Genomic DNA, 56753 nt, shown 5'->3' with positions numbered 1-56753 from the left:
GGTCCGATGAGCAGGCTGCCGTCGAGGACTTCGATCCGCTGGGTTGTCTCGCCGAGGGCGAGGTAGTCCGACTCGGTCCATGGCAGCGCGTGGCCAAGAATGCTGGCGGGAATCACCTGCCCAGTGCAGCTCATTCCGGATCGCTCAGGTCGCACCTGACGTGCGAGCACAGGATGAAATGCCCGGTCAGAAGGGGTAGCCGTCGAGGTTGAGGTGCCAAAGATCGCGCTCTGTGCAGATATAGGCGTTCCCGGCGCTCCGCGGAAGGCAAGATCGCGCAACATCCTGGTTGTAGTGGTGTCCGCGCGTCGGCGATGCCACTGGATCCTGGTTCGAGCGTGACCTTGGCGGCGGTGCGCGGTGCGCGGTGCGCGAGATGAACGGGTGTGGATGGCGAGGTGACGGGGGTGCGGGGCCGATGCCGACTCGTTACGCTCGGGCCGGCTGACACGTGCCGACTTTGTAGCTTATTTTCACCCTCGGGACTTTGTTGTAAGTTCTCTTCGTCACTGAGGGAGGTGGCCGTGGACAGCTCGGAACCCTCGCCGTCCGGGGACCCGGACGACCGCCCCGCCGTGCCGGCACAGCGCTCCGACCAGGACGCCTACCTGCGGGTACGTGACCTGCGGGTCCGGTTCGACACCGAGGACGGCGTGGTGCACGCGGTCGACGGGGTGTCGTTCGCCGTCGAGCGGGGCCGCACTCTCGGCATCGTGGGTGAGTCCGGCTCCGGCAAGAGCGTCACCTCGCTGGCGATTCTCGGCCTGCACGACCCGAAACGGACCACCGTCACCGGGGAGATCTCCGTGGGTGGCCGGCAGGTGGTCGGTCTCGCCGACGAGGAGGTACGCCGGCTGCGCGGCCGGGACATGGCGATGATCTTCCAGGATCCACTGTCGGCGCTGCACCCGTACTACACGGTGGGCCGGCAGATCGCCGAGGCGTACCGGGTGCACCACCCGAAGGCCAACCGGCGCGAGGCCCGCCAACGTGCTGTCGACATGCTGGACCGGGTCGGCATCCCGCAACCGGCGCGTCGCTTCGACCAGTACCCGCACGAGTTCTCCGGCGGCATGCGCCAGCGGGCGATGATCGCGATGTCCCTGGTCAACGACCCGGCGCTGCTGATCGCCGACGAGCCGACCACCGCGTTGGACGTCACCGTGCAGGCGCAGATCCTGGATCTGCTGGCCGACCTCCAGGCCGAGTTCCACTCCGCGATCATCCTGATCACCCACGACCTCGGCGTGGTCGGCCAGGTCGCCGACGACGTGCTGGTCATGTACGGCGGGCGGGCCGTCGAGCGGGGCAGCGTGGAGCAGGTGCTCCGGGCGCCGCAACATCCGTACACCTGGGGGTTGCTCTCCAGCGTGCCGTCCCTGCACGGCGACGCGGACGCGGACCTGGTGCCCATCCCCGGCAACCCGCCCAGCCTGATCAACCTGCCCTCGGGCTGCGCGTTCCACCCGCGCTGCCGGTACGCGGACCGCGCCGGCAGCCGCTCCCGCACCGAGGTGCCCGAGTTGCGCCCAGCCGGTGCCGATGGCCACCTGGTCGCCTGTCACCTGAGCGCCGAGGAGCGCGCCGCGTTCTACGCCGAGGACATCGCGCGAGTGGGGGTGGCTGTGTGAGGGCGCGGAACGCAGCGCAGCGGAGTACCGCAGTCCCGAACGGAGGACCGTGGAGATGACCGACGAACCACTGCTGCGGGTACGCGGCCTGAGCAAGCACTTCCCGGTACGCCAGGGGCTGCGCGCCTCCGGTCTGGTGCGGGCGGTCGACGGGCTCGACTTCGACGTGCGCCCGGGCGAGACGCTCGGCCTGGTGGGGGAGTCGGGCTGCGGCAAGACCACCACCGGTCGGATGCTGGTGCGGTTGCTGGAACCGACGAGCGGCAGCATCGAGTTCGACGGGCGGGACATCACGCACGCCGGCCGCCGGGAGCTGCGCCCGCTGCGCCAGGAATTCCAGATCATCTTCCAGGACCCGTACGCCTCGCTGAACCCTCGGCACACGGTGGGCCGGATCGTGGCGATGCCGCTACAGGTCAACGGAATCAAGCCGCCGGGTGGCATCAAGGCCCGGGTGCAGGAGTTGCTGGAGCTGGTCGGGCTGAACCCGGAGCACTACAACCGGTACCCGCACGAGTTCTCCGGTGGTCAACGCCAGCGCATCGGCATCGCCCGCGCGCTGGCCCTGCGGCCGAAGCTGATCGTCGCGGACGAGCCGGTGAGCGCGCTGGACGTCTCGATCCAGGCGCAGGTCGTCAACCTGCTGCGTGACCTGCAACGCGAGCTTGGCCTGGCCTTCGTGTTCATCGCGCACGACCTGGCCGTGGTCCGGCACTTCTGCCAGCGGGTCGCGGTCATGTACCTGGGTCGGATCGTGGAGATCGGCGACCGGGCGGACATCTACGAGCGCCCACAGCACCCGTACACCCGGGCGTTGCTCTCGGCGATCCCGGACGTCACCCAGCTCGGCCCGGCGGGGCGGATCCGGCTGACCGGTGACGTACCCACCCCGCTGGACCCGCCGTCGGGCTGCCGGTTCCGCACCCGGTGCTGGAAGGCGCAGGAGATCTGCGCCACCGAGGAGCCCGCGCTGATCCCCCGCGAGGGCGGCAACCAGGCCACCGCGTGTCACTTCCCCGAAGGGGCGGGGTCGATCACCCAGGTCGTCGAGGAGGTGTCGTCGTGAGCCTGTCCCCGGTGGAGGGTGTGGCGCTGGCCGAGATCGAGTCCGGTGGCGACGAGGGCGCAGCCGCGACCAAGGGCGTCGTGGGCCGTTCGCCCGGTCAGCTCGCCTGGCTGCGGCTGCGCCGCGACCGGACGGCGATGATCAGCGGCGTACTCCTGGTGTTCTTCCTGCTGTTGGGGTTGGCCGCCCCCCTGATCGAGATGGTCTACGGGATCGGCCCGCGGGAGCAGTTCCAGAACATGCTGGACGGCTTCGGCATGCCGCTGGGGTACGCCGGCGGGGTCAGTGGAGAGCACTGGTTCGGTCTGGAGCCGGGGTTGGGCCGGGACATCTTCATCCGCCTGATCTACGGGCTGCGGACGTCGCTGTTCATCGCGTTCGCGGCGGCCCTGATCACCGCGACGATCGGTGTCGTGCTCGGCGCGCTCGCCGGCTACCTCGGCGGCTGGCTCGATGCGGTGATCAACTGGATCACCGACCTGACCCTGGCCATGCCCTTCCTGATCATCGCGCTGGCGCTGACGCCCACCATCACGTTGCGCTTCTACGGTGAGCGGGGGCAGGTGTCGTCCGCCTTCGGGGTGGGCGTCCTGATCGCCGTCTTCGCCATCTTCGGCTGGACCAGCACGGCCCGGCTGGTGCGCGGGCAGGTGATCGCGCTGCGCGAGCGGGAGTTCGTGGAGGCCGCCAAGGCCAGCGGCGCCGGGGTGGGACACATCATCTTCCGGCAGCTGCTGCCGAACATCTGGGCGCCGATCCTGGTGTCGTTCTCCCTGGCGGTGCCGCAGTTCATCACCAGCGAGGCGGCGCTGTCGTTCATCGGCGTCGGCCTCAGCGACGAGACGCCGAGCTTCGGCCGGATGATCTACCGCAGTCTGGACTTCCTCCAGACCGACCCGGCGTACGTGTTCTTCCCGGGCATCACGATCTTCGCGCTGGTGTTCGCCTTCAACCTCTTCGGCGACGCGTTGCGCGACGCGCTCGACCCGAAGTCGTCCCGGTAGGGGTCACAATCATGGCGCGATTTCTGCTCAAGCGACTCTTCTCCGCCACGCTGACCCTCTTCGCGGTGAGCGTGTTGACCTTCCTGATGTTCTTCGCCCTGCCGCGCGACCCGGTCAGCAGCATCTGCTCGAAGAACTGCAACCCGGAGCGGCTGGAGCGGGTCCGCGACGACCTGGGCCTGAACGACCCGCTGATCAGCCAGTACGCCGGCTACATGAAGGGCATCGTGACCGGTCGGGACCTGGGCAGCGCCCAGGGTGGCCGGTGCGACGCGCCCTGCCTGGGCTGGTCGTACGTCACCAACGAGGCCGTCTCGGACACCATCGCCCGGGTGTTGCCGGTGACGCTGAGCATCGTGATCCCGGCGGCCATCCTCTGGTTGCTGCTCGGCGTGGGGCTCGGCATGGTGTCCGCGCTGCGGCGGGGCACCTGGCTGGATCGGCTGGCCATCGGCTTCTCGCTGACCGGGGCCTCGTTGCAGCTGTACTTCGTGGGCGCGGTGCTGCTGCTGGTGTTCGTCTACAACCTGCGGCTGTTGCCGGTGCCCAGCTACACCTCGATATTCGACAACCCGGCGAAATGGGCCAGCGGTCTGGTGCTCGCCTGGGTGGCGCTGGCCTTCCTCTTCTCGGCCATCTACGCGCGGTTGTCGCGGGCGCAGATGCTGGAGACGCTCTCGGAGGACTTCGTCCGGACCGCGCGGGCCAAGGGCCTGGCCAAACCCACTGTGTACGGGCGACACGCGCTGCGCGCGGCGATCACCCCGGTGGTGACCATCGCGGGGCTGGACGTGGGCGGGGCCCTGGGCGGGACGGTCATCACCGAGACGACGTTCGGCATCCAGGGGTTGGGGCGTACAGCGGTGGACGCGGTGCGCGCGGGTGACCTGCCCACGATCATGGCGACCGTGTTGATCGCCGCCGTCTTCGTGGTGTTGGCGAACGTGCTCGTGGACCTGCTGTACGCGGCAATCGACCCACGGGTGCGACTGCGCTGAGTCATCGGTGACCAATGCGCGGCCGGTGGCGGAAGTTATCGACAACTGTTACACAACTCGTAGGTTTTCTTCCTTACGATCCTCGGGACGTCGGCGGTTCTCGCCCCGACGAATTCGCACGGCACATGGGTGAAGGGGGTACTTCATGAGACCACGCGTGGCGGTTGCCGCAGGCGGCGCGATAGCTCTGGTGGTGGCACTGGGTGCGTGCTCGAAGAACACGGGCGAGGGCACCACGGTGGACAACAACCGGCAGCAGACCGGGGTCATCGCGACCGACCCCAAGGACTCGCAGGGCCCGGCGGCCGAGGTGAGCGGTGCCGTGAAGGGCGGCACCTTCACCATCATCCGGGAGTCGCCGATCTCGCACCTGGACCCGCAGCGGACGTACTCGTTTGCCGGTCTGATGACCAACCCGCTGTTCGCCCGCTACCTGACCACCTGGAAGGACGACGGCAAGGGCGGCCTGGTCCTGGTGGGCGACCTGGCCGAGACGCCGGGCAAGAACGTCAACAACGACTGCAAGGTCTGGGAGTTCACCGTCAAGGACGGGGTGAAGTTCGAGGACGGTCGACCGATCACCTCCAAGGAGATCGCGTACGGCATTGCCCGGTCCTTCGACCCGGACCTGTCCGGCGGCCCGACCTACATCCAGGAGTGGCTGGCCGACACCGCGCAGTTCGACACCAAGTGGGACTTCAAGAAGAACAAGACCTCGCTGCCGCCCGGCCTGACCACGCCGGACGCGAAGACGCTGCGCTTCGAGTTCGCCAAGCCCCGCTGTGACCTGCCGTTCGCGGTCTCGCTGCCGACCACCGCGCCGCTGCCGGCCGACAAGGACACCGGCGTCGACCTGGACAAGCAGCCGTTCTCGTCCGGCCCGTACAAGGTCGCCAAGAACCAGGTCGGCGTGCAGATCACGCTGGACCGCAACCCCAACTGGGACCCGAAGACCGACCCGGTCCGGCACCAGTACCCGGACCAGTTCGTCTGGAGCTTCGGCCCGACCGCGGACGCCGCCAACAACCGGGTGATCGCCGACAACGGCGCCGACCAGAGCGCGCTCGCCTTCAACACCGTGCCCGCCTCGCTGGTCGCCAAGGTGGCCGGGGACGCCACCCTCAAGTCGCGCAGCATCCTCTCGCCGACCCCGAGCGCGAACCAGCTCGTGATCAACAACCAGCGGGTCACCGACCTCAAGGTCCGTCAGGCGCTCAACTACGCCATCGACCGCGAGGGCTTCATCAAGGCCATGGGCGGGCAGACCGTCGCCGCGCCGCTGACCACGCTGATGCCGCCGGCCACCATCGGCTACCAGGCGTACGACGCGTACCCGGCGGGGGCCAACGGCAACCTCGACAAGGCCAAGGAGCTGCTCGGCGGCAAGACGCCGGAGCTGGTCCTCGGTGTGGCCGACAACTCCACCGAGCAGCAGCAGGGCGCGCAGCTCAAGGCCAACCTGGAGCGGGCCGGCTTCAAGATCACGCTGCGGAACATCTCCGACGACGCGAAGCTCGACGAGATCAAGAAGAAGGACAACCCCTGGGACCTGTACATCGGTAACTGGGCGGCGGACTGGCCGAGCGGGGCCTCGATCCTGCCGGTGCTCTACGACGGCCGCACCATCAAGGCCGAGGGCAACAGCAACCAGGCCTACTTCAACGACCCGGCGATCAACACCGAGATGGACCGCATCTCGGCGCTGCCCGCCGCCGAGCAGGGCCCGGAGTGGGCCAAGCTCGACGAGCGGATCATGAAGGAGCACGCGCCGGTGGTGCCGCTCTTCGTCGACGTGGCCTACAACGTGCACGGGTCCAAGGCGGGCGGGGTCTTCATCTCCAGCGTCTTCGGCTACCCGTCGTTCGTGAACGCGCACGTCAAGCCGTAAGTCAAACCGCAGACCAGCAGGGTCCCCTTCCGACAACGTCGTCGGGAGGGGACCCTGCTGTTTGCGCTGGGCTGGTCTGCCCCGGATCGGAGAGGCGAAGTGATGGTGCGAGCGTTCGACGGGCTCCAAGAGATCCCACCGGTTGCTGGTGATGTCGAGAGACCGCGACACGGCCGCACCGTTCACACCGAACCGCGCTACCATACGTGGCTGTCAACGCTCCACCTCACGATCGGGGTGCCTAATGCCGGATGCGAATTCCCCGACATTGTTGGTGGACACGTCCACGCTCCTCCGAGTCGACCTCGACCGATTCTACGAACCAGGTCAACCGTCGTCGCAAGAAGCGGCGGCTATTGAGTGCTTAGTATTGTTCGACAGGGTCATCCTGGATGGCCCATCGATCCGGGAAAATGGTCGCAGCCTGCTGTGGACGAGAGATGCGGGCTCCGGCATCGAGCTTCTCGATCTTGACCCGGAAATGATGAGCCAGATCTACCTCAGGGGTGCTGAGCTTCTCAAGCACATGCGGCGTGGGCCCGTTGCCCCGCCGCAAGGCAATTTCGGTTTGCCACAATTGGTGGCGGAGTACGGGCACAAGCATAATTTCTCACGCTCGACGCGATGGGAAACCGTCGTCCACCTGTTGGGCTCGAGACCCGAGACCCGAGGCGTCATCGACGCAGTCGCCGAGCACTTCGGTCCACAGCCGAAGGTGGCCTTCAATGGGCTTCTGCCACTCATTCGACTGTCCTACTACCTCGCACTGCAGGAAAGCATTGGCTCGGCACTCCTCCTTGATCGCAGCAAGTCTTACAACCTGAGCTATCCAGAATACGGCTACTCCTCCCGAATTCTCGACACCTTCGACAAGGCAGTGCGCGCCGAATACTTGCGGCGTAAGCAAAAGTGGCTGGGTGTGGAACCTCGCGAAATTGCCGTACCTATGCTCGCGCGGTACGTGAAGAGCGAGGCCGAGCGGCGCGGTTGGAGTATAGGGCGAGTCATAGCGAAGCTCAGAGAGCAGCCGGAGGTCCACTCCTTCCGCCAGGGCATGGCGGCGCTCACCGACGCGATGAACGGCGGTGATGCCAGAACTGTCGATCAAGTGATGGCTGAACTGGAGAACGCCTCGACGGAATGGGGCGCACGCATCGGTGCCAAGTTGAATCGAAAGGCGATTCCAGTCACCATAGCACTTCCTTTCGTTGAGGGTCAGTTCACATTGCCAATTCCGTCGCTGCCCCGTTCCGCGGGAGCGAAGCTTCTGGTGCTCGTCGACCTTCTGTTAAGCAGGGATGCCTGATCGACTCATGCAACTGCACTCTCCTCGACAGAATCGATCGGCCGGGTGCTGTCCTGCCATGGACGTCTTCACGGCTGGTCAAAGGATCGAGTGGACCAGGAACTTCGACACTGGCGGTGGCGGTGGCGGGTCGGACTGATTTGTCGGCCGCCCCGACGTGGTGGGGTCGCGAAGCGGCACGGCGTACGGCCGGCCGAACCTCAGTGTCCCGGACCGGTTCGGTCGGGGCCGGTGCGGCTGGGATGATCGGGGCCATGCGGTCGGAGTCGGGGTGACGGCTACGCAGGTGCTGCCGGTGCGCGGTTCGCTTGCGGTCTATCCCGGCACATTCGATCCGTTCACCCCCGGCCACGCCGACCTGGTGGCGCGTGCCCGGATGATGTTCGACCTGGTCATCGTGTTGCTGGCGGTGAACGCCGACAAGCAACCAACCGCGGAGGCCACGGCCAGGGCGGCCCGCGTACGCGACGAAATGCCGGCGGCCTGGGGCAATGTCGAGGTGGACACCTGGACCGGACTGACCGCTGCCTACTGCGCGCGTCGAGGTGCCACGGTCATCGTTCGCGGCGTGCGCACCGCCGCTGACCTTCGCTACGAGTACCAGCTCGCCGCGATGAACGAGGAACTCGGCATCCAGACCGTCTGGCTGCCGCCCCGTCCGCACCTGGCCGCCGTCTCGTCCACTGCCGTACGGGCGTACGACGCGGCGCGGCCGGCACCGCCGATGCCATAGCGTCCCGGAGAGTCGGGGTGGGTGGCCGGGTCGCGGGAAGGCCGGCGATGACGCGTTCGAACGGAAGGGGGCGTCGATGACGCGACCAACACTGTTCCTGACGGTAGGGCTGCCGTGCACCGGGAAGACCACCGCCGCCAGGCGCATCGAGATCGAGTCGGCGGCACTTCGTCTCACGAAGGACGAATGGGTGAAGGCTCTGTACGGGCCGGAGAATCCGTCGTCAGCCCAGGACGTGATCGAGGGACGACTCATCGAGATCGGGCTGCGGGCGCTCGAACTCGGCACCAATGTGGTGATCGACTTTGGCCTCTGGAGCCGGGACGAGCGCTCCGCCCTCCGCCAGGCGGCAGCAGACCTGGGCGCGCTCGTGGAGCTGTGTTACTTCGAGGTCAGTCCAGCCGAGCAGCGCCGGCGACTGGATCGGCGGCAGGCCGAAGCGCCGCACACCACATGGCCGATGTCCGGCGCGGAACTCGCCGAATGGGCTGCCAGCATCGAGATTCCGACACCCGGCGAGCTGGACGGCAGCGAGCCGGTCGATGACCCACCTGCTGGTTTCGCGACGTGGCACGAGTGGCGCGGACACCGGTGGCCGCCGACGGTCTGCTGACCGCGCACCTTCTCGACGGGAGCGGACGCGGCTCAAGGCCGGCCTGCCAACCAGAGGAGCACCCCAACCGGCCACTCCGCCCGACTCGCCAGGTAGGCCAACCGGGGCGTGACAGCCGAGCTTTCGTCCCGGATCAGGGGACGATCACCACGCCGCCGCGCACCCCGCCCTGGGCCAGCCGCTCGTGGGCGACCGCCGCGTCGGCGAAGGGGTACACGTCAGCGACCCGGAGCGGGATGTCGCCGCTGGTGACGAGTTTGACCAGTTCGCCCAGCCGGGTTCCGTCCGGTAGCACCTCCAGCGCGAGGGTCCGGATTCCGCGTACCGGCTCCGGGCGGAGCGGGGGTGACGCGGCCACGTAGCCGCCGCCGTCCCGAACGAGGTCCAGCAGCGATTCGCCGATCACCGCCAGGTCGATGACCGCGTCGTACGTGCCGGTCGGATCGTCGGTGCGGGACAGGAACGCCGCACCCAGCGACTCGACGAAGTCGCGGTCGTCGGCTCCGGCGAGTCCTGTGGCGTGCAGGCCGGTCGCCCGAGCCAGCGCCAGAACGAACCCACCGACCTGCCCGGCGGCGCCGGTGACGAGCACTGTCGACCCGGCGGGGAGCGCGAGCAGGTCGAGTGCCTGGGCGGCGGCCAAGCCGTTGGTCGGCAGGGTCGCCGCCTCGGTGGCGGGGACACCGGCGGGCGCGGCGGTCAGCCAGGCGGCGTCGAGGACCACGTATTCGGCGTGGGCCCCGGCCGTGGTTTGCAGCCACGGCGAGAAGCCGAGGACCTCGTCGCCGATCCTGAACTCGTCGACCAACGGGCCGACCGTGTCGACGCTGCCGGCAACGTCCCAACCGGGCGTGTACGGCAGACCGGTCGGCAACGGGGCCGGGAACCGACCGGAGCGGACCATCAGGTCGACCGGATGGACGACCGACGCCGCGACCCGCACCCGGACCTGCCCCGGCCCGGGCTCGGGCACCGGCACCTCGGCCACGTGCAGGACCTCCGGCCCTCCGAACTCCGCATAGCTGACTGCGCGCATCGCCGTCTCCTTCGTGGGATTTCGTTCTCACCACGACCGTACGAATCTTAGGCACTGTGAGAAAGTAGGTACCTTGAAGTGCCTAGGGCACCACGGGGAGGAAAGATGGCGACGTCGACCGCAGCGCAACGCCGCGAGCAGGCGAAACGTGACTACGATGCGTTCCTTGACCAGTGCCCGACCCGCGAGCTACTGAGCAGACTCACCGACAAGTGGGTCGCCCTGGTGATCCCGGCGCTCGTCAACGGCCCGAAGCGGCACGGCGAACTCGCTCAGCGCATCGCCGGCGTCAGCCAGAAGATGCTCACCCAGACCCTGCGCACCCTGGAGCGCGACGGCCTGGTCACCCGCACCGTCACCGCCTCGGTGCCGGTGCGTGTCGACTACGAGCTCACCCCGCTCGGCCATGAGCTGTTCCCGGTCATGATCGCGATCAAGGACTGGGCCGAGTCGCACATGGACCGCGTCTTCGAGGCCCGGACCCGATACGACGCACGCCCCTGAGAGCCGGCGATGCCGATGGCGTCAGAAGTCGCCGCAACGCGTCCGCCCGGAGCTGACTGCTGCGGGCCGCCACGATCCCGTCGGCTGCGGCTCTGCGAACAAGAGATCTTGGACAGTTTCCGTTACGCGATGACGGAAACTGTCCAAGATCTGCGGCTGAGGTCCGGCTTCGGTCGAGGTCCGGCACGTGGCAACGGCCCGGCTCCGGGCGACGGCCCGGTGGGGGCGTTGACGCGCCGACGGCCCGCCGGATTTGTCGCTGGCGGGGGGCTAGGGTTCGCGCCGTGGACGACACCTCGACGGCACGGCAGGCCGCTCACGCCTACATTGATCACTTGGAGCGCCGCGACTGGTCCGGGTGGGCCGCCCTGCTCACCGATGACGTGGTCTACGAGATGCCGCAGACGCGGGAGCGCATTCGCGGCAAGGAGGCGTTCCTGCGGTTCAACAGCGACTATCCCGGCGACTGGCACCTGCGGCCGCGACGGGTGATCGCCGATGGTCGTTTCGCTGCCCTGTTGCTCGACGTTCGCGTCGGCGTCGAGCAGCAGGACGCGTGCGTCTGGCTTGAGGTGTCCGGGCAGGGGCTGATCAGCAAGATCACTGACTACTGGCCGGAGCCGTACGATCCGCCACCGGGCCGGGAGCACCTCGCCGAGCGTTGGTGATCGTCAGCCGGCGACACCGAGCAGGTGGGTGCGGAGGAATTCCAGCTCCAGGGGGAGTAGCCGCTCGGCGGTGCCGTTCGCGGCCATGTGCGTCGCCCCGGTCAGCGGCAGCACGGCGTGCGGTCGGCCGGTGCTCAGCAGGGCGGCCGAGAGCCGGAGGGTGTGCGCGGCCACCACGTTGTCGTCGGCCATGCCGTGCACCAGCAGCAACGGGCGGGCGTGGTCCGGGCTGGTGACCGGCTCGGCGGCCAACTCGACCAGCGAATGGTGCGCGTAGATGTCCTGGCCGTCTTCCGGCAACCCCAGATAACGCTCGGTGTACGCGGTGTCGTACAGCGCCCAGTCGGTCACCGGAGCGCCCGCGATCCCGCATCGGAACAGCTCCGGGTGGCGCAACACCGCCAAGCCGGCCAGCCACCCACCGAACGACCAACCGCGCACTCCCACCCGCCCCAGGTCCAGGTCCGGGTGCTTGCCGGCGAGAGCGGTGAGCGCGTCGACCTGGTCGGTCAGGATCACGTCGGCGACCCGCCGGTGGATCGCCTTCTCGAACGACGGGGCCACGCCCGGCGTACCCCGGTTGTCGATGGTGACCACCGCGAACCCGGCGTCGGCCCACCACTGCCGCTCCAACCACGCGGCCCGCGCCGCCACGACCTCCTGGTGCCCCGGGCCGCCGTAGATGTCCAACAGCACCGGCAGCCGCCGGCCCGTCACGTGGTTGTCCGGGTAGAGCACCGCCGCCGGCAGCCGCCGGTCGGTCACCCGTTCGAGCAGCGGCAGCGGGGAATACGGCGGGGTGGCGGCGAATGAGCGCAGCTCGGCGATCTCCTGGTCGCCGCGACGCACCGTCCAGCGCACCCCGGCGTGATCGAGCGACGCGACCCCGACGGCCAGCACGTCCCCGCCCACGGCGGCGGTGTACCAGCCGGAGTCGGTGGTGAGCCGACGCGCGTCCACCCCACCGCCGATGGTGGTGCGGACCCGGAACAGGTGCCGTTCGCTCGGCTCGCCGTCGCTCGCCTCCACCAGCAGGTCGGCCGGGCCGGTGGCGGCCGGCAGCCGACCCACCACCCGTCGTACGTACAGCGACGGTGGGGTGAGCAGGGTGCCGTCCGCGAACAGGCACCGGGCGTCGTACCCGTCGTGGGCCAGTTCCCCACCGACGAGTACGCGGCCGTCCGGCAGGTGCGCCGGGGTGCCGGCGATGGGTTCGACCCAGCGCGGATCGGCCAGCTCGGCGTGCACCTGCGTCTCGCCCGTGCGTGGGTCGACCGCCAGCACCAGCCCGTGCTGCTGCGAACGGCGCAGCACGGTGATCAACGGGCTGCCCTCGCCCCAGCTCACCCCGGTCAGGTACGGGTAGGTTTCCCGGTCCCAGTGCACGTCGACCCAGCCGTCGTCCAGGTCCAGCAGGTGCAGGCTGACCTCCGCGTTCGGCCCACCGGCCCGGGGGTACGCGACGGCGGTCGGCGCGCTCGCCGGCTCGGCCGGGTCGTGCAGGTGCCACCGCTCCAGGCGGGACTCGTCGACCCGGGCGGCGAGCACCGAACGGCCGTCGGGCGCCCACCAGTACCCCCGGAACCGGCCGAACTCCTCCGCCGCGATGTGCTCGGCCAACCCCCAGCTCACCCCGGCGTCCTCGCCGGCCAGCAGGGTGTCGGTGCCATCGGGGTCGATCACCCGCAGTTCACCCCGACGCACCCCTTCGGCGGCGTCCGTCACGTACGCCAGCCGCTGCCCGCTCGGGTCCGGACGTGGGTCCAGCACCGGGCCGACGGTCGCCACCTCCACCACGTCGCCGTGCACCAGATCGGCCCGGAACAACCGCCCGGCCAGCGCGAACACCGCGACCCGGCCGGCCGCGTCCAACGCGTACGAGCCGATGCCGGCGGCGCTGAGCCGCAGCCGCTCGCGCAGCGCGCGTTCACCGGGGGAGAGGGAGCGGACATCCCCGCCCTCGCCGAGCAGGGTCGCCGGATCGGCGACCAGGCGCTCCTCGCTGGTACCCACGTCCAACAGCCAGAGCGCGTCCGCCGGGTCCTCGGGGCCGGCGGAGCGCAGGAAGATCACCCGGGAGCCGTCCTCAGCCACCGAGACAGCGCGTGGCGCGCCGTGGCTGAACCGGCGGGTGCGGGCGGCCAGCTCCGGAAAGTCCACACGCCAAATCGTAGAGCGGGAGCGGGGGTGATGTGGCCGACCTGGGTGGACGCGTCAGCGTTGGCGGGGCCGAACCGCCAGTTAGAGTGACCGTCGTGACGATGCTGCCCGAGCGCCGCCTGCTGCTGGTCCACGCGCACCCCGACGACGAGTCGATCGGCACCGGCTCGACGATGGCCCACTACGCCGCCGACGGCGCGCACGTCACGCTGGTGACCTGCACGCTCGGCGAGGAGGGCGAGATCCACGTGCCGGCGCTGGCGCAGCTCGCCGCCGCCGAGGCCGACCAGCTCGGCGGGTACCGGGTGGCCGAGCTGGCTGCCGCCTGCGCCGCGCTCGGCGTCAGCGACCACCGCTTCCTCGGCGGTGCCGGCCGCTACCGTGACTCCGGGATGATGGGGCTCGCGACGAACGAGCACCCCCGGGCGTTCTGGCAGGCCGACCTCGACGAGGCCGCCGGGCACCTCGTGGAGATCCTGCGGGAGGTACGCCCGCAGGTGCTCGTCACGTACGACCCGAACGGCTTCTACGGCCACCCCGACCACATCCAGGCGCACCGGGTGGCGATGCGTGCCGTCGAGCTGGCCGCCGCGGAGGGCTGCGCCCCGCTCAAGGTCTACTGGACGGCCCTGCCGCTCAGCGTCCTGGAGGCTGGCATGACGCATTTCGCCGAGTCGTCCGACAACCCGTTCGGCGGCATCGAGGACATCGCCGACCTGCCCTTCGGCACCCCGGACGCCCAGATCGCCGCCCGGGTCGACGGCACCGACCAGCACGCGGCCAAGGAGGCAGCGATGCGGGCGCACGCCACCCAGATCCCGGCCAACTCGTGGCTCTACTCGATCGCCGGCAACTTCGGTGGCGAGTTCATGGGCGTGGAGTTCTTCACCCTCGCGGTCGGTGAGAAGGGCCCCGGCGTCGGGCCGTACGGCTGGGAGGACGATCTCTTCGCCGGCCTGCCCGCGGAGACCGCCCCGGACCGGTCCCCGGTCGCGGCGGCGGGTTCCCGGTGACCCTGCCGGCCGCACCGGTGACGGTCGAGGAGGACCAGGAAGCCCCGCTCCCGGCGGGGCCGCCGCCGCGGCTGCTGGACATGGGCGTCCGGGTGATCGGTGGGATCGTCGTGGTGCTCGCTGGGGTGCTGACCGGCGTACTGGAGCTGCTGCTCGCCACACTCCGCGTCGGCGGGCACCTGGTCGGCGTGTCGGTGCTCCTCGCCATCGGCGCCAACATCCTGCTGAGCTGGTTCGCGTACGAGGCGGTCGGCCGTCGCTGGGCGGTGGCGCTGCCGGCGGTGCCGTGGTTCGCGCTGATGGCGGTCGCCGCCATCCGGACCAGCGAGGGCGACCTGTTGCTGGCCGGCGACAACTGGGTCGGGCTGGCCATGATCGTGGCCGGCGCGATGACCTTCGCGGTGATGGGCTTCCGGCAGATCCTCGCCCCACAGCCGACCATGCTCGGCCGCTGACGCCGGGCTGGTTCCGGCCCCTGCCGGGTGATGACGGCTCCCAGCTAGGAGTGGTAGATATTCCTGCCAGGGATGCGAACCCCGCGACGGGGCGTACGGCAGGAGGGACCGGTGATGGACAAGCGGTGGCGTGACCTCGGAGTGCTCGTTGCAGCGCTGTTCGCGGTCAACGTGGTCGCCCGACTGATCATCCGGCTCGGCTTCGACGGTGACGACACCGCCGCCGACCGGGTGTCGCTGGCGATGTTCACGGTGATCGGCCTGATTCTCGCCGTGGTCGCCTTCCGTTGGGGTCGTCGCCGGCCGCTGGCGGGCTGGGCCGCCGACATGGCGCTCGTGGTGCCGGTGGCGATGCTGCTGACAGTGCTGGTCGGGCCCCTGCTGGTCGGCAACGACCCGTTCGCCGGTGGGGCGGCGACGTTCTTCGCCCAGATCTGGCTCTACCTGCTCGCCAGCGGCGCCGGCTTGCTGATCGGCTATCTGGTGCTCACCGCGCTCGGCCGGGACTACCGCTCTCAGCAGCTCAAGCGGTACGCCGAGGTCAAGGCCGCGAAGCCCCGCCGAGTGGTCCGCCGCTGACCGGCTCGACGCGCCGCGCCGGTCAGTTCGGGGCGACCCGGGTCAGGTAGGTGTGGTGGGTGACGAAGCCGAGCCGCTGGTAGAGCGCGACCGCCGCCGCGTTGCGCTGCTCGACCTGGAGGAACGCGTGCGTCGCGCCACCGGACACGCCCCAGCTGGCCAGCTCGTGGATCACGCGGCGGGCCAACCCCTGACGGCGGGCCGCCGGCACCACCTCGATGAGGCTGAGGCCCAACCAGCGCCCCTGACCGGTCACCGTGCCGCGGCCGACGGCCACCAGAGTGCTGTCGGCGTACACGTGGGCGAAGCGGACCTGGCCCACGGCGGTGAGGACGTGTCGGGCGGCGTCCGGGAGGCCGCCCTTGCGGCCGGCGGCGATGGCCAGCCACTCGTCGCTGGGCGTGGTGGCCAGCTCGACGACCGCGCTGCCCCACCCGTCGGCCTGGCCGCTGGTGAGCGTCGACGCCGGCAGGGGCAGTGGCGCGGTCTGCACCAGCGTCGGCGGGCGGGTGCCCCAGCCGCGGGCGTCCAGTTCGGCGCCGACCGGAGCGGCGAGGGGCAGCGGCGTGTTGATCAACGCGGGTTGGCCTCGCTCGGCGTACCAGCGCTGCACCGCGTCGACCGCGGCGGCCAGTGGTCGGTCCGGGTCGCCGATCGGCAGCGCCGAGTTGGCACGCCCGGTCCAGCCTTCGGCCGACCGGAGCAGCCAGTCACCCAGTCGGCCCCGGACCGGTGCCGGCCAGGCCTCGTCGGCGGCCTGTTCCAGCGCAACGACCGCTGCGGCGGTCGGCCGACGGGTCGGCGGAACGCGCTTGGCGCGGTGGACCTGCGCCACCGGGACCCGAAGCGGCCCCTTCGCGGTGGCCAGCGTGAGATGAGTCTCGCTCAGCTCGACCAGCTCACCAAGGGCATCGGAAAATAGTGGGCGGCCTTCGCGAATCCCCACAATCCGGCGGACCACGATTCGGTGTCCCACATCCTGCTGTCGGAGCACGATCGACCCCCTCCCCGGCGAGATACTAGGCTCTTACCGTCGCGGGAGATCGCGGCGAGTCTTGCGGAGGAGAAGACCGGTGACCTACATCATCGCCGAGCCGTGCGTAGATGTGCTCGACAAGGCATGCATCGAGGAGTGCCCGGTCGACTGCATTTACGAGGGCAACCGGATGCTCTACATCCACCCCGACGAGTGCGTCGACTGTGGTGCCTGTGAGCCCGTCTGCCCCGTAGAGGCGATCTTCTACGAGGACGACGTCCCGGAGCAGTGGAAGGACTACACCGGCGCGAACTACGAGTTCTTCGAGGACCTGGGCTCGCCCGGTGGCGCCTCGAAGGTCGGCAAGGTGGAGAAGGACGCCACCTTCGTCGCCGCGCAGCCGCCGCGCGGCGAGGGCCACTGAACCGGCCCGCGCCGGTCTCGTCGCGGCTGCCCGAGTTCACCTGGGACACCCTGGACGCCGCGGCCACGCTGGCCGCGGCGCATCCGGAGGGCCTGATCAACCTCTCCATGGGTACGCCGGTCGACCCGGTGCCCGAGGTGATCCGGCGGGCGTTGGCTGACGCGTCCGACGCTCCCGGTTACCCCCTGACCGCCGGCACCCCGGCGTTGCGGGCCGCCATCGCGGCGTGGGTGTCCCGAGCCTGCGGTGCTGGCGTCGACGGCCTCGGTGTGCTGCCGACCATCGGCTCGAAGGAGCTGGTGGCCTGGCTGCCCACGCTGCTCGGCATCGGCCCGGGTGACGTGGTGGTGGTGCCGTCGGTCGCGTACCCCACCTACGAGGACGGTGCCCGGCTGGCCGGTGCCACGGTCGTCCGTGCCGACTCGCTCACGGCGGTCGGGCCGACCTCGCGGGTCCGCCTGGTCTGGGTGAACTCGCCCGGAAACCCGACCGGCCGGGTGCTGCCCGCGGCGCACCTGCGCAAGGTGGTCGACTGGGCCCGCGAACGTGGCGCGGTGGTCGCGAGCGACGAGTGCTACCTGCCCCTGGGCTGGTCTGCCGACCCGGTCTCGGTGTTGTCTCCGCAGGTCAGCGGGGGCAGCTACGCCGGAGTGCTGGCCGTGCACTCGCTCTCCAAGCGGTCCAACCTCGCCGGCTACCGGGCCGGGTTCGTGGCCGGCGATCCGGCGCTCGTCGCCGAGCTGCTCAAGGTCCGCAAGCACGCCGGCATGATCGTGCCCGCGCCGGTGCAGGCGGCCATGGTCGCCGCGCTGGAGGACGAGCGACACGCCGACGAACAGCGGGAGCGTTACCGCGCCCGGCGGGAGGTGCTCGCCGCGGCGTTCACCGGTGCCGGGTTCACCGTCGAGCACTCCGAGGCGGGCCTCTACCTCTGGCTGACCAGGGGTGAGGACTGCTGGCAGACGGTCGACTGGCTGGCCCGACGCGGCATCCTGGTCGCCGCCGGCGTCTTCTACGGCCCGACGGCCGGGCAACATGTCCGGGTCGCGCTGACCGAGACCGACGAGCACATCGCCGCCGTCGCGGCGCGCCTCTCCTGATCGCGGCGCCGGACGGTCGAGCATGGTGGACAGGCCGGGCGCGCGGGTACGGGCGGCGGTCGTCGGCACCGGCCTGATCGGTGGGTCCGTGCTGCTCCGGATGGTCGCCGCCGGCGTCGACGTCGTCGGGTGGGACCCGGACGAAGCCACCCGGCGAGAGACCCGCCGGGTGGGCGTACCCGCGCCGGACCGCCTGGCCGAGGCGGTGACCGACCGGGACGTGGTCTTCCTGTGCGGACCGTTGCCCACCCTGCCGGCGACGCTGCTCGAGGTGGCGGCGATGACCGGTGAGCATTGTGTGCTCACCGACGTCGGTAGCACCAAGGAGCAGGTGGCGGCGTTCGCCGCCGCGCAGGGGCTGACGCACCGGTTCGTGCCCGGCCACCCGATGGCGGGCACCGACCGGGCCGGCTTGACGGCTGCGCGACCGGACCTGCTCACCGGCGCGGCCTGGGTGCTCTGTCCGACGGCCGGCCCGGCCACCAGCGCGTTCCGGTGGCTGGCCGAGCTGGTGGTGGAGGTCTTCGAGGCCCGGGTGGTGCCGATGTCCGCCGCGGAGCACGACTCGGCAGCCGCGCTCGCGTCACACGTGCCGCACCTGCTCGCCGGCGCGCTGGCCGGCGCGGTGCAACGCGCACCGCTGCGCGACGCGATCCTCGCGCTCGCCGCCGGCAGCTTCTCCGACGGCACCCGGGTGGCCGGGACCCCGGCCGATCGGACCGCCAACATGCTGATCGGCAACCGGGACCGGGTGCTGCGTGAGCTGGCCGAGGTCACCGCGTTCCTGGACGACCTGACCACCGCGCTGCGCGCCGACGACGCCCCGGCGCTGGCCGCGCGCTACGACGAGGCGCGGGCCTCCCGGAGGGCGCTGCGCGACCGGCGGTTCGACGCGGACGACAGGGAGTTCCCGGCCGGTGGTGACCACGCCGCAGAGGTGTCCTGGTTGCGCGAGCTGGGGGTGGCCGGCGGCTACCTGGCCGGCCTGCGTGTCGACGGGGACACCGTCTCCTACACGGCGCGGCGGCCCGTCGCTGACTAGGCTGAGGGGCATGGCGGTGGACGGTCCGGTGGTGCAGGTGCGCGGCGAGGCGTACCGGGAGGTGCCTCCCGAGCTGGCCCGGTTCGCGGTCACCGCGACAGCCCGCGACCGGGACCGGGAGGCGACGCTGACCCGGTTGGCCGAGCGGGCCGCGGCGGTCCGGGTGCTGCTGGACGGCTCCGGGCCGGCGGTGGCGCGGCGGGAGACCGGCGACCTGCGGGTGCGGCCGGAGACCCGGCGCTCGGGTGAGCGGGTGGTCGCCTGGCACGGCAGTGTCACCACCACCGTCACTGTCACCGACTTCACCGCGCTGGGCGAGCTGATGCTCCGGCTCGCCGACCAGGACCAGGTCGAGGTGGCCGGCCCGTGGTGGGAGCTTCGTCCGGACAGCCCCGCCCATCGTGCGGCCCGGCACGCCGCGATCAGCGACGCGCTGCTGCGGGCCCGGGAGTACGCGGAGGCGCTGGGCGCCCGGGTCATCTCGTTGATCGAGCTGGCGGACGCCGGTCCCACCGACCGGCCGATGTTCGCCCGTGCGGCCTTCGCCGGTGGCGGTGGCGCGGGCGGTGGTCCGCCGGAGCTTGAGCTGGACCCGCAGCCGCAGACTGTGCAGGCGGCGGTGCAGGCGCGGTTCACCATCAGCGACCCGGACCTGGGCTGATGCCGGCGGCCCGGGTGCTGTCCGTCGACGAATTGGTGGCGCGGGCGTCGACGCTCGCCGAGGCCGGTCCGCGACAGCTGCTCGGCATCGCCGGCGCACCCGGTGCCGGGAAGTCCACCCTGGCCGAACGGATCGTCGCCGACATCGGGCCGGCCGCCTGCCTGGTGCCGATGGACGGTTTCCACCTGGCGCAGTCGCAACTGGTTCGCCTGGGCCGCGCCGACCGCAAGGGCGCAGTGGACACCTTCGACGCCAACGGGTATGTCTCGCTGCTGCGCCGCCTGCACCGGTTGGAGCCGACGTCGGTCTACGCGCCGGAGTTCCGCCGGGAGCTGGAGGAGCCGGTGGCCGGCGCGATCGAGGTGCTGCCGTCGGTCCGGCTGGTGGTGACCGAGGGCAACTACCTGCTGTTGCCGGATTTCCCCTGGCAGGAGATCCGACCACTGCTGCACGAGGCATGGTTTCTCGACCTGGCCGCCGAGGTGCGGCACCGCCGGCTGACCGCCCGGCACGAGGCGTTCGGCCGGTCTCCGGAGCAGGCGCGGGCGTGGGCGCTGGGCAGCGACGAGTCGAACGCCGTCGTGATCACCCCCACCGCCGACCGTGCTGACCTGGTCGTCCGCCTCTCGGAGCCCCCGACCGTCTAGTCGAGTTCGCGAACCGGCCGGGCCGGGTTGCCGACGGCCACCACGTTGGCGGGCAGGTCCCGGGTGACCACGGCACCCGCTCCGACGACGGTGTCCGCGCCGATCGTCACGCCGGCCAGGACTATCGCGCCACCGCCGAGCCACACGTTGTCGCCGATGGTGATCGGCTTGGCCGCCTCCCACTTGTCCCGTCGCGGGCCGGGCTCGACCGGATGCGTCGGGGTGAGCAGCTGCACGTTGGGGCCGACCTGGACGTCCGCGCCGAGGGTGATCGGAGCGACGTCGAGGAAGACCGCGTTGTAGTTGACGAAGCTGCGGGGGCCGATCCGGATCTGCCAGCCGTAGTCGCAGTAGAACGGTGGGCGGATCCAGGTGTCCTCGCCGAGTTCGCCGAGGAGTTCACGCAGTGCCGCGATCCGGGCCTGCGGATCGGCCGCGGAAGTGGTGTTGAAGCGCTCCATCAGCCGGGCGGCCCGGTCCAGATCGGCGATGATCTCGGGATCGTCGGCGATGTATGGCTCGCCGGCGAGCATCTTGTCCTTCATGGAGGTCACCGCCCGATCATGCCGGCCGGTTCGTCGGCTCGTGTCGGGTCCGTCACTTTCCGGCCTTCTTTTTGCATACCCGGTATGTAATTCTGAGTTGTCAATGTGACTCCATCCATCAAGACGCTTGACCAGGAGGATCCGTTGCATCAGGGCAGAAGATTGGCCGCTCTCGGCCTCGTGTTCGCGCTGGCGCTCTCCGTGCCAACTCCCGCCTCGGCCACGGCCGCCGCGCCCACCCCAGTCGGCGGCCCCGACGGACAGTCCACTCCGGGTGGACCCATCGCCAACCGCTCGACCACCGTCACGCTGATCACCGGTGACCGGGTCACCGTCACCGCGTCCGGCGCCTCGGTCCGGCCCGGCGCCGGCCGCGAGAACGTGCAGTTCCTGGTCCAGCGCGAGCGCGGACGCCTCACCGTGACGCCGACGGACGCGGTGCCGTTGCTGCGCTCCGGCCGGGTGGACCGGCGACTCTTCGACATCACCGGGCTGGTCGAGGCGGGCTACGACGACACCAGGCGCAGCACCCTGCCACTGCTGGTGTCGTACGGCTCGACGAACTCCGCCCGGCGTGCCCCGGCCGCCCTGCCCGGCACGCGGCTGACCCGCGACCTGCCGGTGATCCGAGGTGCCGCCCTGAACGGCGACAAGTCCTCCCTCGGCGCGGTCTGGGCCACTCTCGCCACCGGTCCCGCCGGGGCGCGGCTCGACGCGGCGGGGGGCGTCGAGCGGATCTGGCTGGATGGCCGTCGACGGGTGACCCTCGACCACAGCGTGCCGCAGATCGGCGCGCCCGCCGCCTGGGCGGCCGGGTTCACCGGCGCCGGAGTCTCCGTCGCGGTGCTGGACACCGGCGTCGACGCGACCCACCCGGACCTGGCCGGCAAGGTGGCCGAGGCGCGCAACTTCACGGAGGTCGCCGACGCTCGCGACACTGTCGGCCACGGCACCCACGTGGCCTCGACGATCGCGGGCTCTGGCGCGGCCTCCGACGGCAAGTACCGGGGCGTGGCACCGGACGCGACGCTGCTGGACGGCAAGGTCTGCGAGGACAACGGCTGCACCGAATCGGCGATCCTCGCCGGCATGCAGTGGGCCGCTGTCGACAAGAAGGCCGCAGTGATCAACATGAGCCTCGGCGGCTGGGACACCCCGGAGGTCGACCCGGTGGAGGAGGCCGTGCAGACCCTGACCGCGCAGACCGGCACGCTCTTCGTCATCGCCGCCGGCAACGAGGGCTCGGACGGCTCGGTCGGCTCCCCGGCCAGCGCCGACGCCGCGCTCGCCGTGGGCGCGGTGGACCGCGACGACGAACTGGCCGACTTTTCCAGCCGGGGCCCGCGGGTCGGCGACGACGCGCTGAAGCCGGACATCACCGCGCCGGGCGTCGACATCGTCGCCGCGAAGTCCGCCAACGGCTTCATCGGTGACCCGGTGGGGGACCGGTACGTCACGCTCTCCGGCACCTCGATGGCCACCCCGCACGTGGCCGGCTCGGCCGCGCTGCTGGCCCAGCAGCACCCGGGTTGGCGGGCCGACCGGCTCAAGGCCACCCTGATGGCAGCCGCCAAGCCGCACCCGGACCAGACCGCCTACCAGCAGGGTGCCGGGCGGGTCGACGTCGCACACGCCATCACCCAGCAGCTCACCACCGACCCGGTGAGCGTCTCGTTCGGGCGTACGCTCTGGCCGCACACTGACGACGTACCGATCAGCCGTACGGTGACCTGGCGCAACGAGGGTCCGGCCCCGGTCACCGTGGACCTGAGCATCGAGGGCGCCGGCCCCGGCGGTCGGGCGCTGCCGGTCGGCCTGTTCCAGCTGGGCGCCAGCCAACTCACCGTGCCGGCAGGTGGCACGGCCAGCACGACCGTCACCACCGACACCCGGGTCGGCGACGTGGACGGTTACTGGACCGGGCGGATCGTGGCCCGGTCCGGTGCTGCGGTAGCTGTCACCCCGCTGGCCGTGAACCGGGAGGTGGAGAGCTACACGCTCACCGTGGAGCACCTGAACCGGGCCGGCGCGCGTACCGCGGACCACTGGACGTCAGTGGTCGGATTGGACACCTTCGGCTTCTGGGACGTCGTCAGTTCCGACGGGGTGGCCACCGTGCGGGTGCCCAAGGGGCACTACGGCCTCAGTGGCCTCGTCTTCGAGCCCGGTCCGGAGGACGAGCAACGCGGGATGTCCATGTTGATGCAGCCCGAGGTGACCGTCGAGCGGGACACCCGGATCGTCGTGGACGCCCGTCGGGCCAGGCCGGTGCGGGCGACCGTTCCGGACCGGACCGCCGTGCCGCAACTGATCGACGTCAGTGGCAACTTCACCGCCGACGACGGTAGCTCGTACGGGGTCGGGCTCTGGGCGGGGACGTTCACCGGCCTGACCAGCGGTCAGATCGGCAAGCCGGTCTCCGCGGACAAGTTCGTCGCCACCGTCAGCAGCAACTGGACCACGCCGGAGGCGGACAACAGCCCGTACCTGTACGCGTTGGCCGAGGCGATCCCTGGCCGGATGCCCACCGGGTTCGTCCGCGACTACGCCCGGCGCGACCTGGCCACCGTCGTGCACCGGTTCCGCGGTGGCACCCCGGGCATGGCGGCCGAGCGGATGGTCTTCCCCGAGCTGGAGTACAACGTCGGCTATTCCGCCGCGGTCCTGCCCACCGTGGTGCCCGGCCAGCGGGTCGAGTACTACAACACCAGGAACGTGAAGTGGGAATCCGAGATCTTCTTCGGAACGGTGGACGAGGAAGGCTGGTTGAAGCCGAACGCCGCGCTCTTCTCCGTCCCCACCGCCTACCGGGCCGGGCGGACGGTTCAGGAGATCTGGAACCAGGCGCCGTACTCGCCGTCCTTCCCGAAACCGCGCTGGCCGCACCAGAGCGTCACCCGGATGGGCGACACCATCCTGGCCGACATACCGACCTACAGCGACGCAGCCGGGCACCCCGGCGCCTCGCTGACCGACAGTGAGCACACCAAGCTTTGGCGCAACGGCGAGCTGGTCGGCGAGAGCGAGTACGCCGGCTACGGGGAGTTCACCGTGCCACCGGGTGCTGCGGACTACCGGCTCGTCACGTCGGCGAAGCGAAGCTTCACCGACCTGAGCACCGAGGTCGAATCCAGCTGGACCTTCCGGTCGAGGCACGTCGCCGGCGAGACGCCGGCCCGACTGCCCCTGTCGGCGGTGCGCTTCGCGCCGCCGCTGCGGGTCGACAACAGTGCTCCGGCCGGTCAGGGCTTCGTCGTACCGGTACGGGTGCAGCGGCAGCCGGGTGCTCCGGCCAGCCGGGTAAAGAAGCTCGTCGTCGACGTCTCCTACGACGGCGGGAAGACCTGGGGCAGGGCGAAGCTGGTCCGCACCTCGACCGACGGCTGGTCGGCCCTGTTGCGGCATCCGGCCGGCGCCGGCCACGTGTCGCTGCGGGCCACCGCCCGGGACACCGCCGGCAACACGGTGACCCAACGGATCATCCACGCGTACCGGTTGCGCTGAGGCGTACCCCGTCCGGGTCCGCGGCCGAGCGCCGCGGACCCGGCGGGGCCGTCAGTCGTTGGCGTGCAGGGCGGCGTTCAGCTCGATGCCCCGGCCGGTGCGTGGCCGGGCCTCCAGCCCACCGGTGACCGAGTTGCGCCAGAACAGCAGGCCGTCGACGCCGGACAGCTCCCGGGCCTTGACCACCCGGCCGTCGGGGAGCGTGATCTTCGACGCGGCGGTGATGTAGCAGCCGGCCTCGACCACGCAGTCGTCGCCGAGTGAGATCCCGACGCCGGCGTTCGCGCCGACCAGGCTGCGCTCACCGATGCTGATCTTGTCGGTGCCGCCGCCGGAGAGGGTGCCCATGATGGAGGCCCCGCCACCGATGTCGGAGCCGTCGCCGACCAGGACGCCCTGCACGATCCGCCCCTCGACCATCGAGGTGCCGACGGTGCCGGCGTTGAAGTTCACGAAGCCCTCGTGCATCACCGTGGTGCCGGCGGCCAGGTGCGCGCCGAGCCGGACCCGGTCGGCGTCGGCGATCCGCACACCGGAGGGCACCACGTAGTCGGTCATCCGCGGGAACTTGTCGACCCCGTACACCGCCAGGTGGCGGCCGGCGGCCCGCTCGATCACCCGCAGCTCGTCCACCCGCTCCGGTGGGCACGGCCCGGCGGACGTCCAGGCCACGTTGGCCAGCTTGCCGAAGATGCCGTCCAGGTTGAGCTGGTTGGGTCGCACCAGGCGGTGCGACAGCAGATGCAACCGGAGGTACGCGTCGGAGGCGTCCTTGATCGGGTCGTCCAACGAGCCGATCACGGTCACCACCTGCACGGTACGCAGGCCAGGCAGCGGCCGGTCACCGAGCGCGGCCGGCGGCAGGTCGAGCACGTCCGCCTTGTCCTCACCGGCGACCAGCGGCAGCTCGCCCAGGCCCAGCTTGCCGGTCGGGTACCAGGTGTCGAGCACCTGCTCGTCTGCGGTGACCGTAGCCAGGCCGATGCCCCAGGCGGAATCTGCGGACGTCACTGTTACACCTCTCGGTCACGGCCGGGCTGACCTCGGCTCGCTCCTCGCGCTGACAGACCTGAAGGTACCGTGCGAACCATGGAGAACCCGCTGACCCCCGAGGTCCTCGCCGATCCGGTGCAGCTGACCCGCGCTCTGGTCGACATAGAGTCCGTGTCCCTCAACGAGAAGGCGATCGCCGACTGTGTCGAAGAGGTGCTGCGGGCCGTACCGCACCTGACCACCCACCGGCACGGCAACACGGTGATGGCCCGTACCGACCTCGGTCGGTCGCAGCGTGTGGTGCTGGCCGGGCATCTCGACACGGTGCCGTTGAACAACAACTTCCCGTCGACCATGCGCGGCGACCTGATGTACGGCTGCGGCACCTCCGACATGAAGTCCGGCACCGCGTACGCGCTGCACCTGGCGGTGACGCTGCCCGAGCCGCGCTACGACGTGACGTACTTCTTCTACGAGGCCGAGGAGATCGAGTCCAAGTACAACGGGCTCAACCTCGTCGCCCAGGCCTTCCCGGAGTGGTTGCAGGCGGACTTCGCGGTGCTGCTGGAGCCGACGTACGGCATCGTCGAGGCGGGCTGCCAGGGCACCATGCGCTCGGTGGTCACCACGACCGGCGTACGCGCCCACTCAGCGCGCTCCTGGCACGGGGTCAACGCCATCCACGCCGCCGGCGAGGTGCTGCGCCGCCTCCAGACGTACGAGGCGCGCCGGGTCACCATCGACGGCTGTGACTATCGCGAGGGCATGAACGCGGTGCGGATCAACGGCGGGGTGGCCGGCAACGTCGTGCCCGACCTGTGTGAGGTGGAGGTCAACTACCGGTTCGCCCCGGACCGCACCCCGGCCGAGGCGGAGGCGCACCTGCGTGAGGTGTTCGCCGGCTTCGAGGTGAGGGTCACCGACACGGCTGCCGGTGCCGCGCCCGGGCTCGACGCGGCCCCCGCGAAGGAGTTCCTGGCGGCGGTCGGCGCCGCGCCGATCGGCAAGCTGGGCTGGACCGACGTGGCCCGGTTCGCGGCGATGGGCATTCCCGCGCTGAACTTCGGCCCGGGCGACCCGAACCTCGCGCACCACCCCGACGAGCACGTCGAGATCAGCAAGATCCGCGACGGCGCGGCAACCCTGCACCGCTGGCTGGCCCCAGCCTGACCCGCGCCGGAGCCCCGGTCCCGCCGGAGCGCCCGGTGATCAAGAGGTTTGCGTCAGCCTGGCCCGTTGTCGGCGACGCAAACCTCTTGATCGGCTCCGGACGGGGTGGGGGAGGCGGGGATCGGGTTCTGCTGGCGGGTGCGGCGGCGTTCGGCCACCACGTCTCGGATCCGTCGCTGCATCTGGCGACGAATCCGGATCATCTCGCTGTTACTGATCACGCTGTCTCCTCCCCCGAAGGCGCGCGCCGGGGCATACCCGGTATGTGAATAGTAAGACGTACGGGAGCGCCGAATAGTTGCCCTTGATCGCGAACAATTTCTCGGCGTCCCCGCCCCGCGCACCCGGGCGGTGCTGCTCCACTACGGTTGCCCCATGAGCCAGAGCAACGGGCGGGAGGCCGGTCGCGGTCCCGGACAGGAGCGGCATCGCGGTGCGGTCACCCTGCGCAGAGGGGCGATCCCGAGCAGCACCGCCGACCAGCGACTGCTTGATTCACGGGGGCGGGGCGACTGGAAGACCAAGGACGCCTGGCGCGCGCTGCGCATCCTCGCCGAGTTCGTCGAGGGTTTCGACACCCTCGCCGACGTGCCGTCCGCGGTCAGCGTCTTCGGCTCGGCGCGCAGCGCGCCGGACAGCGCCGAGTGCCAGTTGGCCGAGCAGTTGGGCGGCGCGCTGGCCCGCGCCGGCTACGCGGTGATCACCGGAGGTGGGCCCGGCGTGATGGAGGCCGCCAACCGGGGTGCCAGCGAGGCCAATGGGCTCTCCGTGGGGCTCGGCATCGAGCTTCCGTTCGAGCAGGGCATCAACGACTGGGTCGACCTGGCCATCGACTTCCGCTACTTCTTCGCCCGCAAGACGATGTTCGTCAAGTACGCCCAGGCGTTCGTCGTGCTGCCCGGCGGGTTCGGCACCATGGACGAGTTGTTCGAGGCGCTCACCCTGGTGCAGACCGGCAAGGTCACCCGTTTCCCGGTGGTGCTCATGGGCGTCGCCTACTGGCAGGGCCTGCTGGACTGGCTGCGCGACACGATGGCCGCCACCGGCAAGATCGGGCCGGTGGACCTGGACCTGATCTGCCTCACCGACGACGTCAACGAGGCGGTGCGGTACATCGTCGCGTCGGAGGCCGCGCTCTCCGCCGAGCAGGAGGCGGTCCGCGAGGAGGCCGTCGCCCGCACCGGCGCGGATCAGCAGGCGGCAGCCGAGCAGGCTCGGAGCCACGACTGATGGCGGCGATCTGCGTCTTCTGCGCCTCCTCTCGTACCCTCGATCAGCGCTGGTTGGACCTGGCCGCCGAGACCGGCGCGGAGGTGGCCCGGCGCGGGCACACGCTGGTCAGCGGTGGTGGCTGTGTCGGCATGATGGGCGCGATCGCGGACGGCGCACGATCCGCCGGCGGTCGTACCGTCGGCGTGATCCCGCAGTCACTGGTCGACCTGGAGGTCGCCGACCTGGCCTCGGACGAGCTGCTGGTGACCGACTCGATGGCCAGCCGCAAGACCCTGATGATCGACAAGTCGGACGCCTTCCTCACCCTGCCCGGCGGGCTGGGCACCCTGGACGAGCTGTTCGAGGTCTGGACCACCGCCACCCTGGCCCAGCACACCAAGCCGATGGTGCTGATCGACACCGACGGGTTCTACCGCCCTCTGCTGGACTGGCTCGACGCGCTGGCCGACCAGACCTTCCTCAAGCCCGCCGGCCGCGACCTCCTGACGGTCACCACCACCGTCACCGAGGCCCTCGACGTCCTGGAATCCCACCTAACCTGACCCCCCACCCCACCCCACCCCACCCCACCCGGCCCTGCCCTCCGCCCGGCCCTCCCGGCCCGCCCCTGTCGATCATGAAGTTAGCGGCGCGTCCGTCGGCGTGTCGCGCCGCTAACTTCATGATCGACAGGGATGGATGGGGGTGGGAGCGCGGGGCGGGGTTTGGGTGGGAGCGCCGGGGGGTTGGGTGGTGGGTTGGTTGTCGTACGGGTCTGATGGGATGAGCTGATGCAGGCGTACCGGTTGGTGCGGCGGCCCGGAGGGCCGGCGCGGGGGGACGGGGCTACGCCTGACGGCGTTTCCGTGCTGGCCGGCGGCGGCACGTCCGTGGGCGGTGTCGGCACATCGGGTGTGCCCGATCCCGTGGTCGGGCCCGACCCGGCCGTCGGCGGTGGCTGGCAGGCCGATCCGGTGCAGGCCGAGGTGGTCGGGCACACCGACGGGCCGATGCTCGTGCTCGGCGGCCCGGGCACCGGCAAGACCAGCACGCTGGTCGAGGCGGTCGCCGCCCGGGTGGCCGAGGGGGCCGACCCCGAACAAATCCTGGTGCTGACCTTCGGCCGCCGAGGCGCCACCGCGCTGCGACAACGCATCGAGGCCCGGGTCGCGCAGGACGGCCACCGGGTGCTGCGCGAGCCGTTGGTGCGCACCTTCCCGGCGTACGCCTTCGGGCTGCTCCGCCGCGCCGCCGCCGAGCGGGGCGAACCGTCGCCCCGGCTGCTCACCGGCCCCGAACAGGATCTGATCATCCGTGAGCTGCTGGACGTGGTGGGCGAGGAGCCCGAGGACGACCCGGTCGGCTGGCCCACCGACCTGCGCCCCGCCCTGCGCACCCGGGCGTTCGCCGGCCAACTGCGCGACCTGCTCATGCGCGCCGCCGAACGCGGCGTGGGCCCGATCGACCTGGCCCGGCTGGGTGAGAAGCTCGGCCGCGCCGACTGGCCGGCCGCCGCCCGCTTCCTGCGGGAGTACGTCGCCGTGCTCGCGTTGCGCGACGTCAGCAACCGGGGCTCCATCGCGTACGACCCGGCGGAGCTGGTCCGGGCGGCCACCGGGCTGCTGCGCGACGACGAGGAGTTGCTGGCCGCCGAGCGTCGTCGACTCGCGTACGTCTACCTCGACGAGCTGGCCGACACCGACCCCGCCCAACTGGAGCTGCTCTCGGTCATCGCCGGCGGTGGCAAGTCCCTCGTCGCGTTCGCCGACCCGGATTCCTCCACGTACGCGTTCCGGGGCGCCGATCCGGCCGGGGTGGCGACGTTCCCGCACCGGTTCCGAACGGCATCCGGCGCGCCGGCCGCGCAGGTGCTGCTGACCACGTCGTACCGGGCCGGGCCGGGTCTGCTCGCGGCGATCGCCCGACTGGGTCGCCGGCTGCGGGGCCCGGCCGCGCACCGTCGGCTGCACCCCCTGCCGGACGCGCCCCCCGGCGTGGTCGAGGTGCACACCTTCCGCTCGGCGACCAGCGAGGCCGCCTGGCTGGCCCACGCGCTGCGCTCGGCGCACCTGCTCGACGGCGTGCCGTGGTCCCGGATGGCGGTGCTGGTGCGGTCCACCGCGTTGCAGCTGCCCACCCTGCGACGGGCGCTGCACGCCGCCGGCGTACCCACGGTGGTGCACGGTGAGGATCTGCCCCTGCACCTGCAACCGGCGGTCGCGCCGCTGCTGCTTCTGCTGCGCTGCGCGCTGGAGCCGGAACGACTCGACGAGGAGGCGGCGGTCGCGCTGCTGCACTCGCCGCTCGGCGGGGCCGACCCGCTGGCCGAGCGGCGGCTGCGGCAGGGCCTTCGCGCGCTCGCGTTGGCCGGCGGTGACCGACGTCCCTCCGGGGAGCTGATCGTCGAGGCACTGCAGGATCCGGAGGAGCTGACCGGCATCGAGCGGCACTGGGCGGAGCCGGCGCAGGCGGTGGCCGGGCTGCTGGCCATCGCCCGCGAGGCCGCCGCCCGGCCGGGCGCGACCGCCGAGGACGTGCTCTGGGCCGTCTGGCACGCCAGTGGCCTCGCCGAGCGGTGGGCCGGCGCGATCAACCAGGGGCGTCCGGAGGCCGGTGAGGGCGACCTGGCCCGGCGTCGGCGGGCCGAGGCTGCCGACCGCGACCTGGACGCCGTGCTGGTTCTCTTCGACGCGGCGGCCCGGTTCACCGACCGGCTGCCCGGTGCCCGCACCGAGGTCTTCCTCGACCACGTGCTCGCCCAGGATCTGCCGGCCGACACCATCGCCCCGACCGCCGACCGGGGAGCGGCGGTACGCCTGCTCACCGCGCACGCCGCGAAGGGCCTGGAATGGGACCTGGTCGCGGTGGCCGGTGTGCAGGAGGGCATCTGGCCGGACCTGCGGTTGCGCGGCAGCCTGCTCGGCTCCGAGCGACTGGTCGACGTGCTGGCCGGCCGGTCGGTCGACGGGGCGACCGCGGCGAACGTGGTGGGTCAGACCTCGGCATTGCTGGACGAGGAGCGTCGGCTCTTCCACGTCGCCATCAGTCGCGCTCGCCATCGGCTGCTGGTCAGCGCCGTGGCGTCGGCCGCCGTCGGCGGCGACGACCACGAGGAGCAACCCAGCCGGTTCCTGCACGAGTTGGGCCCGAGCATTCCGCCCCCGAGCGCGCCGCCGACCCCGCCGAGCGCACCGCCGCCGACCCCGCCCGGCCCGCCGCCCGGTCCGCGCACCGAGCCGTCGTCCGGCGGCAACGGAGGCGCTGCCGCGGGCGAGACCGGCGACGAGGAGCCGGACCGCCCCGGGGCGCTGCCGGTGACCCGTCCACCCCGGGCGCTCACCCTGCCGGCGTTGGTCGCGGAACTGCGTACCGCCATCACCGACCCGGCCGCCCCGGCGGTCCGGCGGCGCGCCGCGGCGGCCGAGCTGGCCCGGCTCGCCGCCGCCGGGGTGCCCGGCGCGCACCCCGACGACTGGTGGGGGCTGCGGGTCCTCTCCGACGACCGGCCGCTCGTCGACGACGGCGACCCGGTGCGGGTCACCCCGTCGGCAATGGAGAGTGCGCTGCGGTGCAGCCTGCGCTGGCTGCTGGAACGGCACGGCGGTAGCGGCCCGACCAGCACCGCGCAGGGGGTGGGCAACCTGGTGCACGCCGCCGCGATGCTCGCCGAGGACGCCAGCGCCGACCGGGGCGCGCTGCTCGACTACGTGGCCGCCCGGTTCGACGCGATCGAGCTGGCGGCCCGGTGGATGGCCGGGCCGGAGCGGGAACGCGCCGAGGCGATGGTCGACAAGCTGCTGCGCTGGCTGGCCACCAATCCGCGTCGGTTGCTCGCCATCGAGCACGAGTTCGCCGTCCGCCTGGACGACCCGAACCGGCCCGTCGACCTGACCGGTCGGGTCGACCGGCTGGAGGTCGACGAGGCCGGGCGGCTCGTGGTGATCGACCTGAAGACCGGCAAGTCCACAGCTGTCACCGGCACCGACCTCGCCGAGCACCCGCAGCTCGGTGCCTACCAGGCGGCGGTGGAGGCGGGGGCGTTCGCCGAGTTCGGTGACGAGTCCGGGGGTGCCGCGCTGGTGCAGCTCGGGACCTCGGCCAAGGACGCCAGGGAGCAGAATCAGCCGGCCGCCAGCGAGGGGCCGGCGGCCGGTTGGGCGACCGCGCTGGTCCGGCGGACCGCCGATACGATGGCAGCCGCCACGTTCGCCGCGGTGGCCAACTCGAAGTGCCGGGTCTGCCCGGTGCGCACCAGCTGCCCGGTCTCCGGGCAGGGTCGCCAGGTCGTCGAGCCGCCCACCGTCCGACGCGCAGGCGAGGGCGAGCAGTGAGGGCGAGGAGTGAGCCGGTGTTGGGAACTGAGACGGCACGGTGAGTCAGCCCACCCTGTTCGGCGCGGGTCCCGCGCCGACGCCCCGACTCGCGGACTCCGGCCCCCGGTACACACCGGTTGAGCTGGCCAAGCTGCTGCGGTTGCCGGCGCCCACCCGGGAGCAGGCCGCGATCATCGCCGCCCCGGTGGAGCCGCTGCTGGTGGTCGCGGGCGCGGGGTCGGGCAAGACCGAGACGATGGCCGCCCGGGTGGTCTGGCTGGTGGCCAACTCGTACGTGCGGCCGGAGCAGATCCTCGGGCTGACCTTCACCCGCAAGGCGGCCGGCGAGCTGGCCCATCGGGTACGAACCCGGCTCGACCAGCTGATCCGCCGACTCGGCCGGCAGGGGCGGGACCCGCTGGACGATCCGCTCGCGGGTGAACCCACCGTCTCCACCTACCACTCGTACGCCGGCCGGATCGTCACCGAGCACGGGCTGCGGGCCGGCTACGAGCCGTCCACCCGGCTGCTCACCGAGGCATCCCGCTGGCAGTTGGTCGACCTGTTGGTGCGCAACTACGACGGCGACATGTCCGAGGTGGACCGGATGCCGAGCACCATCACCGACGCGGTGCTGGCGCTGGCCGGGGAGCTGGACGAGCATCTGGTCGCGCCGGACGACCTGGCGGCCTGGACCGGTCGGTTCTTCGCCGAGGTGCAGTCCCGGCCGGGTCGGGTGTACGCCGACGTGCGTAAGGCGCTCACCCTCCAGCAGACCCGGTTGCGCCTGTTGCCGCTGGTGCGGGCGTACGCCCGGCGCAAGGAGGACTTCGAGGCGATGGACTTCGCCGACCAGCTCGCCCGGGCGGCCCGGGTGGCCCGGGACCACCCGGGGGTCGGCGTGATCGAGCGGGACCGCTTCCGGGTGGTGCTGCTCGACGAGTACCAGGACACCAGCCACGCACAGGTGGTGTTGCTCAACGCGCTGTTCGGTGGCGGGCACCCGGTGACCGCGGTGGGCGACCCGTGCCAGTCGATCTACGGCTGGCGGGGGGCCAGCGCGGGCACCCTGGACCGGTTCCCCACCGAGTTCGCCCGCGCCAACGGTGAGCCGGCCCCGGCACTGGGGCTCACCACGAGTTGGCGCAACCGCCCGGAGATCCTCCGGGTGGCGAACGCGCTCTCCACCCCGCTGCGGGCGGCGGGTGCCCGGGTGCCGGAGCTGCGCTCCGCGCTGACCGTCCGGGACCCGATCCCGCACCGCAGCCCGGGCGGCACGGCCGGCGGCACCGTGCACTGCGCGATGCTGCCCACGTACGCCGACGAGGCCGCCTGGATCGCCGACAGCGTGCTCGCCGCCTGGCGTGGCGCGGCCGGGATGCCGGGCGCGGCCCCGGAACACATCCCGGTGGAGCGCCGCCCGACGACGGCCGTGCTGGTCCGGGTGCGCAGCCAGATCCCGGCGATCGAGTCGGCGCTGCGTGAGCGGGGCCTGCCGGTCGAGGTGGTCGGGCTGGGCGGCCTGCTGGACACCCCCGAGGTCCGTGACGTGGTCTGCACGCTGCGGGTCCTGGCCGACCCGACCGATGGCGCCGCGCTGCTGCGGTTGCTCACCGGCGCCCGTTGGCGGATCGGGCCGCGTGACCTGGTGGCCCTGCACCGGCGGGCCCGGGCCATCGCGAAGGCCCGGCGGCAGGTGGCCGCCGACGAAGACTCCGAGATCAGCCCCGACCTGTTGGACGAGGCGACCCTGGTGGAGGCGTTGGCGGACCTCGGGCCGGCGCAGGCGTACTCGGCCGAGGGGTTCGCGCGGCTGCGCGCGTACGGCCGGGAGTTGGCGCTGCTGCGTTACCGGCTGGACCAGGCGCTGCCGGACCTCATCGCGGACATCGAGCGGACCATCGGCCTGGACGTGGAGGTCGCGGTGCGGGCCGGCCGGGACGGCGCCGGCGACGCGGGCCTGGCCCGGGGGCATCTGGACGCGCTCGGCGACGTGGCGGCCCGGTTCAGCGGGGAGACGCCGGGCGCGACCCTGTCCGGGTTCCTGTCCTACCTGGCCGCCGCGGAGGACGAGGAGCGCGGTCTGGCGCCGGGCGAGGTCGAGGTGGTGGAGGGTGCGGTGCAGGTGGTCACCGCGCACGCCGCCAAGGGCCTGGAATGGGACGTCGTGGCGGTGGCCGGGCTCTGTCGGGGGTCGTGGCCGGGGCCGGTGCGCAACTCGGATCACTGGCTGGGTGGGCTGGGCGTACTGCCGTTCCCGCTGCGCGGCGATGCCGACGGGCTGCCGGAGTTGGCGCTCGACGAGGCGGGGGACCAGCGGGCCGTGGCGCGGGCGGTCACCGACTTCACCGACGCGTGGCGGGCCCACGACGAGCGGGAGGAACGCCGGCTGACGTACGTGGCGGTCACCCGGCCCCGCCGGCTGCTGCTCTGCTCCGGTTACTGGTGGGGAGAGGGCACGAAGCGGCCGCGAGGTCCGTCGGTCTTCCTACGTGAGGTGTACGACGCCTGCCTCGACGGCGGGCCGGGGCACCTGATCGACGCGTGGGCGCCGGAGCCGACCCCGGACGCGACGAACCCCACGGCCGAGGTGGTGCTCCGCGCGGAGTGGCCGGCCGACCCGCTGGGCGGTCGCCGGCCGGCGTTGGCCGAGGCGGCCGGGCTGGTACGTCGCCTGATGGCCGACGGTCCGGCGGCGGCGCTCCCCGGGCCGGTCGGGCCGGTGCTCCCTGTGTCGGCCGGGCCGGTGCTCGCTGTGCCGGTCGGGCCGGTGCTCGCCGGTCCGGTGCCGCCGATCGGCTCGACGGTCGAGTCAGGCGAGCCGGTCGAGCCGGAGGTGGCACGCTGGCAGCGCGAGGCGGACCTGCTGTTGGCGGAACGCGCCGAGCTGACCCGGCTCTCCGGTGCGGTCGAGGTGGCGCTGCCCGGGGCGCTGAGCGTCACCCAGCTGGTAGCGCTGCGGCGTGATCCGGCGGCATTGGCCCGTACGCTCCGTCGTCCGGTGCCGGCCGAACCCAACCCGTACGCCCGTCGAGGCACCGCCTTCCACGCCTGGTTGGAGCAGCGTTTCGGCGCCGACCGCCTGTTGGACCTGGACGAGCTGCCCGGCGCGGCCGACGCCGACGCCGCACCCGACGAGGCGTTGGTCGAGCTTCAGGAGCGGTTCCTGGCCAGCGAGTGGGCCGACCGGTCACCGGTGGAGGTAGAGGTGCCCTTCGCCACGGTGATCGCCGCAGTGGTGGTGCGGGGCCGGATGGACGCGGTCTTCGCCCGGCCGGGTGGCCGGTTCGACGTGGTCGACTGGAAGACCGGCGCGCAGCCCACCGGGCCGGCAGCCGACGTGGCCGCCGTGCAGCTGGCGGTATACCGGCTGGCCTGGGCGGAGTTGGCCGGCGTGCCGGTCGACCGGGTGGGCGCGGCGTTCCACTACGTCCGCCACGGGGTCACCGTCCGGCCCGCCGACCTGCTGGATGTGACCGGCCTCACCGCCATGATCGCCCAGTTGCCCGAGGATTCTGCCCAACATTGACCACTGCGGGGAAAACCGTGGTAGGTTGACCGGGTTGCAGTTTTGGTTACCAGAGACTCTGTGTGCGCCTGGCGGGATTGTGGCCCCAGGCGCTCTTTGTTGTGTCCGGAGTTCTCCGGGCGGGGCGACCAGAAGCGACAGGCGATTCGCGCATCCCCGCGCGGAGCGCTCCTCTTCGGGCACGCAACACGTGCGTGTCCGACGTTCCGTCAAGGAGACGAAACACATGGCTATTGGCACCGTGAAGTGGTTCAACGCTGACAAGGGCTTCGGCTTCATCACCCCCGACGGCGGCGGCGCCGACGTTTTCGCCCACTTCTCGGCGATCCAGTCCTCCGGCTACCGGAGCCTGGACGAGAACCAGCGGGTCGAGTTCGAGGTGACCCAGGGCCAGAAGGGCCCGCAGGCGGAGAACATCCGCCCGCTCTGATCTTCGGATCGGTCAGCATTACCTGTCGCGCCCTCCGGGTGTGACGGTGACGGGACCGGCCCGCCCCGCTGCCGCCTGCCCACGCAGGCGGCAGCCCGGAGGCGGGCCGGCCTGTACTCCCTTTCGGTTCGTGCTTGTGAGTCCTGGCGGCCTTTTTCCGCTGGTGACAGCGCCGACTTCGGCGCCCTCCCTCGACACGTGCCGCGTCGAGGAAGGCTTCCGCATGACCACAGTTGTCTCTTCTTTCGCTCATACCGGTCTGGCGCCGGCGCTGCTCACCGCGCTGACCGCGCAGGGCATCACCGAGCCGTTCCCGATCCAGTCGGCGACGCTGCCCGACTCGCTCGCCGGCCGGGACGTGCTGGGCCGGGGTCGTACCGGCTCCGGCAAGACCCTCGCCTTCGGGCTCCCGCTGCTGTCCCGCACCGCCGGCCGTAAGGCGCGGCCGGGCCGCCCGCTGGCCCTGGTGCTGGTGCCGACCCGCGAGCTGGCTCAGCAGGTCACCACCGCCCTCGCCCCGTACGCCCGCGCCGTCGGGCTGCGCTGCGCCACAGTGGTCGGCGGCCTGTCCCTGCAGCGGCAGGCGGACGCCCTGCGCGCCGGCGCCGAGGTTGTCGTCGCCACCCCCGGTCGGCTGCACGATCTGATCAACCGTGGCGACGCCCGGCTCGACCAGGTCGAGATCACCGTGCTCGACGAGGCCGACCAGATGGCCGACATGGGTTTCCTGCCCCAGGTCACCAAGCTGCTGGAGCAGGTCGCGCCGCAGGGGCAGCGGATGCTCTTCTCCGCGACCCTGGACGGCGGTGTGGACCGGCTGGTCCGCCGCTTCCTGAGCAACCCGGTCACCCACTCGGTGGACCCGGGCACCGCGACGGTCACCGCGATGACCCACCACGTGCTGCACGTCGACGCCGCGGACAAGCCCGACGCGTTGACCCGGATCGCCGCTCGTGAGGGCCGCACCATCCTGTTCATGGGCACCAAGCACCGCGCCGACCGGCTGGCCCGCCAGCTGCTCGCCAAGGGCGTACGCGCGGCCGCGCTGCACGGCGGCAAGTCCCAGCCGCAGCGCACCCGGATCCTGGAGCAGTTCCGCAACGGTCAGGTGACCGCCCTGGTCGCCACCGACGTGGCGGCCCGTGGCATCCACGTGGACGGCCTGGACATGGTGGTCAACGTGGACCCGCCGACCGAGGCGAAGGACTACCTGCACCGCGGCGGTCGTACCGCCCGGGCTGGCGAGTCGGGTTCCGTGGTCACCCTGGTCCTGCCGGAGCAGCGCCGGGACGTGTCCCGCCTGATGGCCACCGCCGGTATCCGGCCCGAGTCGGTCCAGGTGCGCGCGGGTGACGGAGCGCTGGCCCGGGTGACCGGTGCCCGCGAGCCCTCCGGTGTGCCGGTGACCATCGTCGCGCCGCCGGCGCCCGCCTCCCGGGCCCGTACCTCCGGCGGCTCGACCGCCGACGGTGGCGCCCGTCCGGCGCACCGCGCGTCGGGCCGGTCCCGTCGACCGCGTCGCCCCCGTACCGTCTGATCTCTGCGCGTCGACCGACCCGTCCCGCTTCGGTGGGGCGGGTCGGTTCTGTCTGCGCGGCGATCCCGGCCGGTCGGCTGTCAGCACGGCCCGACCGGTCAGCCGCCCACGCCGGGTGGCCCCTCTGCTGAGTCGGTAATCAGCCTCTTCCGGGTCGGCTGGCCGACTGCGCCCCGGTCGGTCGTGGTCGAGGCTGACCGACGGGGGGAAGTCGGGCGGGGGGCCCGGCTCGGGAGGGGTGACCATGGCGGGCGAAGCCGGCTCGGGCGCGCTGCGTGAACTGATCCTGGTGGTCGCGGTCGCGCTCGCCGGGTTGTTGCTCGCCATGGTTGCGGCCTTCGCGCCCTGGCATGCCACCCCGGCGGGTAACGCTCCCGCCGGTCTGGTGGAGCTGCGCAGTCCTGGCGACCCGGGCCTCGGCCCGGCGACCGCACACGTGGGCTGAGCAGCGACCGGCCGACCGGCGCCGGCGGAGGGGCAGGCCCGGTCAGGATCGGTACGAGGTGTGGTCGGGTCGGCGGGGCACCGACCCGACCACATCACCCCACATCACCCACTCCGACCGCCGCACCCTCCGCGCCAACCACGACCCCGCGCCGACAGCACCCATTGCGTCGATCTTGCAGTTTCTGTTGCCGGTATGGGCGCTGATAGCCCTTATGCCACGACAGCAAGTGCAAGATCGCGGGGCGGGGTGGGGCGCGACAGGGGCGGGGGCGGGGTGGGGCGGGGGCGGGACAGGGGGCGCGGCGGGGGTGAGTGGGTGGGGGTTAGGCGGGGGGTGTGGGGGTGGGGGTGACGGGGGCGTGGGTTAGCAGGTCGGCCAGGGTGGTGCTGTCGACCACGGTGGCGATCGCCCCGTGCACCGCCAGCCAGACGTCGGTGAGCCCGGCGGCCACTCCGTGATAGCCGGCCCGCTCGGCCGGCAGGCCGCGCACCGTGGTGAGCGACCCGCCGACCGCCCGCAGCACGTCGCCGACGGTGATCTCGTCGGCTGGGCGGGTCAGCGCGTACCCGCCGTCAGCGCCGCGATGGCTGTGCAGCAGACCGGCCCGGCGCAGATCGAGCAGGATGCCCTGCAGGAAACTGAGCGGGATGTCCTGCACCTCGGCCAGGCTGGCCGCCTTCGCCAACTCGCCGGACCGGTCGCCGTCGCCGCCACCACCGGCGGCGGCGGCGACGGCGAGCATCGCCCGGAGCGCGTAATCGCTGCGCGCGGAGACGAACACGTCACTGACCAGCCTGGTCCAGTACGCCCCAGCGGCGTCGGATCGCCTTGTCCGCAGCGCCGAACGCGGCGTCTACGAGGAGTCCGACGACCAGGATGACGATCATCGTGGAGAGCAGCCAGGGTGAGTCGGACAACTCGCGGGAGTAGGTGAGCTGGGCGCCGAGCGAGGTCTGCGAGATGCCGACCACGAGTAGCTCACCCGCCATCAGGCTGCGCCAGGAGAACGCCCAGCCCTGCTTGAGCCCGGCGACGATCGCCGGGAGGGCGGCCGGTGCTATGACGTACCGGTAGAGGTTGAGCCCTCCGGCGCCCAGGTTGCGGCCGGCGCGCTTCAGCAGTGGCGGCACGTAGTCCACCCCGGAGATCACGCCGTTGGCGATGGATGGCGCCGCGCCGAGTACCACCACGAAGAAGATCGCCTTCTCGCTCAGCTCGAAGAGCAGGATGGCCAGCGGGAACCAGGCGATCGACGGCATGGTCTGCAACGCGGTGATCATCGAGCCGATGGCGGCGCGCAGCACCATGGACCGCGCTACCGCGAGGCCCAGCAGCAGGCCGACGGCGACCGAGAAGACGTACCCGACGGCGGCTCGGCGCAACGTGGTGAGCAGGCCGTCCCACAACTGCGGACCCTGGACCTGGGTCATCAGCTCGCGGCCGACCTCCAGCGGACCCGGCAGCGAGTACGTGGGCTTCCAACCCGAAAGGACCACCAGTTGCCAGGCGGCGATGGCGATGGCCAGTGCGGCGAGCTTGGGCCAGGTGGCCGCCCAGATCCGGGCGCCCCGGGAGACCTCCTTGTCCCGACCGGCGATCTCCAGCGCGTCGAGGCCGGTGATCTCCGCGTCGGTACGCGCCGAACTGGTGAGGGTGTCACTGGCCATGGCGGCCCACCTCCGTACGGAGCCGCTCGGTGACCTCGGCGGCGATGGCGGCGACCTCGGGGGAGTCGATCCGGCGAGGGCGCGGGATGTTCACCTCGGTGGAGTAGATGATCCGGCCGGGTCGGCTGGAGAGCAGGATGATCCGGTCGGCCAGCCGGGCCGCCTCGCGGACGTTGTGCGTCACGAAGAGCACCGAGAGCTTGCGCTCGGACCAGATCCGTTCCAGCTCGTCGTGCAGGATGTCGCGGGTCATCGCGTCCAGCGCCCCGAACGGTTCGTCCATCAGCAGCACCGGAGTGTCCAGGGCCAGCGTGCGGGCGAGCGCGACGCGCTGCCGCATTCCGCCGGAGAGTTCGTGCGGGCGCTTGCGGCCGAAGTCGGCCAGGTGGACGGTGCGCAGCAGCTCGGCCACCCGCTCGCGACGCTGGGCGCGGGGCAGTCGGCGAAGCTTGAGGGGCACCTCCACATTGGCGTCGACGGTCAGCCACGGGAAGAGCGCCGGCTCCTGGAACATCAGGCCCGGGTTGACGTCGCCGGCCAGGGTGATCTGCCCACCGCTGACCCGGTCCAGCCCGGCCACCAGGTTGAGCAGGGTGCTCTTGCCGCAGCCGGACGCGCCGACCAGGCAGACGAACTCGCCGGGTGCGACGTCCAGCGACACCCCGTCCAGGGCCAGGACGGCGTTCGCCCCGCGCCCGTACACCTTTGTCACGCCGGAGAGCGCGACCGCTGTGGTCGCGCTCTGCGGCGTCGTCGTGGTCGACGTCATGGCTGGACGACCTCGGGCTTGCCGGCGGCCTTCAGCGCGTTGTTGAGGTACTTCAGGTCGTACAGGCCCTTGAGGTCGACCGGCTCGGTCAGGCCGACGTCGACGGCGTGGTCGAGCCCGGCCTTCAGGGAGGACGAGATCGGGTCGTTGGTGAACTCCAACGTCGGCCACGCCTGCTTGATGAGCTTCAAGTCCAGCGGCTTTCCGGTGATCTTGCCGATCGCGTCGGAGATGGCCTGCTGCGCCTCGTCCGGCTTGGTGTTGACGAACTCGTTGGCGGCCACCTGACCGTCGACCAGCCTCTGCACCACGTCCGGGTGCGCCTTGAGGAACTTGGTGCTCACCAGCAGGTTGGTGATGACGAACTTCTTGTCCGGCCACAGGTCGCGCTCGTCGACGAGCACCTTGCCGCCGGCATTGACCAGGCGGGAGACGAACGGCTCGGGCACCCAGGCGCCGTCGATCGCGCCGCTGTTGAACGTCTCGATGGTCTGGGCGTTCTCCTGCGGCACGATCTTGACGTCGCCGCCGCCCTCCTTGGTGGTGGTCAGGCCCTGCTGCTTGAGCCAGTACCGGATCGCCACGTCCTGGGTGTTGCCCAGCTGCGGGGTGGCGATCTTCTTGCCCTTCAGGTCCTGCGCGCCGGTGATGCCGGGCTTGACCACCAGCGCCACGCCGCCGGAGGCCGCGCCGGAGATGACCCGGACGGCCTCGCCCTTGGACTTGGAGAAGGCGTTCACCGTCGGGTTCGGACCGATGTAGGTGGCGTCCAGCGCACCGGAGAAGACCGCTTCGATGGCGGCCGGGCCGGCGTTGAAGGTCTTCGGGTCCAGCTTGACGTTGGTGCCGAGCTTCTCGGTGAAGATGCCCTTCTCCACGCCGACGACGGCCGGCGCGTGGGTGATGTTGGGGAAGTAGCCGAGGCGCAGCGTCACCGGGCCGGAGCTGCCGCCCGCGCCCTCGCTGTCGTCGCCGCACGCGGCGGTGCTGCCCAGGGTCGCCGCGCCGAGGGCGGCGAGGGTGGCCAGGGTGACCAACCGGCGCAGAGGGAGCCGTCTCATCGTCCATCCAATCCGCAGTATTCCTACTTAGTTGGTAGGAAGAGTGGGCCAGGCTGTGGTCAGCGTCAAGGCCCATCCACATGGCGGGATGGCGCATCTCAATTATGTCGGTATTTCCTACCAGCTTGCTAGGGTAATCGGCGTTCGGTACCGGCTAGAGAGGCGGCTTCGCGATGACCTTCCACTGGTTCCTGCCCACCTCCGGCGACGGCGACCAGGTCGGTGCCGCCACCGTCACCGCGGGCGCCGCGAGGCACGACCGGGCCGCGACGGTGGCCTACCTGGCCGAGGTTGGCCGGGCCGCCGAGACGAACGGGTTCACCGCCGTTCTCACCCCGGTGGGCGCCGGCTGCCCCGACCCGTGGATCGTCTGCGCCGCGGTCGCCCAGCACACCGAACGGCTCGGCATGCTGGTCGCGGTCCGGGCCGGTTTCGCGCTGCCCACCCTGATCGCCCAGCAGGCCGAGGCGTTCCAGGCCGTCTCGGGTGGCCGGCTCTCGCTCAACATCGTGACCGGGGGCGACCCGGCCGAGCAGCGGGCGTACGGCGACTTCCTCGGGCACGACGACCGCTACGCGCGTACCGGCGAGTTCGTCGAGGTGCTGCGCCGTGCCTGGGCCGGCGGGCCGTTCGACTACGCCGGACAGCACTACCGGGTCGACGGCGGCGGCCTGGCCACCCCACTCGCCGCGCCGCCGCCGGTCTACTTCGGTGGCGCGTCCCCGGCTGCCGAGACGGTGGCCGCCCGGCAGGCCGACGTGTACCTGATGTGGGGTGAACCACCGACGTCGATCGCGGCCCGGGTCGCCCGGGTCCGGGCGCTCGCCGCAGAGCAGGGCCGCACCCTGCGCACCGGCCTCCGGCTGCACGTCATCTCCCGTCCGACCGCCGCCGAGGCGTGGGCCGAGGCCGACCGGCTGCTGGCCGGGATGAGCCCGGAGCGGATCGCCGCCGCCCAGGCCCGGTTCCGTCGGATGGACTCGGTGGGGCAGACCCGGATGGCCGCGCTGAACGCCGGCCGCACCGACGGGCTCACCGTCGCGCCGAACCTCTGGGCCGGCGTCGGCCTGGTCCGCGAGGGCGCCGGTACCGCGCTGGTCGGCAGCTACGCCGAGGTCGCGGCCCGAATCGACGAGTACGCCGCGCTCGGCGTCGACGAGTTCATCCTCTCCGGCTGGCCGCACCGCGAGGAGGCCGAGCGGGTCGGTGCCGAGGTGCTCCCTCTGGTGACAGCCCCGGTCGCGGCGGCTCCGGGAAGGTCGCGGGTGGCGGCGGTGTCGACGCGCTAGGGTCGACTCCGTGGCGGCGCGGAGATCCAGAATTCCAGCGACGAAGTATCCGGTCGAGCGGTTCACCCTCGACAACGGCCTGCGGGTGGTGCTCACCCCCGATCGCAGTGCCCCGGTGATCGGGGTGGCCGTCGTCTACGACGTGGGCATCCGCTCGGAGCCGGAGGGGCGTACCGGCTTCGCCCACCTCTTCGAGCACCTGATGTTCCAGGGCTCGGAGAACCTGGAGAAGCTGGCCCACTTCCGGCACGTGCAGGGCGCGGGGGGCACCTTCAACGGCTCCACCCACCTGGACTACACCGACTACTTCGAGACGCTGCCGAGCAACGCGCTGGAACGCGCGCTGTTCCTGGAGGCGGACCGGATGCGCGGCCCCCGGCTGACCGAGGAGAACCTGCGTAACCAGGTCGACGTGGTCAAGGAGGAGATCCGGGTCAACGTGCTCAACCGGCCGTACGGCGGCTTCCCCTGGCTGACCCTGCCTCCGGTCATGTTCGACACCTTCCCGAACGCCCACGACGGCTACGGCTCCTTCGACGACCTGGAGTCGGCGACCGTCGCCGACGCCGCGGACTTCTTCCGTCGCTACTACGCCAGCGGCAACGCCGTGCTGGCCGTCAGCGGGGACATCGACGTGGCCGAGGCGACCGAGCTGGTCACCCGGCACTTCGGCGACGTGCCGGCCCGGCCGGCACCGCAACGGCCCGACTTCACCGAGCCCGACCTGAGCGCCGAGCGGCGTACCTCGTACACCGACGCCCTGGCGCCGCTGCCGGCGGTGGCCGGCGCCTGGCGCGTGCCCGACCCGGTCACCGACTTCGCGGGCTACCTGCCGTACGTGGTGCTGGCCGAGGTGCTCACCGACGGCGACGCGTCGCGGCTGGTCGAACGACTGGTGCAGCGGGACCGCACGGTGACCAGCCTCGGCGGATACCTCGGGTTCATGGGCGACCCGTTCGACGTCCGCGACCCCACCGCGCTGCTGTTGCAGGCGCACCTGCCGCCCGGCGGCGACGTGGACAAGGTGCTGCGCACCATCGACGAGGAGCTGGACCGGCTGGCCACCGACGGGCTGACCGACGGCGAGCTGGCCCGCACCCAGGCCCGGATGGCGACCCACCTGCTGCGGGACACCGACGCGGTGCTCGGTCGGGCGCTGCGCATGGCGGTGCTGGAGCAGCAACGCGGCGAACCGGGTCTGCTCAACGAACTGCCCCGGCTGGTCGGCGAGGTCACCGAGGAGCAGGTCCGGGCCGCCGCGGCCACCCTGCGCCCGGAGCGCCGGGCCGCCATCGAGGTCATCGCCGGAGGCGTTCGGTGAGCGCGAGGAGCGAGCCGGTTCTGCGAGCCCCACAGTCGCGAACGAAGGTGACACAGTGAGTATCGCTACTTCTCCCGCCCACCCGCGTACGCTGCCGCCGCTCGGGCCGAACCGCAAGCTCAAGGTGCCCAAGCAGGCCGAGCGCACACTGCGCAACGGGCTCACCGTGATCGCCGTACGCCGGCCCGCCGTACCCCTGGTCGAACTGCGGCTCTGGGTGCCGTTCGGCCGGGTCCATCTGGCCCGCGGCGCGATGCTCTCGCAGACCATGCTCTCCGGCACCGAGTCGATGTCCAGCGTGCAGATCGCCGCCGAGTTGCAGAAGGTGGGCGGCGGGCTCTCCGCGGGCGTCGACCCGGACCGGCTGATGCTCTCCGGCGCCGGCCTGGTCACCGGTCTGGACCGGATGCTGGAGCTGCTGGCCGAGGTGCTGACCGGCGCCAGCTACCCCGGTGACGAGGTGGCCACCGAACGGGACCGACTCGTCGACCGGATCCAGGTGGCCCAGAGCCAGCCCTCGCACCTGGCCCGGGAGGCGCTGCTCAAGCGGATCTACGGCCGGCACCCGTACGCGACGCAGACGCCGGAGCCCGGCCAGATCCGTGCCGTCCGACCGGCGGCGCTGCGCACCCTGCACTCGGAGCGGGTCCACCCGACCGGCGCGCAGTTGGTGCTGGTCGGTGACGTCCAGCCGGAGAAGGCGCTGGACGCGGCCGAGCGGGCGCTCGGTGGCTGGTCGGGTGCCGGGCGGGTGGCCGAACTGCCGGCGACCCCGCCACTGGAGCCGGGGCCGCTGCTGCTGGTCGACCGGCCCGGCTCGGTGCAGTCCTCGTTGCGGATCGCGCTGCCGGCGGTGTCACGCACCGACCCGGACCACGCCCCGCTGCAACTGGCGAACCTGATCTTCGGCGGCTACTTCTCCTCCCGATGGGTGGAGAACATCCGCGAGGACAAGGGCTACACGTACGGCCCGCACTCGGTGATCGAGCACTCCGTCGCCGGGTCGGTGCTGGTCGCCGCCGCCGACGTGGCCACCGAGGTCACCGGCCCGGCGCTGCTGGAGACGACGTACGAGCTGGGTCGGTTGGCGTCGCTGCCGCCGAAGCCCGAGGAGTTGGAGCAGGCCCGGCAGTACGCCCTGGGCACCCTCCAGCTCGGCATGTCCACCCAGGCCGGGTTGGCGGCGTTGACCAGCGCGTACGCCGGCAACGGTCTGCGTCTGGACTTCCTGGCCGAGTACGCGGCGAGGCTGGCGAAGGCCAGCATCGACGACGTCGCAGCGGCGGCGGCCCGCTATCTGGCCCCGGCCCGGGCGGCGGTCGTGGTGCTCGGCGACGCGGAGCGGGTAACCCCGGGGCTGGCCGCGCTGACCACGGTGCAGACCGAGCCGCAGGCGTGAGCGAGCGGAGCGCTGGCGTGATCGAGCGAGCCCCGGGGCTCCGCAGCGAGGGGCTGACGTGAGCGGGGAGGCGGCGCCGCCGTTGGCGCGGTCCACGCTGGATCGGGCCGCGCACCGGCGGGTTGACCCGCAGTGGTTGACCGAGGCGTGGTTGCGCGCCCGGGTGCTGCTGCTCGACTCGACCGACGAGGGTCGGACGCTGGCCCGCACCGAGACGTCACCTCCGACGTTGGTGCTGTTCGGGGCGGCGGACGTGCCCGCCGGGTCGGAGTCGGTGGCGATGTTCCTGGGTGTCGAGCCGGACGGGGTGCCGGTCTTCGCTGTCGACGCGCCTCTTCCGGCGATCCCGGGGACCCGGGCGGTCCACCTCCGGGAGGTGGGTCACCTGCTGGCCGACCGGGAGGCTGGCATCTTCACCACCGCGTTGGCGCTGGTCAACTGGCACACGCGACACGGCTACTCGACGAGCACCGGCGCGCCGACCGCGATGGACGAGGCGGGTTGGTCCCGGGTGGACCGCAACGGTGGGCGGATCTGGCCGCGTACCGACCCGGCGATGATCGTGCTCGTTCACGACGGCGTGGACGGCCCGGACGGCCACTGCCTACTCGGCAACAATGCCGCCTGGCAGGGCACCCCGGGTGGTCGCCGCTACTCCTGCCTGGCCGGCTACGTCGAGCCCGGGGAGTCGGCGGAGGCGGCTGTGCTGCGCGAGGTCCGCGAGGAGGTGGGCATCGGCGTCGAGCGCATTGGGTACGTGGGCAGCCAGGCCTGGCCGTTCCCCGGGTCGCTGATGCTGGGCTTCCTGGCCACCGCCAACCCGGCCGAGCCGGTGCGGGTCGACCCGTCCGAGATCGCGTACGCCCGGTGGTTCTCCCGCCGGGAGATCGGGGCGGCGTTGGCCGGGCAGACGGTGGACGTGGGCGACGGTGCCCGGCTGATCCTGCCGCCTCCGTCGTCGATCGCGCTGTTCCTCATCCACCGCTGGCTGGACGGCTGGACGGACGCCGACCGCTGAGCACGGTCCCGACCCGTGGCCGCCGTTGCCGCGGCGGTCACGGGCCGGGAACACGGGCCGTCGTGGTCAGCGGGTGCGATCAAACGCGGCGGGGGAGCCGGTCCGACCACGACGGACGACCTGTGGAATCAGGTGCCGGTGTGGCCCGGTCTGTGTCGGAAGGCGGGCCGCGACTCGATCAGCGGAAGGACCTTGACCCGTTGCTTGCCGGCACGGACCGCGCCGACGGTGGCCAGGGCGCGGGCCAGTTGCAGCGCGGCGTCCCGGTTTTCGGCGTGCACGGTCTGCCGGCGCGACTCGGGCGCTGTCGTCTCGTCGCGAAGTCGGTGGCCGTCCGCCCAGGCGGCGGCGATGTCCCCGTCGGCGACGGCGCGGATGTCGGTGCGAACGATCAGGAACCGCATGAGGGTCTCCGGATGAACCGCGACGGATGAGCCAGTGTGGAAGTTCCACGTACTCGAGGCCATGTTACGCCCCGTGTTCGTCGCAGCAACTGAAACGCGCCTATCGGTTTCGAGCCTCGTCCGATCGGCGGATGCCTGCTCAGCGGGGTCGTCGGGTCGCCGAGAGACGGTGTCGGTGAGTCGTGGAGCGACGGGGTCGGCGGGTATGACGCGACGGGGCCGCCGGCAGTGCGCCGACGGCCCCGTACCAGTCACCAGGTCAGTTCAGATCGAACTGGCCCTCCTTCGCTCCGGTGATGAAGCCGAGCCATCCCGCGCGATTGAACAGCAGCACCGGGCCGCTCCGGTCCTTGCTGTCGCGCAGGGCGACCGCCGACGGTCCGGTGGCCAGCGGGGCGACCTCGACGCAGTTGGAGGTCTGGCTGCGTGTGCTGGTACGCCACGGGGCGTCCGCCAACGAGTGGGCGGAGACGGACGGCGTGTTGCGGATTTCGTTCATGGTTCTGCTCCTGAGGTGCAGCGATCCGATGGGACGAGTGGTGCCGCACGTCCCGACGGAAGGTCCCCCGTGGATCACCGGTCCGTCAGTCGCCCCGAATCCCGGCGGCGTTGGGTCGGCGCCGTTGCCGGCCCGAACGCCACTGTGGATGGGGGCGTCGCCTCGGTCAGCCGTCCCGTCGCCTCGATCAGCCAGGAGAGGGTGTCCGAGGCGTCAAGTGCCGCCTTGCATAGCCACTCGAACACCACTTTATAGCGATTTAGCGTGATTGACTCGGTCGACATGACGTCGGTGAAGCCACCTTCGATGGCCAATGTCTCCGGATCGAGGGGATCGGCGAACCGATAGACCGAGAAGGCGGTCGGCGGAAGGTACCAATCGCCGATCTGGGTGTCCCGGGGTAGCACGTGCAGGGCCACGTTGGGCAGCAGCGCCAGCTCGCAGAGCTGGAGCAGTTGTTCGTGCAGCACCTCCGGCGGCCCGGCCCGGCGGCCGAGAGCCGCTTCCTCCAACACCGCCGTGTAGCGGGGAGCGTGCGGCTCACGCGTCAGCAGCGACTGGCGGGCCAGTCGCGCCTGCACCTCGGTCTCCGGCTCGTCGCCGGGCTCCGGCTCGCCCGCGCCCGCGTTCACCTGCCGGGCCGACACGATCCGGAGCTGGGCGTACCCGGGGGTCTGCAACAGGCCCGGCACCAGCACCGGGTTGTACTCGGAGATCTCCGCGCAGCCCGCCTCCAACTCGGCCCAGCCGCGCTGTTGCTGCGTCATCACCGGGAAGTTCTTCAACCAGCCGCGCATGTCGCCGGCCTCGTTGGTGATGCCCAGCAGCTCGTCGTGCAGCGCCTGGTCGGCCCCGTAGAGGTCGAGCAGGTCGCCGACGTCCTGCGGGTCCGGTCGACTGCGGCCGTTCTCCAGGCGGGACAGTTTGGACGCGGAGGCCCAACCGATACGCTCGATGACCTGATCGCCGGTGAGACCCGCGGCCTCGCGGAGGCGACGCAGCTCGATGCCCAACCGGCGACGACGCAGGATCGGGCTGGGTGCGGCAGGAGGCACAGTGTCCTCTTTCCCGTCGACCGCCGCAGACGCGACGGTAACTGTATGAAATTCGCCCCCCACGGTCAGTATGGACGGCGCGACCGGTGTCGGAGGTTCCGGCGAGGGCGTGTCTTGCGAAAATCGCACCACGGGAATGCCGGATAACGACGGACCCGCGGTCGCGGCCCGTCGACCTCGCCCACCCGGGCACGCCATCCCGCCGGAGGGACCCATGCGCACGATCCTGCGCCGACCCGACTTCCGTCTGCTCTTCGGCGGTCTGCTGGCCAGCATGACCGCCGAGTCGATCCTGCTGCTCGCACTCGCCATCTGGGTCAAGGATCTGACCGGCTCGAACGGGTTGGCCGGTGCCACGATCTTCGCGGTCATCGCTCCGATGACGCTGGCGCCGCTGGTCGGCTGGGTTGTCGACCGTTACCCGCGCCGACCGTTCTTCGTGGCCGCGAACGTGTTCACGGCAGCCCTGCTCGCCCCGTTGTTCACCGTCCGCGACGCGGGCGACGTCTGGGTCGTCTATCTGGTGGCGGCCCTGTACGGACTCTCGTCCATCACGCTCGGGGCGGCGCTCAGTGGGCTCATCCGCGAGATGGTGCCGATCGAGCTGCTGGGGGAGGCGAACGGCGTTCTGCAGACCGTACGTCAGGGGATTCGACTTGTCGGCCCGCTGGTGGGCGCGGCGCTCTACGCGGCGCTCGGCGGATGGGCACTGGCCGGGATCGGCATGGTCGGATTTCTGATCGCGGCGGCGGTGGTCACCGCGCTGCCCACCCCGCAGCAGCGGCAATCTGCCGTCCGGCTGCGGTGGCCGGCCGAACTGGGCGCCGGTCTGCGGCACCTGGCCGGTGAGCCCGCTCTGCGGCGGGCCCTGCTCGGCTACGGGCTCGGGTCACTGGTGATGGGCTTCAGCGAGTCGCTCATCTTCGCCTACGTCGACCAGGGGCTGAACCGGGATGCCGCGTTCGTGGGGGTGCTGTTCACCGTGCAGGGCGTCGGTGGGTTGCTCGGTGGGCTCTGCTCGCCGACGCTGGTCCGCCGGCTCGGAGAGGTCGGGACACTGGCCGCCGGGGTCGCCTTCTTCTCTCCGGCCGCGCTCGCGCTCGCGTTCCCCGATCTGTGGCTCGGGTTCGCGGCGGTGCTGCTGGCCGGGGTCTCGCTTCCGCTGACGATGGTGGGTCTGCACACGCTGATCCAGCGCCGCACGCCGCCTTCGCTGGTCGGCCGGGTCGCCGCCGCCACCCAGGCGGTGGTCCGCGGGCCGCAGGCGGTCTCCATCGGGGCGGGGGCCCTGCTGGTCGGGTTCCTGGACTACCGGCTGCTGTTCGCGCTGGTCGGGGTGGCCACCCTGGCCGCCGGCAGCTACCTGTGGCGGGGCCGGCACCTGAGCGCCCCGGCCGGGGCCCGCCCGCCGACGCCGCCCACCCGCCCGACGCTTCCGGCACCCCGCCGTCCAGCCGAGGACGCCGACCGAGCCGGGCTTCCGGCACCCCGCCGTCCGGCCGAGGACGCCGACCGGCCCGGGCTTCCGGCACCCACCGACGGTGGCTACCGGGGCCGCTTCCCGAAGACGACGAGCGGCCGCCCCGGGTGGGGCGGCCGCTCACCGAGAATGAACCGGCAGATCAGGCGCTGAGTGTCTCCAGGTGCTGCTTCACCTGGGTGATCGAGGGATTCGTCAGGGCGCTGCCGTCGGCGAAACGCAGCGTCGGCACCGTCTGGTTACCGCCGTTGACGCTCATCACGAAGTCCGCGGCCTTCGGGTCCTGCTCGATGTCGACCACCTCGTACCCGATGCCCTCCCGGTCGAGCTGGGACTTCAGCCGGTGGCAATAGCCGCACCAGGGGGTGGAATACATCGTCAGCATGGTCGGATCCTCCAACTCCTCCGGCCGCGACTTGGGGATCAAGCCGAGGCTGTTCGCTGCAACGCTGGGAGGAGCTGAGATGATTCCTGGTTGTGGTGGTTCACTCAGCGTCGGAACAGGTGCTCGCCGGGCTGGACCCGGAGCAACGCGCCGCCGTGACCGCACCTGCGGGCCCGGTCTGCATCCTGGCCGGCGCCGGCACCGGCAAGACCCGGGCGGTCACCTCCCGAATCGCCCACCGGGCTCTCTCCGGGGAGATCTCCCCCCGCCACGTGCTCGCGGTCACCTTCACCGCCCGGGCCGCCGCCGAGATGCGACACCGTCTCACGCTGCTCGGGGCGCAGGGTGTCCAGGCCCGGACATTCCACGCGGCCGCGCTGCGCCAGGTGCGGTACTTCGCCCCCCGGCTGCTGGCCGGCCGCGCCATGCCCGAACTGCTGGACAGCAAGGTACGACTGGTCACCCTCGCCGCCGCGCGGGTCGGCCTGCGTACCGACCGGGCGGCCGCCCGCGACCTGGCCGGCGAGATCGAGTGGGCGAAGTCGTCGCTGGTCGAGCCGACCGAATACGTGGTGGCCGCGGCCCGGGCCCTGCGCGACACACCGCACGAGCCGACGAAGGTCGCCGACGTGTTCACGGCGTACGAGCAGCTCAAACGGTCGAACGGCGTGATCGACTTCGAGGACATGCTGCGGGCCGCGGTGTGGGGCATCGAGGAGCACCCGGACGTCGGCGAGCAGATCCGCAGCCAGTACCGGCACTTCGTGGTCGACGAGTACCAGGACGTCAACCCACTCCAGCAGCGGTTGCTGGACGCCTGGTTGGCCGGTCGCAACGACCTGACAGTGGTCGGCGACGCCAGCCAGACGATCTACTCGTTCACCGGGGCTACCTCGGCGTACCTGGTCGACTTTCCCCGCCGGCACCGCAACGCCACAGTGGTCCGGCTGGTCCGTGACTACCGCTCCACCCCGCAGGTGGTCGGGCTGGCCAACGCGGTGATCTCCCAGGCCCGGGGCACCGAGGCGCGCCTGCGGCTGGAGTTGAGCGGGCAACGCCCACCCGGCCCCGAGCCGGACCTGCGGATCTTCACCGACGAGCCGGCCGAGGCGAACGCCGTGGCCGCGCGCTGCCGGTCGCTGATCGACGCGGGCACACCGGCGAAGGAGATCGCCGTGCTGTTCCGCGTCAACGCGCAGTCCGAGGCGTACGAGAAGGCGCTGACCGAGGCCGAGGTGCCGTACGTCGTGCAGGGCGCCGAGCGGTTCTTCGAACGGACCGAGGTGCGCCAGGCGATGGTCGCGCTGCGGGCGTCCACCCGCTCGATCCCGGGGGAGACACCGCTGCCGGCCGCCGTCGTCGAGGCGCTCACCGCCGTCGGCTGGGCCCCGGACGCGCCCCCGGCCGGCGGCGCCGCCCGCGAGCGGTGGGAGGCGCTGTCCGCGCTGGTCCAGCTCGCCGAGGAGTACGCGGCCACCCCCGAGGTCGTGCCGATCGGCGAGGCCGCCTCGGTGGAGCGCCCGGTCACCCTCACCGACTTCACCGAGGAGTTGGCGCGCCGGGCCGCACAGCAGCACGTGCCGACGGTGGACGGTGTGACCCTGGCGTCCCTGCACTCGGCCAAGGGGCTGGAGTGGGACGCCGTCTTCCTGGTCGGCCTCGCCGAGGGCACCCTGCCCACCACCTACGCCAAGACCGTCGAACAGGTCGAGGAGGAGCGCCGGCTGCTCTACGTCGGAATCACCCGCGCCCGGGAGTGGCTCTGGCTGTCGTACGCCGCGGCGCGCTCGCCGGGTGGACGAGCCCGGCGGCCGTCGCGGTTCCTGCCCCAGCTGGACCGCTCCGGCGGCACGGAACGGGCGACCGGCGGCACGGGTCCGGCCCGTGGTCCCGAGCGACGGCGGACCCAGATCGTGTCCTGCCGGATCTGCGGCGCGACCCTGCTCGCGGGCCCGGACCGCAAGCTCGGCCGCTGCCCCACCTGCCCGTCCGACATAGACGACGAGCTGCACGAACGGCTGCGCGAGTGGCGGCAGCGGGTGGCCGGCGCGCAGAAGGTCCCGGCCTACGTGGTCTTCACCGACGCGACGCTTGTCGCCCTGGCCGAGCGCCGCCCGGGTCGGTCGGAGGAGCTGATCGCCATCGCCGGTATCGGGCCCCGCAAGCTGGGTCTGTACGGGGACTCGGTGCTGGCCCTGGTGGCCGGTGCCGGGGTGGACGATGTATGCCCTGAGAAAACTTTCGAAATCTCGTCGTAAATTCGTTTGCCCTCGCCCCGGCGCGAGGAATAGCCTCAGGACACACCACGCGAGCGGCGCCATTCCGGCTGCTCACGAGGTCGGTCCAGTCGATTCGAGGAACGTGAGGGAGGTGGCACCCGTGAAGATCTTCACCTATGAGCGTCTGGCGGCGATGCCGTCTGTCTGCGCTCCGCTGTCGGCTGTCCGGGTGGCCCTTGCGGCTGCACGACCGTCGGTTCCACAGGTGCACCAGGTTCAGGCCGAGCTGACCCTGACCGTCGCGCCCGCTGGAGTCGAGGGGACCAGTGGCTTCACGGGCAATGGCATCCAGGTCGTCAAGAAGCGCATGGATGTCCGCGGCGTTCCACCTCGAGGTAAACCGGTCTGACCATCAGACTCCGGCTCACCTCGAGGCCGCGGAACCCGCTTACCGGGATCCGCGGCCTCAGTTTTTTGCCCGCCGTAAGTACGTCGGAATGCGATCCACGAGATCGAAGTGAGAGAGAGGTGACCGGGAGATGAGTCTGGCGTTGGCCCCCCTCGACATGAGCGTCGAGATGGAGGCGAACCTGCCCTGCCGGAAGTTCGACCCCGACCTGTGGTTCTCCGACTCGCCCACCGAGCTCGAGCTGGCCAAGTCACTCTGCGGGGACTGCCCGCTGCGTGTCGAATGCCTGGCCGGAGCCGTTGAGCGAGCGGAGCCCTGGGGCGTCTGGGGCGGCGAGATCTTCGAGCGTGGCGCGGTTGTCCCGCGTAAGCGGCCCCGTGGCCGTCCGCGTAAGGAGGACGTCGCCCGTGACGCCGAGCTTCGGGTCGAGGCCGAGGCGCGCCTGGCGGCCAGTGGGCTGTCCGAGGTGCGTGGCGCGGTCCGCCTGGCAGCCTGACATGTTCCCGACCCGTTCCAACTACGCCGGTGGCACACCGGCAGTGAGTGAGAAGACGATGTTGAACGTTCCGAGTGGAGCCTTCGAGATGCAACTACTCCACGAAGCGTTGTCCCGGGCTCGAATGCGCCGGCCTCAGGCCGGTCGTACCACCACGAGCACTGAGGCAACCCGATCCGCCCGTACCGTCGCCATGACCAGCCGCAATCAGGCGGCCCGCGACCTGGGCGTTCTCTAGTACCACTCCACGCAGAAGGGCGGGTGCCGACTGGCACCCGCCCTTCCCCATGTGATCAGCCGCCCGGCCTCGACGTGATCAGCCGCCCCGGGTCTCGACGGTCAGGCGACCGGGGCGAAACCGGGCAGCCAGCGCTCCAGGATGCTCCGGTACGGCGCCTTCGCCTCCAACTGGCACAGCACCCCGATCGACCCGAGCGTCACCCGGTGGATCAGCAGGTACGACGGTGGCAGGTTGAGCTGCCTGCTCAGCTGGTACGTGGGGGAGCGAGGGCTGGCCAGTCGACCCGCCTCGGCCCGTAGCCAGGCCCGGGTGAACCGGAAGCCGTCCGCCGCTATGGGCTCCAGCATGGGGCGGATGAAGTCCAGCACCCCCTCGGCGTCGATCTCCTCGGCCGAGCCGATGAACCCCTCCGACCGCAGCCCCGCCACGACCTCGTCGGCATCGCCGCGCAGGGCTGTCGCGGCGATACGACCGATCGGCTCCGGGGTGCCCTCCGGCATCCGGGCCACCGCACCGAAGTCGATCACCCCGAGTCGACCGTCCGGCAGCAGCCGGAAGTTTCCCGGGTGCGGGTCGGCGTGCAGCAGCCCGGCCCGTTGCGGCGCGGAGAGGTGCAGGGTGGCCATCAACCGACCCGCCTCGTCCCGATCCTCCTCGGTGCCCTCGCGGATGATGTCGGCCAGCGGGGTGCCGGTCACCCATTCGGTGACCAGCACCCGGGGCGAAGCGTTGATCACCTCCGGGATGTAGATCTCCGGGTCGTCGGCGTACGCGGCGGCGAAGGTGCGCTGCGACTCGGCCTCCAACTCGTAGTCCAACTCCTCGGTGATCCGTTCGCGAAGCTCGGCCAGGAGCGGCTTGACGTCCAGGCCGGGCTGGATGGCCCGGAACATTCCGCCCAGTCGGGAGAGCTGCTTGAGGTCGGCGAGCAGAGCGTCGCCGGCCCCCGGATACTGGATCTTGACCGCCACGTCGCGGCTGTTCGGTTCGCCCGACTCGTCGAAGCCCGGCTCGCGCCACCGCGCCCGGTGCACCTGGCCGATGCTCGCGGCGGCGGCCGGGACGTCGTTGAACTCGACGAACATGTCCCGCCAGTCGGGGCCGAGCTGCTCGGCCAGCACCTTGTGCACGCTGGCGGCTGGCAGCGGCGGCGCCGCCTCCTGCAACTTCGTCAGCGCCTGCCGGTAGGGCGCGGCGATCTCCTCCGGCAACGCGGCCTCGAAGACCGACAGCGCCTGGCCGAACTTCATCGCCCCGCCCTTGAGCTGGCCCAGCACGCTGAACAGCTGCTCGGCGGTGCGCTGCTGAATCTCCGCGGAGATCACGTCGGAGGCCAGCCCGGTGACGCGCTTGCCCATCCCGAGAACGGTCCGGCCGGCGAAGCCGAGCGGCAGGGCGGCGAGCTTGGCGGTGCGGGACACGGCGCGGCGCGGGATGTCGGTCACCCGGTCATTGTTACCGACCGGAGGGCCCCGCTGCTGCTCTGCGGCTGGGCTGGTGCGGACACTCGGCCTCGCGAGCACGCACACGCCGGGTGCGGCGGCCAGCCCCGGCGGCGGAAATGGCCGGTACCGGTGATCTCCATGGCGCTGCCCAGCGTCTCCGGTTGGCCGCCGTCGAGCTGCATCAGCGCCTCGGCCAGGGCGTACCCGCAGGCGACGAGCAGCGTGCCGGTCGTCGCGGCGGCCACCGGGTCGGCGGCGGCGAGTTGCGCGGCGAGCCGGGGCCAGTCCGGGTCGCGGTCGGCCCGGTGCAGCTCGACGCAGTGCAGGCAGGGCCCGGCGGGTGGGCGGACCATCGGCCCGATCACCGGTACGCCCTCGCGCAGCGTGACCAGCAGGTGCGGCTGTCGGCGCTGGGCGAGACCGGCGGCCAGCAGCGCCGGGGGTCGGTCCGTACCGAGCTGGATCACCAGGTCGATCCGCCCGCCGCGGCTCGGATGGGTGCCGGTGCCGGGTGCGACGCGGTCGACCGCGGCCCGCACCGCCGGTGCGAGTGGCCGACCCAGTTCGGCGGCGGGGATGCCGGTGCCGACCAGATCGGCGGCGCGTACCGAGCCGGTGAGCTGGGGAATCACCTGCCCCACACCGGACTGGGCCAGTGCCACGGTCAGCGGCCCGCCGAGCGCCCCAGCACCGGTGAGCAGGACGCGGGCCGCCCGCCGCCTGCGCAGGACCTGCGCGGGGGTGCCGGGCAGTCGGGCGGCGGCCAGGGCCAGCGCGCCGGCCTCCGCCGCGAGCCGGGCCCGGACCGTGCCGGTCAGGTCGCGGGGAAGCAGGCTGTGCGCGGCCACCAACAGGCCGGCGGCCCGCAGGGTGTCGAGCAGGGTACGCGCGTCGTCGGCGCTGACCTGGGCGGAAGCCGCCTGGATCAGCACGGTCCGCTCGCTGCGGCTGCCGTCGAGCAGGTCGAGCAGGTGGGCGGCGCGGGGGTTGGCCAACTCCAGTAGGGCGGCCGGCCCGGGGCCGACACCGAGTTGGAGGGTGTGTCGGTCCCGCCAGAGCCGGTTGAGGCCGGGCAGCAGGGTGGGGCGGGGCAGTACGGTGCGGCTCATGGTCACGAATCGTGACCGCGTCTTAGCGTTCAGTCGATCGTTGTCCACAGGCGGTCAGGCCGCTGTCCAGCGCTATCCACAGGGTTTCGCGAGTTTTCCACAGCCCTTCCCGCCTGGTGTCGGCCACCCGACAGGGCTCCCGCAGGGGCGTCACCACTCGCGATTGGCAACGGGGGTGGGGGGGGCCCCCCCCCCCCCCCCCCCCCCACCAACCCACGGGGCACAAACAAGGCCGTCCCCCCGAGGGGGTAAAAGTTTTAAACGCAAAAAACGAACATACCCGAGGACTCGAAATAAAACTG

51 protein-coding genes and 1 pseudogene (1 of these 52 running past the window's edge) are annotated in these 56753 nt (G+C 71.6%); 35 read left to right on the top strand and 17 right to left on the bottom strand.

Translation table 11 applies throughout. The features are described 5' to 3' along the window. Positions 1 to 134 carry the 5' end (the start) of a Uma2 family endonuclease gene (locus ACZ6NZ_RS13400; protein WP_465858465.1) on the bottom strand. It extends 436 nt beyond the left edge of the window, so only the first 134 of its 570 coding nucleotides appear in the window; it begins with the start codon at positions 132 to 134; the stop codon falls past the left edge of the window. A gap of 441 nt (positions 135 to 575) precedes the next feature. Here ACZ6NZ_RS13400 and ACZ6NZ_RS13395 point away from each other — a divergent pair, with 441 nt between their 5' ends. The 8 genes from ACZ6NZ_RS13395 (at position 576) to ACZ6NZ_RS13360 (ending at position 9239) form a co-directional block, all read left to right on the top strand. After that, positions 576 to 1631, top strand: coding sequence for an ABC transporter ATP-binding protein (locus ACZ6NZ_RS13395; RefSeq protein WP_465858861.1), 1056 nt, complete (start codon positions 576 to 578; stop codon positions 1629 to 1631). Between the two features lie 55 nt (positions 1632 to 1686). Next, on the top strand, positions 1687 to 2697 hold the full coding sequence (locus tag ACZ6NZ_RS13390; RefSeq protein WP_465858464.1) for an ABC transporter ATP-binding protein: 1011 nt from the start codon (positions 1687 to 1689) through the stop codon (positions 2695 to 2697). Further along, a complete protein-coding gene (locus ACZ6NZ_RS13385; protein WP_465858463.1) occupies positions 2694 to 3701 on the top strand; it encodes an ABC transporter permease in 1008 nt (335 codons plus the stop codon). Before ACZ6NZ_RS13390 ends, ACZ6NZ_RS13385 begins: the two co-directional genes overlap by 4 nt. Positions 3702 to 3712: 11 nt before the next feature. Next, on the top strand, positions 3713 to 4699 hold the full coding sequence (locus tag ACZ6NZ_RS13380; RefSeq protein ID WP_366607774.1) for an ABC transporter permease: 987 nt from the start codon (positions 3713 to 3715) through the stop codon (positions 4697 to 4699). A 145-nt stretch (positions 4700 to 4844) separates the two neighbouring features. Next, positions 4845 to 6587, top strand: coding sequence for an ABC transporter substrate-binding protein (locus ACZ6NZ_RS13375; protein ID WP_465858462.1), 1743 nt, complete (start codon positions 4845 to 4847; stop codon positions 6585 to 6587). A 244-nt stretch (positions 6588 to 6831) separates the two neighbouring features. Further along, complete coding sequence (locus ACZ6NZ_RS13370; protein ID WP_465858461.1) at positions 6832 to 7893, top strand: hypothetical protein; 1062 nt, start codon at positions 6832 to 6834, stop codon at positions 7891 to 7893. Positions 7894 to 8164: 271 nt separating this feature from the next. Continuing rightward, entirely contained in the window at positions 8165 to 8626 is a 462-nt protein-coding gene (gene coaD / locus ACZ6NZ_RS13365) for a pantetheine-phosphate adenylyltransferase (protein ID WP_465858460.1), read from the top strand. Positions 8627 to 8702: 76 nt separating this feature from the next. Continuing rightward, a complete protein-coding gene (locus ACZ6NZ_RS13360; RefSeq protein WP_465858459.1) occupies positions 8703 to 9239 on the top strand; it encodes an ATP-binding protein in 537 nt (178 codons plus the stop codon). A gap of 133 nt (positions 9240 to 9372) precedes the next feature. On the opposite strand, the gene ACZ6NZ_RS13355 is transcribed toward ACZ6NZ_RS13360, so the two are convergent. Beyond that, positions 9373 to 10275: an NADP-dependent oxidoreductase gene (locus ACZ6NZ_RS13355; protein ID WP_465858458.1), complete on the bottom strand. Its 903-nt coding sequence runs from the start codon at positions 10273 to 10275 to the stop codon at positions 9373 to 9375. Between the two features lie 105 nt (positions 10276 to 10380). On the opposite strand from ACZ6NZ_RS13355, the gene ACZ6NZ_RS13350 reads away from it, so the two are divergent. Both ACZ6NZ_RS13350 and ACZ6NZ_RS13345 read left to right on the top strand, forming a co-directional pair. Next, positions 10381 to 10779, top strand: a complete 399-nt coding sequence (locus ACZ6NZ_RS13350) for a winged helix-turn-helix transcriptional regulator (RefSeq protein WP_465858457.1) — start codon at positions 10381 to 10383, stop codon at positions 10777 to 10779. Positions 10780 to 11063: 284 nt separating this feature from the next. Continuing rightward, the gene (locus tag ACZ6NZ_RS13345) at positions 11064 to 11447 is read left to right on the top strand and encodes a nuclear transport factor 2 family protein (RefSeq protein WP_465858456.1); all 384 of its coding nucleotides are present in this window, start codon (positions 11064 to 11066) and stop codon (positions 11445 to 11447) included. Positions 11448 to 11450: 3 nt separating this feature from the next. Here the strand turns inward: ACZ6NZ_RS13345 and ACZ6NZ_RS13340 are convergent, their stop codons facing one another. Then, a complete protein-coding gene (locus ACZ6NZ_RS13340) occupies positions 11451 to 13607 on the bottom strand; it encodes a S9 family peptidase (protein WP_465858455.1) in 2157 nt (718 codons plus the stop codon). 86 nt (positions 13608 to 13693) lie between these two features. Between ACZ6NZ_RS13340 and mshB the strand changes: the two genes are divergently transcribed. From mshB to ACZ6NZ_RS13325, 3 genes are all read left to right on the top strand, one after another. Continuing rightward, positions 13694 to 14620: an N-acetyl-1-D-myo-inositol-2-amino-2-deoxy-alpha-D-glucopyranoside deacetylase gene (gene mshB, locus ACZ6NZ_RS13335; protein WP_465858454.1), complete on the top strand. Its 927-nt coding sequence runs from the start codon at positions 13694 to 13696 to the stop codon at positions 14618 to 14620. Next, complete coding sequence (locus ACZ6NZ_RS13330; protein ID WP_465858453.1) at positions 14617 to 15075, top strand: hypothetical protein; 459 nt, start codon at positions 14617 to 14619, stop codon at positions 15073 to 15075. Before mshB ends, ACZ6NZ_RS13330 begins: the two co-directional genes overlap by 4 nt. Positions 15076 to 15189: 114 nt before the next feature. Beyond that, a complete protein-coding gene (locus ACZ6NZ_RS13325) occupies positions 15190 to 15654 on the top strand; it encodes a hypothetical protein (protein ID WP_465858860.1) in 465 nt (154 codons plus the stop codon). A 22-nt stretch (positions 15655 to 15676) separates the two neighbouring features. Here ACZ6NZ_RS13325 and ACZ6NZ_RS13320 read toward each other — a convergent pair whose 3' ends face one another. Beyond that, positions 15677 to 16648, bottom strand: coding sequence for a GNAT family N-acetyltransferase (locus ACZ6NZ_RS13320; RefSeq protein ID WP_465858452.1), 972 nt, complete (start codon positions 16646 to 16648; stop codon positions 15677 to 15679). A gap of 79 nt (positions 16649 to 16727) precedes the next feature. On the opposite strand from ACZ6NZ_RS13320, the gene fdxA reads away from it, so the two are divergent. From fdxA to ACZ6NZ_RS13295, 5 genes are read left to right on the top strand one after another with little or no spacing between them, the layout of a single operon-like run. Next, positions 16728 to 17054 carry a ferredoxin gene (gene fdxA, locus ACZ6NZ_RS13315; protein ID WP_030490464.1) on the top strand — a complete coding sequence of 109 codons (327 nt, stop codon included), beginning with the start codon at positions 16728 to 16730 and terminating at the stop codon, positions 17052 to 17054. Further along, positions 17051 to 18154 (top strand): succinyldiaminopimelate transaminase, encoded by a 1104-nt coding sequence (gene dapC, locus ACZ6NZ_RS13310; RefSeq protein ID WP_465858859.1) that lies wholly within the window; start codon positions 17051 to 17053, stop codon positions 18152 to 18154. The genes fdxA and dapC overlap by 4 nt, the downstream gene beginning before the upstream one ends. A 22-nt stretch (positions 18155 to 18176) precedes the next feature. Beyond that, on the top strand, positions 18177 to 19196 hold the full coding sequence (locus ACZ6NZ_RS13305) for a prephenate dehydrogenase (protein WP_465858451.1): 1020 nt from the start codon (positions 18177 to 18179) through the stop codon (positions 19194 to 19196). Positions 19197 to 19206: 10 nt separating this feature from the next. Continuing rightward, positions 19207 to 19857: an SIMPL domain-containing protein gene (locus tag ACZ6NZ_RS13300; RefSeq protein WP_366607799.1), complete on the top strand. Its 651-nt coding sequence runs from the start codon at positions 19207 to 19209 to the stop codon at positions 19855 to 19857. Next, positions 19857 to 20504, top strand: coding sequence for a nucleoside/nucleotide kinase family protein (locus ACZ6NZ_RS13295; RefSeq protein WP_465858450.1), 648 nt, complete (start codon positions 19857 to 19859; stop codon positions 20502 to 20504). The genes ACZ6NZ_RS13300 and ACZ6NZ_RS13295 overlap by 1 nt, the downstream gene beginning before the upstream one ends. On the opposite strand, the gene ACZ6NZ_RS13290 is transcribed toward ACZ6NZ_RS13295, so the two are convergent. Then, positions 20501 to 21058 carry a sugar O-acetyltransferase gene (locus ACZ6NZ_RS13290; protein ID WP_465858449.1) on the bottom strand — a complete coding sequence of 186 codons (558 nt, stop codon included), beginning with the start codon at positions 21056 to 21058 and terminating at the stop codon, positions 20501 to 20503. The genes ACZ6NZ_RS13295 and ACZ6NZ_RS13290 overlap by 4 nt on opposite strands. 135 nt (positions 21059 to 21193) lie before the next feature. Here ACZ6NZ_RS13290 and ACZ6NZ_RS13285 point away from each other — a divergent pair, with 135 nt between their 5' ends. Then, positions 21194 to 24553 carry a S8 family serine peptidase gene (locus tag ACZ6NZ_RS13285; protein ID WP_465858448.1) on the top strand — a complete coding sequence of 1120 codons (3360 nt, stop codon included), beginning with the start codon at positions 21194 to 21196 and terminating at the stop codon, positions 24551 to 24553. A gap of 51 nt (positions 24554 to 24604) precedes the next feature. Here the strand turns inward: ACZ6NZ_RS13285 and dapD are convergent, their stop codons facing one another. After that, positions 24605 to 25564, bottom strand: a complete 960-nt coding sequence (dapD, locus tag ACZ6NZ_RS13280) for a 2,3,4,5-tetrahydropyridine-2,6-dicarboxylate N-succinyltransferase (protein ID WP_112675716.1) — start codon at positions 25562 to 25564, stop codon at positions 24605 to 24607. A gap of 78 nt (positions 25565 to 25642) precedes the next feature. Here dapD and dapE point away from each other — a divergent pair, with 78 nt between their 5' ends. Beyond that, complete coding sequence (dapE, locus tag ACZ6NZ_RS13275) at positions 25643 to 26716, top strand: succinyl-diaminopimelate desuccinylase (protein WP_465858447.1); 1074 nt, start codon at positions 25643 to 25645, stop codon at positions 26714 to 26716. Positions 26717 to 26769: 53 nt separating this feature from the next. On the opposite strand, the gene ACZ6NZ_RS13270 is transcribed toward dapE, so the two are convergent. Next, on the bottom strand, positions 26770 to 26937 hold the full coding sequence (locus ACZ6NZ_RS13270; protein WP_334503590.1) for a hypothetical protein: 168 nt from the start codon (positions 26935 to 26937) through the stop codon (positions 26770 to 26772). Between the two features lie 154 nt (positions 26938 to 27091). Between ACZ6NZ_RS13270 and ACZ6NZ_RS13265 the strand changes: the two genes are divergently transcribed. The 7 genes from ACZ6NZ_RS13265 to ACZ6NZ_RS13235 all read left to right on the top strand — a co-directional run bounded on the left by ACZ6NZ_RS13265 (position 27092) and on the right by ACZ6NZ_RS13235 (position 38182). Beyond that, positions 27092 to 27946, top strand: coding sequence for an LOG family protein (locus ACZ6NZ_RS13265; RefSeq protein WP_366607808.1), 855 nt, complete (start codon positions 27092 to 27094; stop codon positions 27944 to 27946). After that, positions 27946 to 28491 (top strand): LOG family protein, encoded by a 546-nt coding sequence (locus ACZ6NZ_RS13260; RefSeq protein ID WP_465858446.1) that lies wholly within the window; start codon positions 27946 to 27948, stop codon positions 28489 to 28491. Before ACZ6NZ_RS13265 ends, ACZ6NZ_RS13260 begins: the two co-directional genes overlap by 1 nt. Before the next feature lie 228 nt (positions 28492 to 28719). Then, complete coding sequence (locus tag ACZ6NZ_RS13255) at positions 28720 to 32259, top strand: ATP-dependent helicase (protein ID WP_465858445.1); 3540 nt, start codon at positions 28720 to 28722, stop codon at positions 32257 to 32259. 40 nt (positions 32260 to 32299) lie between these two features. After that, positions 32300 to 35770: an ATP-dependent helicase gene (locus ACZ6NZ_RS13250; RefSeq protein ID WP_465858444.1), complete on the top strand. Its 3471-nt coding sequence runs from the start codon at positions 32300 to 32302 to the stop codon at positions 35768 to 35770. A 226-nt stretch (positions 35771 to 35996) separates the two neighbouring features. Beyond that, positions 35997 to 36200 (top strand): transcription antiterminator/RNA stability regulator CspE, encoded by a 204-nt coding sequence (gene cspE, locus ACZ6NZ_RS13245; protein WP_007464836.1) that lies wholly within the window; start codon positions 35997 to 35999, stop codon positions 36198 to 36200. 223 nt (positions 36201 to 36423) lie between these two features. Next, positions 36424 to 37737, top strand: a complete 1314-nt coding sequence (locus tag ACZ6NZ_RS13240; RefSeq protein ID WP_465858443.1) for a DEAD/DEAH box helicase — start codon at positions 36424 to 36426, stop codon at positions 37735 to 37737. A gap of 244 nt (positions 37738 to 37981) precedes the next feature. Continuing rightward, a complete protein-coding gene (locus tag ACZ6NZ_RS13235; RefSeq protein ID WP_357208483.1) occupies positions 37982 to 38182 on the top strand; it encodes a hypothetical protein in 201 nt (66 codons plus the stop codon). A 325-nt stretch (positions 38183 to 38507) separates the two neighbouring features. On the opposite strand, the gene ACZ6NZ_RS13230 is transcribed toward ACZ6NZ_RS13235, so the two are convergent. From ACZ6NZ_RS13230 to ACZ6NZ_RS13215, 4 genes are read right to left on the bottom strand one after another with little or no spacing between them, the layout of a single operon-like run. Next, the gene (locus ACZ6NZ_RS13230; RefSeq protein ID WP_465858442.1) at positions 38508 to 38966 is read right to left on the bottom strand and encodes an RrF2 family transcriptional regulator; all 459 of its coding nucleotides are present in this window, start codon (positions 38964 to 38966) and stop codon (positions 38508 to 38510) included. 1 nt (position 38967) lies between these two features. Next, entirely contained in the window at positions 38968 to 39852 is an 885-nt protein-coding gene (locus tag ACZ6NZ_RS13225) for an ABC transporter permease (RefSeq protein WP_465858441.1), read from the bottom strand. Then, complete coding sequence (locus ACZ6NZ_RS13220) at positions 39842 to 40621, bottom strand: ABC transporter ATP-binding protein (RefSeq protein ID WP_465858440.1); 780 nt, start codon at positions 40619 to 40621, stop codon at positions 39842 to 39844. The genes ACZ6NZ_RS13225 and ACZ6NZ_RS13220 overlap by 11 nt, the downstream gene beginning before the upstream one ends. Beyond that, the gene (locus tag ACZ6NZ_RS13215; RefSeq protein ID WP_366607826.1) at positions 40618 to 41682 is read right to left on the bottom strand and encodes an ABC transporter substrate-binding protein; all 1065 of its coding nucleotides are present in this window, start codon (positions 41680 to 41682) and stop codon (positions 40618 to 40620) included. Before ACZ6NZ_RS13215 ends, ACZ6NZ_RS13220 begins: the two co-directional genes overlap by 4 nt. Before the next feature lie 173 nt (positions 41683 to 41855). On the opposite strand from ACZ6NZ_RS13215, the gene ACZ6NZ_RS13210 reads away from it, so the two are divergent. From ACZ6NZ_RS13210 to nudC, 4 genes are read left to right on the top strand one after another with little or no spacing between them, the layout of a single operon-like run. Further along, positions 41856 to 42971 (top strand): LLM class flavin-dependent oxidoreductase, encoded by a 1116-nt coding sequence (locus ACZ6NZ_RS13210; protein ID WP_465858439.1) that lies wholly within the window; start codon positions 41856 to 41858, stop codon positions 42969 to 42971. A 10-nt stretch (positions 42972 to 42981) separates the two neighbouring features. After that, the gene (locus tag ACZ6NZ_RS13205; protein WP_091406156.1) at positions 42982 to 44292 is read left to right on the top strand and encodes a M16 family metallopeptidase; all 1311 of its coding nucleotides are present in this window, start codon (positions 42982 to 42984) and stop codon (positions 44290 to 44292) included. Positions 44293 to 44347: 55 nt separating this feature from the next. After that, complete coding sequence (locus ACZ6NZ_RS13200; RefSeq protein WP_465858438.1) at positions 44348 to 45691, top strand: M16 family metallopeptidase; 1344 nt, start codon at positions 44348 to 44350, stop codon at positions 45689 to 45691. Positions 45692 to 45749: 58 nt separating this feature from the next. Continuing rightward, positions 45750 to 46709 (top strand): NAD(+) diphosphatase, encoded by a 960-nt coding sequence (gene nudC / locus ACZ6NZ_RS13195; protein WP_465858437.1) that lies wholly within the window; start codon positions 45750 to 45752, stop codon positions 46707 to 46709. 128 nt (positions 46710 to 46837) lie between these two features. Here nudC and ACZ6NZ_RS13190 read toward each other — a convergent pair whose 3' ends face one another. The 3 genes from ACZ6NZ_RS13190 to ACZ6NZ_RS13180 all read right to left on the bottom strand — a co-directional run bounded on the left by ACZ6NZ_RS13190 (position 46838) and on the right by ACZ6NZ_RS13180 (position 48667). Beyond that, complete coding sequence (locus ACZ6NZ_RS13190) at positions 46838 to 47113, bottom strand: hypothetical protein (protein ID WP_396790343.1); 276 nt, start codon at positions 47111 to 47113, stop codon at positions 46838 to 46840. 259 nt (positions 47114 to 47372) lie between these two features. Next, the gene (locus ACZ6NZ_RS13185) at positions 47373 to 47612 is read right to left on the bottom strand and encodes a DUF397 domain-containing protein (RefSeq protein WP_465858436.1); all 240 of its coding nucleotides are present in this window, start codon (positions 47610 to 47612) and stop codon (positions 47373 to 47375) included. Between the two features lie 74 nt (positions 47613 to 47686). Further along, entirely contained in the window at positions 47687 to 48667 is a 981-nt protein-coding gene (locus ACZ6NZ_RS13180; protein WP_366607838.1) for a helix-turn-helix domain-containing protein, read from the bottom strand. A 214-nt stretch (positions 48668 to 48881) separates the two neighbouring features. Here ACZ6NZ_RS13180 and ACZ6NZ_RS13175 point away from each other — a divergent pair. Further along, positions 48882 to 50150, top strand: a pseudogene (locus tag ACZ6NZ_RS13175) (MFS transporter); the annotation flags it as partial. 139 nt (positions 50151 to 50289) lie between these two features. On the opposite strand, the gene ACZ6NZ_RS13170 reads toward ACZ6NZ_RS13175, so the two are convergent. Continuing rightward, positions 50290 to 50532, bottom strand: a complete 243-nt coding sequence (locus tag ACZ6NZ_RS13170; protein WP_366607840.1) for a mycoredoxin — start codon at positions 50530 to 50532, stop codon at positions 50290 to 50292. A gap of 92 nt (positions 50533 to 50624) precedes the next feature. Between ACZ6NZ_RS13170 and ACZ6NZ_RS13165 the strand changes: the two genes are divergently transcribed. From ACZ6NZ_RS13165 to ACZ6NZ_RS13155, 3 genes are all read left to right on the top strand, one after another. Continuing rightward, the gene (locus ACZ6NZ_RS13165) at positions 50625 to 52790 is read left to right on the top strand and encodes an ATP-dependent DNA helicase UvrD2 (RefSeq protein ID WP_465858435.1); all 2166 of its coding nucleotides are present in this window, start codon (positions 50625 to 50627) and stop codon (positions 52788 to 52790) included. 154 nt (positions 52791 to 52944) lie between these two features. Further along, complete coding sequence (locus tag ACZ6NZ_RS13160) at positions 52945 to 53160, top strand: hypothetical protein (RefSeq protein WP_465858858.1); 216 nt, start codon at positions 52945 to 52947, stop codon at positions 53158 to 53160. Positions 53161 to 53290: 130 nt separating this feature from the next. Beyond that, on the top strand, positions 53291 to 53656 hold the full coding sequence (locus ACZ6NZ_RS13155; protein ID WP_030490434.1) for a WhiB family transcriptional regulator: 366 nt from the start codon (positions 53291 to 53293) through the stop codon (positions 53654 to 53656). A 339-nt stretch (positions 53657 to 53995) separates the two neighbouring features. Here ACZ6NZ_RS13155 and ACZ6NZ_RS13150 read toward each other — a convergent pair whose 3' ends face one another. Both ACZ6NZ_RS13150 and ACZ6NZ_RS13145 read right to left on the bottom strand, forming a co-directional pair. Next, on the bottom strand, positions 53996 to 55342 hold the full coding sequence (locus ACZ6NZ_RS13150; protein ID WP_366607846.1) for an ABC1 kinase family protein: 1347 nt from the start codon (positions 55340 to 55342) through the stop codon (positions 53996 to 53998). Further along, positions 55339 to 56451 carry a TOMM precursor leader peptide-binding protein gene (locus tag ACZ6NZ_RS13145; RefSeq protein ID WP_465858434.1) on the bottom strand — a complete coding sequence of 371 codons (1113 nt, stop codon included), beginning with the start codon at positions 56449 to 56451 and terminating at the stop codon, positions 55339 to 55341. Before ACZ6NZ_RS13145 ends, ACZ6NZ_RS13150 begins: the two co-directional genes overlap by 4 nt. Positions 56452 to 56753 lie beyond the last annotated feature (302 nt).

The sequence above is a fragment of the Micromonospora sp. NPDC047756 genome, assembly GCF_055587245.1.
The sequence above is the reverse complement of the archived record's forward strand: the minus strand, read 5'-3'. Positions and strand labels throughout refer to the sequence as shown.

Coding starts and splice junctions, on each gene's coding strand:
- ACZ6NZ_RS13390 (WP_465858464.1), top strand. CDS start 1,687: ATGACCGACGAACCACTGCTGCGGGTACGCGGCCTGAGCAAGCACTTC.
- ACZ6NZ_RS13380 (WP_366607774.1), top strand. CDS start 3,713: ATGGCGCGATTTCTGCTCAAGCGACTCTTCTCCGCCACGCTGACCCTC.
- ACZ6NZ_RS13375 (WP_465858462.1), top strand. CDS start 4,845: ATGAGACCACGCGTGGCGGTTGCCGCAGGCGGCGCGATAGCTCTGGTG.
- ACZ6NZ_RS13370 (WP_465858461.1), top strand. CDS start 6,832: ATGCCGGATGCGAATTCCCCGACATTGTTGGTGGACACGTCCACGCTC.
- ACZ6NZ_RS13360 (WP_465858459.1), top strand. CDS start 8,703: ATGACGCGACCAACACTGTTCCTGACGGTAGGGCTGCCGTGCACCGGG.
- ACZ6NZ_RS13355 (WP_465858458.1), bottom strand. CDS start 10,275: ATGCGCGCAGTCAGCTATGCGGAGTTCGGAGGGCCGGAGGTCCTGCAC.
- ACZ6NZ_RS13350 (WP_465858457.1), top strand. CDS start 10,381: ATGGCGACGTCGACCGCAGCGCAACGCCGCGAGCAGGCGAAACGTGAC.
- ACZ6NZ_RS13325 (WP_465858860.1), top strand. CDS start 15,190: ATGGACAAGCGGTGGCGTGACCTCGGAGTGCTCGTTGCAGCGCTGTTC.
- ACZ6NZ_RS13305 (WP_465858451.1), top strand. CDS start 18,177: ATGGTGGACAGGCCGGGCGCGCGGGTACGGGCGGCGGTCGTCGGCACC.
- ACZ6NZ_RS13300 (WP_366607799.1), top strand. CDS start 19,207: ATGGCGGTGGACGGTCCGGTGGTGCAGGTGCGCGGCGAGGCGTACCGG.
- ACZ6NZ_RS13295 (WP_465858450.1), top strand. CDS start 19,857: ATGCCGGCGGCCCGGGTGCTGTCCGTCGACGAATTGGTGGCGCGGGCG.
- dapE (WP_465858447.1), top strand. CDS start 25,643: ATGGAGAACCCGCTGACCCCCGAGGTCCTCGCCGATCCGGTGCAGCTG.
- ACZ6NZ_RS13265 (WP_366607808.1), top strand. CDS start 27,092: ATGAGCCAGAGCAACGGGCGGGAGGCCGGTCGCGGTCCCGGACAGGAG.
- ACZ6NZ_RS13260 (WP_465858446.1), top strand. CDS start 27,946: ATGGCGGCGATCTGCGTCTTCTGCGCCTCCTCTCGTACCCTCGATCAG.
- ACZ6NZ_RS13255 (WP_465858445.1), top strand. CDS start 28,720: ATGCAGGCGTACCGGTTGGTGCGGCGGCCCGGAGGGCCGGCGCGGGGG.
- cspE (WP_007464836.1), top strand. CDS start 35,997: ATGGCTATTGGCACCGTGAAGTGGTTCAACGCTGACAAGGGCTTCGGC.
- ACZ6NZ_RS13240 (WP_465858443.1), top strand. CDS start 36,424: ATGACCACAGTTGTCTCTTCTTTCGCTCATACCGGTCTGGCGCCGGCG.
- ACZ6NZ_RS13235 (WP_357208483.1), top strand. CDS start 37,982: ATGGCGGGCGAAGCCGGCTCGGGCGCGCTGCGTGAACTGATCCTGGTG.
- ACZ6NZ_RS13225 (WP_465858441.1), bottom strand. CDS start 39,852: ATGGCCAGTGACACCCTCACCAGTTCGGCGCGTACCGACGCGGAGATC.
- ACZ6NZ_RS13220 (WP_465858440.1), bottom strand. CDS start 40,621: ATGACGTCGACCACGACGACGCCGCAGAGCGCGACCACAGCGGTCGCG.
- ACZ6NZ_RS13215 (WP_366607826.1), bottom strand. CDS start 41,682: ATGAGACGGCTCCCTCTGCGCCGGTTGGTCACCCTGGCCACCCTCGCC.
- ACZ6NZ_RS13210 (WP_465858439.1), top strand. CDS start 41,856: ATGACCTTCCACTGGTTCCTGCCCACCTCCGGCGACGGCGACCAGGTC.
- ACZ6NZ_RS13190 (WP_396790343.1), bottom strand. CDS start 47,113: ATGCGGTTCCTGATCGTTCGCACCGACATCCGCGCCGTCGCCGACGGG.
- ACZ6NZ_RS13185 (WP_465858436.1), bottom strand. CDS start 47,612: ATGAACGAAATCCGCAACACGCCGTCCGTCTCCGCCCACTCGTTGGCG.
- ACZ6NZ_RS13170 (WP_366607840.1), bottom strand. CDS start 50,532: ATGCTGACGATGTATTCCACCCCCTGGTGCGGCTATTGCCACCGGCTG.
- ACZ6NZ_RS13160 (WP_465858858.1), top strand. CDS start 52,945: ATGCCGTCTGTCTGCGCTCCGCTGTCGGCTGTCCGGGTGGCCCTTGCG.
- ACZ6NZ_RS13155 (WP_030490434.1), top strand. CDS start 53,291: ATGAGTCTGGCGTTGGCCCCCCTCGACATGAGCGTCGAGATGGAGGCG.
- ACZ6NZ_RS13145 (WP_465858434.1), bottom strand. CDS start 56,451: ATGAGCCGCACCGTACTGCCCCGCCCCACCCTGCTGCCCGGCCTCAAC.